General features: G+C 62.5%; 47 protein-coding genes, 1 tRNA gene and 1 pseudogene. 37 read left to right on the forward strand and 12 right to left on the reverse strand.

The genetic code is table 11. The features are described 5' to 3' along the window. The 3 genes and pseudogenes from BMY52_RS12050 to BMY52_RS12060 all read left to right on the forward strand — a co-directional run. Positions 1-280: pseudogene (locus tag BMY52_RS12050) on the forward strand (IS21 family transposase); the annotation flags it as partial. Positions 281-442: 162 nt separating this feature from the next. Further along, on the forward strand, positions 443-652 hold the full coding sequence (locus tag BMY52_RS12055) for a hypothetical protein (RefSeq protein ID WP_090254761.1): 210 nt from the start codon (positions 443-445) through the stop codon (positions 650-652). A gap of 131 nt (positions 653-783) precedes the next feature. Beyond that, entirely contained in the window at positions 784-1716 is a 933-nt protein-coding gene (locus BMY52_RS12060; protein ID WP_090254762.1) for an AraC family transcriptional regulator, read from the forward strand. 105 nt (positions 1717-1821) lie between these two features. Here BMY52_RS12060 and BMY52_RS12065 read toward each other — a convergent pair whose 3' ends face one another. From BMY52_RS12065 to BMY52_RS12080, 4 genes are all read right to left on the reverse strand, one after another. Then, positions 1822-2637 (reverse strand): CPBP family intramembrane glutamic endopeptidase, encoded by an 816-nt coding sequence (locus tag BMY52_RS12065; RefSeq protein WP_090254764.1) that lies wholly within the window; start codon positions 2635-2637, stop codon positions 1822-1824. Between the two features lie 10 nt (positions 2638-2647). Further along, a complete protein-coding gene (locus tag BMY52_RS12070) occupies positions 2648-3472 on the reverse strand; it encodes a MipA/OmpV family protein (protein ID WP_090254766.1) in 825 nt (274 codons plus the stop codon). 129 nt (positions 3473-3601) lie between these two features. Further along, positions 3602-4453 carry a DUF6544 family protein gene (locus BMY52_RS12075; protein ID WP_090254768.1) on the reverse strand — a complete coding sequence of 284 codons (852 nt, stop codon included), beginning with the start codon at positions 4451-4453 and terminating at the stop codon, positions 3602-3604. A 53-nt stretch (positions 4454-4506) separates the two neighbouring features. After that, entirely contained in the window at positions 4507-4953 is a 447-nt protein-coding gene (locus tag BMY52_RS12080; protein ID WP_090254770.1) for a hypothetical protein, read from the reverse strand. A 178-nt stretch (positions 4954-5131) separates the two neighbouring features. On the opposite strand from BMY52_RS12080, the gene BMY52_RS12085 reads away from it, so the two are divergent. Continuing rightward, positions 5132-5524, forward strand: a complete 393-nt coding sequence (locus tag BMY52_RS12085; protein WP_090254772.1) for a PQQ-dependent sugar dehydrogenase — start codon at positions 5132-5134, stop codon at positions 5522-5524. Between the two features lie 78 nt (positions 5525-5602). Here BMY52_RS12085 and ppc read toward each other — a convergent pair whose 3' ends face one another. Then, positions 5603-8449, reverse strand: coding sequence for a phosphoenolpyruvate carboxylase (gene ppc, locus BMY52_RS12090; RefSeq protein WP_090254773.1), 2847 nt, complete (start codon positions 8447-8449; stop codon positions 5603-5605). Further along, the gene (gene glgA, locus BMY52_RS12095; protein WP_090254775.1) at positions 8449-9897 is read right to left on the reverse strand and encodes a glycogen synthase GlgA; all 1449 of its coding nucleotides are present in this window, start codon (positions 9895-9897) and stop codon (positions 8449-8451) included. Before glgA ends, ppc begins: the two co-directional genes overlap by 1 nt. Positions 9898-10086: 189 nt before the next feature. Between glgA and pgi the strand changes: the two genes are divergently transcribed. After that, a complete protein-coding gene (gene pgi / locus BMY52_RS12100; protein WP_090254776.1) occupies positions 10087-11763 on the forward strand; it encodes a glucose-6-phosphate isomerase in 1677 nt (558 codons plus the stop codon). 342 nt (positions 11764-12105) lie between these two features. On the opposite strand, the gene BMY52_RS12105 is transcribed toward pgi, so the two are convergent. Beyond that, positions 12106-13602 carry an SLC13 family permease gene (locus tag BMY52_RS12105; RefSeq protein WP_090254778.1) on the reverse strand — a complete coding sequence of 499 codons (1497 nt, stop codon included), beginning with the start codon at positions 13600-13602 and terminating at the stop codon, positions 12106-12108. Between the two features lie 201 nt (positions 13603-13803). Here BMY52_RS12105 and fbp point away from each other — a divergent pair, with 201 nt between their 5' ends. Next, positions 13804-14835, forward strand: a complete 1032-nt coding sequence (gene fbp / locus BMY52_RS12110) for a class 1 fructose-bisphosphatase (protein WP_090254885.1) — start codon at positions 13804-13806, stop codon at positions 14833-14835. A 24-nt stretch (positions 14836-14859) separates the two neighbouring features. Here fbp and queG read toward each other — a convergent pair whose 3' ends face one another. Continuing rightward, positions 14860-15924 carry a tRNA epoxyqueuosine(34) reductase QueG gene (gene queG / locus BMY52_RS12115; RefSeq protein WP_090254780.1) on the reverse strand — a complete coding sequence of 355 codons (1065 nt, stop codon included), beginning with the start codon at positions 15922-15924 and terminating at the stop codon, positions 14860-14862. A gap of 302 nt (positions 15925-16226) precedes the next feature. Between queG and BMY52_RS12125 the strand changes: the two genes are divergently transcribed. From BMY52_RS12125 to BMY52_RS12180, 12 genes are all read left to right on the forward strand, one after another. Further along, positions 16227-17729, forward strand: a complete 1503-nt coding sequence (locus tag BMY52_RS12125; RefSeq protein ID WP_090254784.1) for an NAD(P)H-hydrate dehydratase — start codon at positions 16227-16229, stop codon at positions 17727-17729. Continuing rightward, complete coding sequence (gene tsaE / locus BMY52_RS12130; RefSeq protein WP_090254786.1) at positions 17726-18208, forward strand: tRNA (adenosine(37)-N6)-threonylcarbamoyltransferase complex ATPase subunit type 1 TsaE; 483 nt, start codon at positions 17726-17728, stop codon at positions 18206-18208. The genes BMY52_RS12125 and tsaE overlap by 4 nt, the downstream gene beginning before the upstream one ends. Before the next feature lie 68 nt (positions 18209-18276). After that, the gene (locus tag BMY52_RS12135; protein ID WP_425429238.1) at positions 18277-19647 is read left to right on the forward strand and encodes an N-acetylmuramoyl-L-alanine amidase; all 1371 of its coding nucleotides are present in this window, start codon (positions 18277-18279) and stop codon (positions 19645-19647) included. 7 nt (positions 19648-19654) lie between these two features. Next, positions 19655-21598 (forward strand): DNA mismatch repair endonuclease MutL, encoded by a 1944-nt coding sequence (gene mutL / locus BMY52_RS12140; RefSeq protein ID WP_090254788.1) that lies wholly within the window; start codon positions 19655-19657, stop codon positions 21596-21598. Positions 21599-21643: 45 nt separating this feature from the next. Further along, positions 21644-22555 carry a tRNA (adenosine(37)-N6)-dimethylallyltransferase MiaA gene (gene miaA, locus BMY52_RS12145; RefSeq protein ID WP_090254790.1) on the forward strand — a complete coding sequence of 304 codons (912 nt, stop codon included), beginning with the start codon at positions 21644-21646 and terminating at the stop codon, positions 22553-22555. A 94-nt stretch (positions 22556-22649) separates the two neighbouring features. Then, positions 22650-22898, forward strand: a complete 249-nt coding sequence (gene hfq, locus BMY52_RS12150) for an RNA chaperone Hfq (RefSeq protein WP_090254792.1) — start codon at positions 22650-22652, stop codon at positions 22896-22898. Positions 22899-22964: 66 nt separating this feature from the next. Continuing rightward, the gene (gene hflX, locus BMY52_RS12155; RefSeq protein ID WP_090254794.1) at positions 22965-24248 is read left to right on the forward strand and encodes a ribosome rescue GTPase HflX; all 1284 of its coding nucleotides are present in this window, start codon (positions 22965-22967) and stop codon (positions 24246-24248) included. Positions 24249-24337: 89 nt separating this feature from the next. Then, positions 24338-25513 carry an FtsH protease activity modulator HflK gene (hflK, locus tag BMY52_RS12160; RefSeq protein WP_090254796.1) on the forward strand — a complete coding sequence of 392 codons (1176 nt, stop codon included), beginning with the start codon at positions 24338-24340 and terminating at the stop codon, positions 25511-25513. Further along, positions 25513-26391, forward strand: coding sequence for a protease modulator HflC (gene hflC, locus BMY52_RS12165; protein WP_090254798.1), 879 nt, complete (start codon positions 25513-25515; stop codon positions 26389-26391). The genes hflK and hflC overlap by 1 nt, the downstream gene beginning before the upstream one ends. A gap of 27 nt (positions 26392-26418) precedes the next feature. Continuing rightward, positions 26419-26607: a DUF2065 domain-containing protein gene (locus tag BMY52_RS12170; RefSeq protein WP_025280795.1), complete on the forward strand. Its 189-nt coding sequence runs from the start codon at positions 26419-26421 to the stop codon at positions 26605-26607. Positions 26608-26664: 57 nt separating this feature from the next. Then, positions 26665-27849, forward strand: coding sequence for an ATP phosphoribosyltransferase regulatory subunit (locus tag BMY52_RS12175; RefSeq protein ID WP_090254800.1), 1185 nt, complete (start codon positions 26665-26667; stop codon positions 27847-27849). A gap of 2 nt (positions 27850-27851) precedes the next feature. Next, positions 27852-29144, forward strand: a complete 1293-nt coding sequence (locus tag BMY52_RS12180) for an adenylosuccinate synthase (RefSeq protein ID WP_090254801.1) — start codon at positions 27852-27854, stop codon at positions 29142-29144. Between the two features lie 143 nt (positions 29145-29287). Here the strand turns inward: BMY52_RS12180 and BMY52_RS12185 are convergent. After that, positions 29288-29374: transfer RNA gene (locus tag BMY52_RS12185), tRNA-Leu, on the reverse strand. Between the two features lie 95 nt (positions 29375-29469). On the opposite strand from BMY52_RS12185, the gene rnr reads away from it, so the two are divergent. From rnr to katG, 11 genes are all read left to right on the forward strand, one after another. Continuing rightward, positions 29470-31803: a ribonuclease R gene (gene rnr, locus BMY52_RS12190; protein WP_090254803.1), complete on the forward strand. Its 2334-nt coding sequence runs from the start codon at positions 29470-29472 to the stop codon at positions 31801-31803. Positions 31804-31807: 4 nt separating this feature from the next. Continuing rightward, complete coding sequence (gene rlmB, locus BMY52_RS12195; protein ID WP_090254804.1) at positions 31808-32557, forward strand: 23S rRNA (guanosine(2251)-2'-O)-methyltransferase RlmB; 750 nt, start codon at positions 31808-31810, stop codon at positions 32555-32557. A 170-nt stretch (positions 32558-32727) separates the two neighbouring features. Further along, positions 32728-33129 (forward strand): 30S ribosomal protein S6, encoded by a 402-nt coding sequence (gene rpsF / locus BMY52_RS12200; protein ID WP_090254806.1) that lies wholly within the window; start codon positions 32728-32730, stop codon positions 33127-33129. 36 nt (positions 33130-33165) lie between these two features. Next, positions 33166-33390 carry a 30S ribosomal protein S18 gene (gene rpsR, locus BMY52_RS12205; protein ID WP_025280803.1) on the forward strand — a complete coding sequence of 75 codons (225 nt, stop codon included), beginning with the start codon at positions 33166-33168 and terminating at the stop codon, positions 33388-33390. A gap of 48 nt (positions 33391-33438) precedes the next feature. Further along, the gene (locus tag BMY52_RS12210) at positions 33439-34359 is read left to right on the forward strand and encodes a YybS family protein (RefSeq protein WP_090254808.1); all 921 of its coding nucleotides are present in this window, start codon (positions 33439-33441) and stop codon (positions 34357-34359) included. A gap of 53 nt (positions 34360-34412) precedes the next feature. After that, positions 34413-34862, forward strand: coding sequence for a 50S ribosomal protein L9 (rplI, locus tag BMY52_RS12215; protein ID WP_090254810.1), 450 nt, complete (start codon positions 34413-34415; stop codon positions 34860-34862). A gap of 229 nt (positions 34863-35091) precedes the next feature. After that, the gene (locus tag BMY52_RS12220) at positions 35092-37743 is read left to right on the forward strand and encodes a replicative DNA helicase (protein WP_090254812.1); all 2652 of its coding nucleotides are present in this window, start codon (positions 35092-35094) and stop codon (positions 37741-37743) included. Then, complete coding sequence (gene alr, locus BMY52_RS12225; RefSeq protein ID WP_090254815.1) at positions 37740-38822, forward strand: alanine racemase; 1083 nt, start codon at positions 37740-37742, stop codon at positions 38820-38822. The genes BMY52_RS12220 and alr overlap by 4 nt, the downstream gene beginning before the upstream one ends. 70 nt (positions 38823-38892) lie before the next feature. Next, positions 38893-40131 carry an EAL and HDOD domain-containing protein gene (locus tag BMY52_RS12230; protein WP_090254817.1) on the forward strand — a complete coding sequence of 413 codons (1239 nt, stop codon included), beginning with the start codon at positions 38893-38895 and terminating at the stop codon, positions 40129-40131. A gap of 175 nt (positions 40132-40306) precedes the next feature. Further along, positions 40307-41512, forward strand: coding sequence for an O-succinylhomoserine sulfhydrylase (locus BMY52_RS12235; protein ID WP_090254889.1), 1206 nt, complete (start codon positions 40307-40309; stop codon positions 41510-41512). Between the two features lie 237 nt (positions 41513-41749). Then, entirely contained in the window at positions 41750-43936 is a 2187-nt protein-coding gene (gene katG / locus BMY52_RS12240; protein ID WP_090254819.1) for a catalase/peroxidase HPI, read from the forward strand. A gap of 153 nt (positions 43937-44089) precedes the next feature. On the opposite strand, the gene BMY52_RS12245 is transcribed toward katG, so the two are convergent. Further along, a complete protein-coding gene (locus BMY52_RS12245) occupies positions 44090-44872 on the reverse strand; it encodes an ABC transporter substrate-binding protein (protein WP_177169952.1) in 783 nt (260 codons plus the stop codon). 294 nt (positions 44873-45166) lie between these two features. Between BMY52_RS12245 and BMY52_RS12250 the strand changes: the two genes are divergently transcribed. The 8 genes from BMY52_RS12250 (at position 45167) to BMY52_RS12285 (ending at position 53901) form a co-directional block, all read left to right on the forward strand. Continuing rightward, complete coding sequence (locus BMY52_RS12250) at positions 45167-46003, forward strand: sulfite exporter TauE/SafE family protein (RefSeq protein ID WP_177169953.1); 837 nt, start codon at positions 45167-45169, stop codon at positions 46001-46003. Next, a complete protein-coding gene (locus BMY52_RS12255; protein WP_090254823.1) occupies positions 46003-46788 on the forward strand; it encodes a DUF364 domain-containing protein in 786 nt (261 codons plus the stop codon). The genes BMY52_RS12250 and BMY52_RS12255 overlap by 1 nt, the downstream gene beginning before the upstream one ends. 185 nt (positions 46789-46973) lie before the next feature. After that, positions 46974-47771: a TOBE domain-containing protein gene (locus BMY52_RS12260; RefSeq protein ID WP_090254825.1), complete on the forward strand. Its 798-nt coding sequence runs from the start codon at positions 46974-46976 to the stop codon at positions 47769-47771. Between the two features lie 33 nt (positions 47772-47804). Next, positions 47805-48566: a molybdate ABC transporter substrate-binding protein gene (gene modA, locus BMY52_RS12265; RefSeq protein ID WP_090254827.1), complete on the forward strand. Its 762-nt coding sequence runs from the start codon at positions 47805-47807 to the stop codon at positions 48564-48566. Positions 48567-48660: 94 nt separating this feature from the next. Beyond that, positions 48661-49359, forward strand: a complete 699-nt coding sequence (gene modB, locus BMY52_RS12270) for a molybdate ABC transporter permease subunit (RefSeq protein WP_090254829.1) — start codon at positions 48661-48663, stop codon at positions 49357-49359. Further along, the gene (gene modC, locus BMY52_RS12275; RefSeq protein ID WP_090254830.1) at positions 49356-50423 is read left to right on the forward strand and encodes a molybdenum ABC transporter ATP-binding protein; all 1068 of its coding nucleotides are present in this window, start codon (positions 49356-49358) and stop codon (positions 50421-50423) included. The genes modB and modC overlap by 4 nt, the downstream gene beginning before the upstream one ends. A 38-nt stretch (positions 50424-50461) precedes the next feature. After that, positions 50462-51064, forward strand: coding sequence for a nitrogen fixation protein NifQ (locus BMY52_RS12280; RefSeq protein WP_218140432.1), 603 nt, complete (start codon positions 50462-50464; stop codon positions 51062-51064). A gap of 92 nt (positions 51065-51156) precedes the next feature. Next, positions 51157-53901: a cation-translocating P-type ATPase gene (locus BMY52_RS12285; RefSeq protein WP_090254834.1), complete on the forward strand. Its 2745-nt coding sequence runs from the start codon at positions 51157-51159 to the stop codon at positions 53899-53901. Between the two features lie 43 nt (positions 53902-53944). Here BMY52_RS12285 and BMY52_RS12290 read toward each other — a convergent pair whose 3' ends face one another. Together BMY52_RS12290 and BMY52_RS12295 are read right to left on the reverse strand one after the other, a co-directional pair. Further along, on the reverse strand, positions 53945-55216 hold the full coding sequence (locus BMY52_RS12290) for a glycosyltransferase (RefSeq protein ID WP_090254837.1): 1272 nt from the start codon (positions 55214-55216) through the stop codon (positions 53945-53947). Between the two features lie 350 nt (positions 55217-55566). Next, complete coding sequence (locus BMY52_RS12295) at positions 55567-57528, reverse strand: methyl-accepting chemotaxis protein (RefSeq protein ID WP_090254838.1); 1962 nt, start codon at positions 57526-57528, stop codon at positions 55567-55569. Between the last annotated feature and the right edge of the window lie 143 nt (positions 57529-57671).

Here is a 57671-nt window from a genome sequence, read left to right on the forward strand (position 1 = left end):
GCTCATCTGCACCGCCCTGGGTGCCCGAAAGCACCCCCAGCAAGCCTACCGTTCCTGTCTGGGCATCCTCCGCCTGGGGAAGACGTTTGGTGATGCTCGGTTGGAGGCCGCCTGTCAACGCGCGCTGACGCTGGGGACGTGCCGCTACAAGAACATCGAATCCATCCTCAAACACCACCTGGATGAACAGCCTATGGAAGAACAGCAGGAGTTGGCCTTACCTGATGGCCACGACAACATCCGCGGCCCAGCCTACTACTCCGGTTCGCCCGTGAAGTGAGCGATGCAGTAGGGTCGCCAGCAGCAGGAACCCACCGAAGCGACTCAGGAGCGGCTCAATGCCGCGCCTGAGCGCCGTAGGAATCTCCGGCCTTCAGGCCGGGGAGGATGTCAGAGTCCCGAACAGTGAAGTTGGGAGTAGCTGTTAGCCAAGACGGCAAGGGTGTCCACCGCAAGGTGGAATCTGAAGGAAGGAAGCCTGCGGCAAACCGCTGAGCCGAGGAACACGAACCTCACCCTGGGCGAGACCAAGTTCGTCATTGAGGAGGGGCTGACGGTCTCCGGTCTCCACGCCCTTGGCGACAACCTTCAGTTCCAGCGCCTGCAACTTCGTCGGGAAAGCGGGGTGGGCAACCGTTTGGGCGATCCCTAGCGGGTCCACCGAACGCGCAGCCGGTTTGACGACAGGCCCCTATGGGAGTAGACGCGTACTTGGGATGTACTGATCTGCCCTAATGTGCTAAGAAAGTTAACAGTCGACCTGCCACTCACAGACCGAATGCCATGTCTCATACGGAAGGACGTGACAGACTCTTAGTTCTCGCCGAGCAAAGCGAGGATCAATCGTGGGCAGATTACGGTTCGCAAGCCACCAAGCACCCCCTGCTGACTCACTACATCGCCAGCTACACGTATTCGGTAGGAGAACTAAAAGAGCATGACAGCAAGCTGATCACCCGCGCCTACCCCACGCTGATGACACAACTCTATTTTGAGTTTCATGGGGGGCTGAGCGAAATTCACGGCGAGAACCACGGTTTCGGCCAGCATGGCCCGGTTTGTATCGGCAAACGCTCTTACGTCAAGCTTGGTTTGGGGGGGTGGTTTGATATCTATCAAGTCCCCAGTACCCGCCAGGCCCGGCCGATTAAAAATCTGAAGATTGAACTTTATCCAAACGCTTTGCATGAACTTTTTAATCTCTCCCCTAATGAGTTGCTGTGGGAGGATCTGCAGTTGCCCGATCTGGTTGGCGCAAGGATTAGCAGCTTGATCCTGGAAGAGATGGAATCCGCTCAAACGGGCCAGGAGATGGTCGAGGTTGCTGAACGCTACCTTCTCGATCACATCATCACCCAAAATAGACTGAAAAGTAAATCTAACACTCCCTGTGTTCCCGAATTGGAAGATCGACTTGACCAATTGGCCAGGCGGACTGGCAAGAGCGAACGTTGGCTGCAAAAACGCTACCGCGATGTCTGCGGTATGACATTTAAACAGATGCAAAGCAACGTGAGGTTTCACAAAGCCCACCACATGCTCTGGGCAACCCTTTCCAAAGGCCAGGCACTTAGTTTAAGTCAACTGGCCTGTGACTGCGGCTACTATGACCAGCCCCATTTTATAAAGGACTTTAGACGCTATACCGGCATGACGCCAACTCAATACCTTCAACAAAACCTGAATCAAGAGCGCCAATATCTTTGGTACTGGTAGAGCCGGGTTACAATTGAGCCGATCGAAAAACGATGACAAAACCTGGAGCGCCAAACAGGAATTCGCAACCAGGCCCTGCCGCAAGGTTTTCGAGCACGCCACAGGTTACTCTTTTCTTCGCAGAAAAAGCGGCCTCTGAAGCAGAACAATGATGACCACAAATACCAGTAGCACCAGGGTTTGAATGGACTTGGTTGCTTGAGTCATGCTCAGCATCTCTTGAGAGATATTGATGACAAAATGAAAGATGACAGCCGCCAGGATGCTCCGTCGATTGATGTGACAGACCCAGCTAATAATCACCCCCAGGATGACAGTGCCTACAAAGAAGTTAACCGCAAACCAAGGATTTTTCTGAAAGATCTCGTACTGATAGGAGTCATTCACCCACAGCAAGGGCAGATGCCAGAGCGACCAGAACACACCAAACATGATCGACGCGGCCAAAAAGGTCCGTCCCTTTTCTAGGCTCTCAAAACCATAGCCCCGCCATCCGACCTCCTCAAAGATTGCCGCCAGCCACAGCAACGCCAGAACAGGGATGAAGCCGGTGCTAAAAGAGAAGGCTCCCGAAAACTGGAATTGATCTGGAGAGCCTCCAGCCAGCACAGAGAGCGTGATGGCAATCAGTACCGAAAGCGGCATGAGCAGCAATGTGCCAAACAGTACCCCTGGGTTGATCAGTCGAAGGCTGAAGCAGCGGCGAACAAAGTCCTTTGCCATGGCCGGATCTCTTTGCCGCCAGATCAAAAGCGCCGCAATGATGGCTGGCATCATCAAACCAGGCAGCATCGGCACCATATAAAAGGCATGCCATTCAGGCTGAAAACTCATGTAGCCACCGACACTCCACAAAACAGTGGTGGTTACCAGTACCGTAAAGAAATAGAATTTAGGGTGATAACGGAACGCGGAACTCATGCTCGACTCCTTAAAATTGGTAAAAGATTCCGCCATGGGCAGCCCACTCATCGTGGCGTTCTGTTAGAGGGCTTTCTTTTACGGTCCCACTGAATGTCTGGTACTCGGTGGAAACCAGCAATAGGAGTCGTGGACTCAACTGCTTAACGGCATTACAGCCAGCAATAAGGATATGACTGGAATCGGCACGGTATGCCGGTCTTGCGGCCGTGGCCTCACCCGGTCGAACACCAAAGTAATAGTGGGTTTTATCTCTATCCCAGTGTTCGGCACCGGTGTACCAAGTGACGAGATAAGTCGGTTTTATAAGGAGGGGGCGCTCGTAATTCACACGTACCGAAGTGCCTTGATGTTTGACAGAGACGTCCTGCATGATTTGGGTGGTTAATTGCCCACCCAACAGGCCAAATTCATGGGCAACGCCTGCCTCCCAGGCACCGTAACGCCTGGCCATTCCGGCTAGCGCACTACTGTCATCGCTCTCGTAGCCATCGAAGGTTCGGCGCACCTCTACAGCCACTTGGTGATTCTCGCCGTTGAAGAAGCGGTAACCGCCACGTACAGCCTGCCAATAGAATTGGTCATACTCGGCGATGATCAAGGGCAGTTGATGAAACTCATCCCCTACATCCTGGTAATAGCTCGTATTAGCGGAAACCACCCAACCCAACTGAACGTTGCCTTGATCTGCCAGGGCCGGGATGGCCAGGCCGATGCTACCCACAAAGACCATGCACTGCTGCAAACTCAATTTCATTGCTCTACCCTTGATCTGTTTGAAGTCCTGAGGATAGAAAGAGGAGGGTGGAATGGATTGTAAAAATGCGAACTGCATCGCCGACGACACCGATCAGCATGGATGACCGCAGTCGGGCTCTCCGATGCGATGAGCTGTTCCGGGCGATTACCGACCGGAAGCCACAGCGGCAGATCTACGATGGGCGAATGATCCGTGAGCCGGCGTTCAGAATTTCACGCTGGTGAGGCGAGCCCGAAAGAACGGGGCATAGTCGGGCGTACCGTAGAGGTTGCCAATCTCCATCATGGTGGGGATGGTGAAGCCCTGATGGGTGGCGTGCGCTAGCATCCGCCCGCCGAAGGGTTGTAGACGATAGGTCCGGTCCGGATTGGCATCCGACCAGCGCTGTGTGGTTATCTCCAGGACTTGGCCGGAGGCGTCGAGGGTGAGGTGAATGGGCTCCACCTCCGGCACCTTCGCGAAGCGGACCTCCGCCTGATCCTGTGCCGTCTGCCTCCACACCACGCCAAACTGCGGTAGGAGGGTGGCTGGTGACCACACGGTCTCCATCACCATCCGCGCCGCAGCGGCCCGGGCATGGTCTTCGGTGTCAACAACGCGGGCAACTGGCAGCACACCCCACAGCCAGAACCGGGTCCAACTCGTCTGGCCTGCCCGATACCCATCCGACCCGGTAAAGCGGATCCAGCCCGAGCCGGCACGAGCGCGCCAGACGAACCCGCGCGGGGGGGCAATGATCTGGTCGCCGTGCATGGGCATCTTGCGGCCGTTCAGGATCAGCGAGCCTTCCATCTCCAGTCGCGCCACCCCATGCAGCGGTGTGCCTGGCGAGATGGCGCTGGCGAAGTAGCGCTGCGCGATCTCTGGCAGATCGGCGACCATGATCGGATCGAAGGATTCGGGCATGGGATCTCGCTGGGTCAGTAACGCGTCCCAGACCGCCTGCGTGCTGCGGCCATCCCGCGTGCTACCCCTCAGCCCCATTGCGATCCCGGTCACAGCTGCGATCAGGACGACCGATCCGAACGCCTTCAGCAGGGTCATTGCAAGTGCCATCGAACCTTCCCTTCATGACTCAAGGTAGCAAAAAGTTGCCCAATGCCCCTTGCTCAAGCCGCCTGCGCGCTCGAGCGCGATGTCCAGGCGAACAAAAGCCCGCCCAGGGCACCGGCCAGCGACAGCGCCAGGATACCCGTGTGAAATCTTGATGCGCCGATCATGGTGACCGGAAGCAGGTGGTTCATGATCACCAGGGCGACCGCAATGCCGATGGCCCCGGCCAGGGTGTGGAGCAGGGTGCGGGCTTCTGGCCACAGTCGCGCCAACAGGCCGCTGACGGGCAGGGCGATCAGAAAGGCGGCCACCACCAAAACCCCGTATGTGGGGGCAAAGTTTAGCAGGTCGTGGGCGGTGCTCTGCAGTCGCAAGGACCCGTTCATCGGGGCTCCCAGTGCCTGGATCATGGCCAAGTTGAACTGCGTCTGGATGATGCTGCCCAGCAATGTGGCCAGGATGAGCCCCGCAAACCACGCTAGAGCCGTCTTGACTCGCTGCATGGCATCCTACCCCCTATGATGCTGCTGCCGTGATGGCCCTCAAGGCCTTGCATGGGTATTCTTGCAGGGAATCCGAGCGAAATCACGGTGCCGCCATGACCACGCGACGGATGAAGGCATTACCTCTGGTCCTGATGCTGCTGGCGCCCCGCTCCTGGCCGGGGACTACCGGATCGAGATGGTCGCCTCGGGGCTGGAGCATCCCTGGTCCCTGGCCTTTCTGCCGGATGGTCGCATACTGGTGACCGAACGGGCAGGGCGCCTGCGGGTGATTGAGAATGGGCAGCTTTTAGCGGCGCCTGTGGAGGGCGTGCCCGACTCCTTCGTGCGCGGTCAGGGGGGCCTGCTGGAGGTATTGCCCCCTCCCGAGTTCGAACAACACCCCTACCTTTTTCTGACACAGGCCGTAGGGGAGCCAAGGGCCAACACCACGCGGCTGATCCGGGGGCGATTGGATGGCAACACCCTCACGGAGGTGAAAATCCTGTTCGAGGCCACGCCTGATCGCACCCGACCGGTGCACTATGGCGGTCGCATGGCCTTTCTGGACGATGGCACCGACCACGCCTAAGTATGGCTGTTTCTCCCGCCGGTGCCAGTTTTTTACCTCCTAACTGTCTATCAGTTATCGGTTTTTTCTGTCCGCTGGTCAACCGGTATTGCGCATGCCCGCGGCAATGGCATTGATGGAGCGCAGCAGCGGTGATATCCAGGGATCCTCCGCCTTCTCGCCTTGGGCGTGCAGTGCCCGATATCGGCGCAGCAGGATGATCTGGATGTGATTGAGCGGATCCAGATAGGGGTCACGGCGGGTCAGTGACAGGGCCAGCCTGGGGTTTTCCTCCAGCAAAGAGCCAGCGCCCGAGACCGCCAGCACCTGAGCCACCGTACGCTGGTACTCGTCGCGGATGACCTGATAGATCCGCTGAGCCTGGTCCTGATCCTGGCACAACTCCGCGTATTCCTCGGCAATGCCCATGTCGGCCTTGGACAAGGACATCTGACAGTTGGACAGCAGGGAATGGAAGAAGGGCCATTCCCGGTACATGGACTGCAGTTGAGCCAGCCGTTCGGGGTCATCGCCGTGCCAGGTCTCCAGGGCCGTGCCGATCCCGTACCAGGCGGGCACCGTGTGCCGGGACTGGGCCCAGCCGAACACCCAGGGGATGGCCCGGATGGAACTCTTGGAACGCTCCGCCTTGCGCCGATGTGAGGGCCGCGAGCCGATGTTCATGCGGCCGATTTCCTCCACGGGCGTGGCCTCGTAGAAATAGTCCAGCAGGCCGGGTGTATGGTCGGTGAGATCCCGGTAGGCCTGCTCGCCACCCTTGGCGAGGGCATCCATCACGCCGAGGAAGTCGGGGTTATCCTGGCCACCCTGGCCGATCAGGCCCCGGCTGGCCTTGATCAGGCCGGTGGCGCCGATGCTCAGCTCGTAAACCGCAGTCTCCACGTTGCTGTACTTATACGACAGCACCTCCCCCTGTTCAGTGAATTTGATCTGGCCCTGCACGGTGCCGGGCGGCTGGGCCATGATGGATTCGTGGGTGGGGCCACCGCCCCGGCCGATGGTGCCGCCCCGGCCATGGAACAGACGGCATTCCACGCCATGGGCCTGGGTGATGTCGATGATCTTGCGCTGGGCCGCGTAGAGGTTCCAGGCAGAGGCCAGGATGCCGCCATCCTTGCATGAATCGGAATAGCCCAGCATGACCTCCTGACGGTTACCGGAGGCCTTGAGCAGGCGTGCATAGACCGGATCACCCAGCAGGGAAGTCAGCACTGACTCCACGTGATGCAGATCCTCGATGGTCTCGAACAGGGGCGAGACCCGTACATGACAGACATCGGCCTTGGAACCCTCCCCAGGCCCCAGGCAGGCCAGCCCCGCCAGTTGGGCCAGCAGCATCACCTCCATGACATGGGATGCGGCGTGGGTCATGGAGATGACATAGGTGCCAATGCCGTCGCCACCCACCTCTTCGCGCAATCGGGCCATGGTGTGGAAGACGTCCAGGGTCTGGCGTGTCTCCTCCGACAGGGCCTGGGGATCGTAGGCCAGATCATTTCGGGTGAGCAGGCGTCCCAACAAGGCCAGACGCGTGGACTCATCCTGGGCGTTGTAATCGGCCTCCTCGCCCGCGTTGGCCAGGATTTCGGCGACGGCGGCCGTATGCACCAGCGATTCCTGGCGAAGGTCCAGGTGATGCAGGTGGAACCCGAAGGTCTCCACCAGGCGGATGAGATCGGTCAGGTCCGCACCGGCAATATTGCCGTCGCCATGGCTTTCCAGGGATTCGCGGATCACATAGAGATCCCTTAGCAGGCCCTCGGGGCCGTGGTAGGCGGACCGGCCCGGCAGTACGGCGGTCTCGCCCTCCAGGCGGCGGCGCACGGTGTTCAGGGTCTCGGAGAGCCGGTGGCGGATGAAGTACAGCTTGCGACGGTAGGGCTCGGTCTTCATCTCATTGAGCCCCTCCCGGAAAACCACCGAGGCAATGTTGTCATCCTCGGCCAGGCTGTCCATCAGGGCCTGGGTGGGTTGGCACATGAGAGAGGAGTGGGTCAGCACGAAGCGCAGGTCGTGCACCCGCCTGAGATACTCCGATAGCACCTGTTCCATGGCCAGGCGGCAGGCCTTCTCGGTGACCGCCGGGGTCACGTAGGGGTTGCCGTCCCGATCACCGCCGATCCAGGAGCCGAACCGCAGCAGGCTGGGGATACGCACCGTGGGTCGTCCTGCCTCGTCCGTGCCATAGGTACGGCGGATGGCCTTCTCCAGCAGCCGGTAGGTGAGGGGTACGGCGGTGAACAGGCTCTCCACATAGTAGAACAGCCCGTACTTGATCTCGTCCAGGACCTCGGGCTTGGTCACCCGTACCTCGTTGGTGCGCCACAGCACCTGAATCTGGGTTTCAAGATGACGAATCACCTCGCGTCGCTCCTCGCGGCCGATGCGCCCCCTGTTGAGGGGCTCGGCGGCCAGGAAGATGCGGCGCTGGGCCTCCATGATGGTGCGTCGTCGCGCCTCGGTGGGATGGGCGGTGAACACGGGCATGTACTTCACCTGCTCCAGCAGGGACTGCAACCGCTCGGGGCTGACCTCGGCCGCCTTGAATTCCCGCACCGTATGGTCAAAGGAACCCAGCCACAGGGGGCCGCCCCGCGTGACCTGGCGCCGACGCTCCCGGTAAAGAAAATCCTCTTCCGCCAGGTTGGCGAGACTGAAATAGATGCTGAAGGCCCGGATGATGGTTTCCAGACGGTTTGGGTCCAACTCGTCAATCAGCTGCATCAGGCGCGCGCGCTTCTCCGGGTCTTCCTGCTGGCGCAGGGCGACGAAACCGCGCCGCAGGGTTTCCACGGCACGGAAGACCTCCGGGCCTTCCAGACGTCGGATGATGTTGCCCAGCAGCTTGCCGAAGAGTTTCACGCGCGCCCTCAGGGGTTTGTCCCCAGGGCTGCTGTCCTGTACGCGATCTGGCGGTTGGGTCATCAGCGGGTCAACTCCCGGTAGAGTTCCTGGTAGGCCTGGGCACTGCGGTCCCAGCTGAATTCCTGGGTCATGCCCCGGTGCATGAGTTCACTCCACTGGGCCTGGTCCTGGTACAGGGAGAGCCCCCGGCCAATGGCCTCGCTCAGGGCTTCGATGGTGGGTGCCTCGAAGACGAGGCCGGTGGCCGTGCCCTCGGCCAGGGTCTGGGCATGGGTGTCCACCACCGTGTCCGCCAGCCCACCGGTGCGGCGCACCAGGGGCAGGGTGCCGTAGCGCAGGCTGTACATCTGATTGAGGCCGCAGGGCTCGAAGCGCGAGGGCATCAGGAAGATGTCCCCACCGGCCTCCAGTTGGTGGGCCAGGCCCTCGTCGTAACCGACCTGCAGACCCATGCGTCCGGGGTGGCGTGAGGCCATGGCCCGGGCGCGGGCCTCCAGGTTCCTGTCACCACTGCCCAGGATGGCCAGCTGAATCTGGCCAGCGGCCAGCAGTGGCTCGCAGGCCGCCAGGATGAGGTCCACGCCCTTCTGGGCCACCATGCGGCCCACATGGACCAGCAGGGGCCGATCCGGCAGCACCTCCAGACCCAGGCGTTCCTGTAGCCGCTGTTTGCAGATGGCTTTGCCCGCTGGGTTGTCCACGTCGTAACGGGCCGGTAGCAGTTTGTCCTTGCTCGGGTCCCAGTGTCGATAGTCGGCACCGTTGATGATGCCCGTCAGATCGTGGGCCCGGGCGTTCAGCAGGCCGTCGAGGCCATTGCCGAACTGCGCCGTCTGGATCTCCCGCGCGTAGGTGGGGCTCACGGTGGTGAGATGGTCGGCGAAGACCAGACCGCCTTTGATGAACGAGAGCTGGCCATGGTATTCCAGCCCGTGAAGATCCCAGAATTCCGGCGGCAGTATCAGGTCCTCCATGGCATGACGCGGGAATAACCCCTGGTAGGAGAGGTTGTGGATGGTGAACACCGTCGCCGGCCGATTGGGGTGCTGGCTGAGTAGTGCGGGGGCCAGGCCCGTCTGCCAGTCGTTGCAGTGCAGGATCTGCGGTGCCCAATCCAGACCGGCCTGATTCATGGCCAGCTTCACCAGGGCCCGGGCAAACACCCCGAACCGCAGGTGGTTATCCTGCCAGTCACGACCGTCCGAGGCCCGGTAGGGGTCGCCGGCCCGGTCGAAGTGCAGCGGGGAGTCCACCAGGTAGAGCTTGACCCGGGTCTTGGGCAGCACCCCCTCCAGGATGCGTACCGGGGTATCGCTGCCAGGGATCGGAAACTCGGCCACGGGGCTGATCTTGCCAGCGGCCGCCACCGCCGTGGGATAGGCGGGTAATATGAGCCGCACATCGTGCCGCAGTCGTTTGAGGGCTGGCGGCAGGCTGCCGCACACGTCTGCCAGCCCGCCGGTCTTGATCAGCGGGTGGGCCTCGCTGGAAGCGAAGAGGATGCGCATGGTGGTGTCTGCCCCGTCCGTTGGTGCGTGACGCGGGCATGGCTCCCTGATGGTGGTTGATGTTGTCTCCCATCATAAAGAAATAACGATGGACGGGTGAACCGTTGAGGGGGTGGGTGGGTGTTTTGCCGCTGTCACCCGCCTCTTGTATCTTGTCGAAAACGCTCTCAATCCATCCCGGGACACCCCATGACCACGCACTCCCCCAACAAGACCCAGGCTTGGCAAGCCCTGGAGAGCCATTTCGAGGCGATCCGCGACGTGCACATGCGCACGCTGTTCGAGCGTGATCCGCAGCGCTTTCAGCGCTTCACGGTGCAGTTCGAGGACATGCTGCTGGACTACTCCAAGAACCGGGTCAACGAGGAGACGATGGATCTGCTCATGGGGCTGGCCCGCACAGCGCGCGTCCCCCAGTGGCGGGAGGCCATGTTCGCGGGCGAGGCCATCAACGCCACCGAGGGCCGCGCGGTGCTGCACACCGCCCTGCGCAACCGCAGCGACCGGCCGATGACGGTGGACGGTGAGGACGTCATGCCCGGGGTGCGGGCGGTGCTGGCCCGGATGCGGGAGTTCACGGAGCAGGTGCGCTCCGGGGCCTGGACGGGGCATACCGGCCAGCCCATCCGCCATGTGGTCAATATCGGCATCGGGGGCTCGGATCTGGGGCCGTTGATGGTCTGCGAGGCCCTGCGCCCTTACGGACACGAGCGCCTGACGATGCATTTCGTCTCCAACGTGGACGGCACTCACCTGGCCGAGACCCTGGCGCGGGTGGACCCGCAGACCACCCTGTTCGTGATCGCCTCCAAGACCTTCACCACCCAGGAGACCCTCACCAATGCCCATAGCGCCCGGGCCTGGCTCCTGGAGCACCTGGGGGATGAGTCGGCGATTGCCCGGCATTTCGTGGCGGTGTCCACCAACGAGCCCCAGGTGCGTGACTTTGGCATCGACCCGCGGAACATGTTCGTGTTCTGGGACTGGGTGGGGGGGCGCTATTCCCTGTGGTCGGCCATCGGTCTGCCCATTGCCCTCTATCTGGGCATGGGCCGCTTCGAGGAGCTGCTGGAGGGCGCCCACGCCATGGACGAGCACTTTCGCACCGCGCCGCTGGAACAGAACCTGCCGGTGATCATGGCATTGCTGGGTGTGTGGTATGTGAATTTCTTCGGCGCCCATACCCAGGCCATCCTGCCCTACGACCAGTATCTGCACCGTTTTCCCGCCTATCTGCAGCAGGGGGACATGGAGAGCAACGGCAAGTCGGTGGATCGCCAGGGTCGCCGCGTGTCCTGGCACACGGGGCCGGTGATCTGGGGGGAGCCGGGCACCAATGGCCAGCACGCCTTCTACCAGTTGATCCATCAGGGGACGCGGCTGGTGCCCTGTGATTTCATCGCCCCCTGCCGGTCACACAACCCCCTGGGCGAGCATCACGCCATCCTCATGTCCAACTTCTTCGCCCAGACCGAGGCCCTGATGTGTGGGCGCACCCTGGAGGAGGTGAGCGCGGAGATGCGCGCCGCGGGCATGGAGGAGGAGCGCATCACGGAACTGGCACCGCACCGGGTCTTCGAGGGCAACCGGCCCAGCAATTCCCTGTTGTTCGAGCGCCTGACACCACGCACCCTGGGTTCGCTCATTGCCCTGTATGAGCACCGGATCTTCGTGCAGGGGGTTATCTGGAACGTGAATTCCTTCGACCAGTGGGGCGTGGAACTGGGTAAGCAACTGGCCCGCACGGTGCTGCGGGAGCTGCGCGACCCGGATCCGGTGGAGGGGCATGATGCCTCCACCAATGGCCTGATCAACTACTACAAACGCTGCAGCGGCGAACCTGGGGGCTTCCAAGGAGACAACTGACTCCGTAGGGGCCGTTCGCGAACGGCCCGCGCGGTGTGCCCGGGGTCAACGAGCTTGAAACGCTGCAGCGGCGAGACTCCGGGCTTCCAAGGAGACAACTGATTCCGTAGGGACCGTTCGCAAACGGCCCGCGCGGTGTGCCTGAGGTCAATGAGCTTGAAACGCTGCAGCGGCGAGACTCCGGGCTTCCAAGGAGACAACTGACTCCGTAGGGGCCGTTCGCGAACGGCCCGCGCGGTGTGCCCGGGGTCAACGAGCTTGTGGCGGGGGTGATGATATTGGCTGCCCCCGCCGGGCGCTTCTCGAAGCGCCCCTACGAGAAAAAATAGGGAAAACCATGGTCTATGCCCCGCCCCCCAGCAGGGGCATGGCCAGCCCGAAGACCGCCAGGGTGACCAGCACGATCGAAATCAGGCTCAAACGCCACCCCGCGTTCACCATGTCCGGCACGGTGATGCGCTCGCTGCTGAAGACGATGGCATTGGGGGGCGTGGCCACCGGCAGCATGAAGGCGCAGGAGGCCGCCAGAGCCACGGGGATGGCCAGCAGTAGCGGGTCATGACCCAGGGAGACCGCCAGGGAAGCGGCCAGCGGCAGCACCGTGGCCGCCGTGGCCGTGTTGCTGGTGACATGGCTGAGCAGCATGGCGCTCAGGGCCACGACACCCACCAGGGTCCAGGTAGGCCAGTTGCTGAGTTGGCTCAAGGCCGTGGCCACATGGTCCGAGAGGCCGCTGGTGCCGATGGCAGTGCCCAGGCTCAGGCCACCACCCACCAGGACCAGCACGCCCCAGGGGAGTTGACGGGTGGATTCCCAGTCCAGCAAAAACTGGTGGCGCTTGAAATTGGCCGGGATCAGGAACAGGGCCAGGGCGCCGGCAATGGCGATGCCGGCATCAGTGATGGCCATGCCGGGGAAGGCCTTCTCCAGCAGGGGACGACAGATCCAGGCCAGGGCAACGCCCAGAAAGACCAGGGCGACCCGCTTTTCCGGCGCGGTCATGGCACCCAGTTGCGAGCGCTGCTGCTGCAGCAGGGTTTCAATGCCCTCGACCGGCCGTGGTGAGACCGGGAAGGCCCAGCGGCACAGCACCCACCAGGTGATGATCAGCAGGGTGATGGCCAGGGGCAGGCCCACCATCATCCACTGCACAAAGCCAATGTTCACGTCGTAGTTTTCGGTCATGTAGGCCGCCAGCAGGGCGTTGGGCGGCGTGCCGATGAGGGTGGCCATGCCGCCGATGTTGGCGCCAAAGGCGATCCCCAGGAGCAGGGCCAGGCCCACGTTGCGGATCTGTCCGCTCTCGACGCCCTTGTCCTCCAGCAGCACCAGCACGGAGATGCCGATGGGCAGCATCAGGGCCGCCGTGGCGGTGTTGCTCACCCACATGCTCAGCCCGGCAGTGGCGGCGATGAAGCCGGCCACCAGATGATCCAGACGCTTGCCCGCCAGGCCCAGGATCAACAGGGCGATACGTCGGTGCAGGTTCCAGCGCTGTATGGCCAGGGCGATCATGAAGCCGCCCAGAAACAGGAAGACCATGGGATTGGCGTAGGGCGCCGCTGCCTCGGAGATGGTGCTGGCGCCCAGCAGGGGCAGCAGGGTCACCGGGAGCAGCGCGGTGGCCGGGATGGGGATGGCCTCACTGACCCACCAGATGGCCATCAATGCCGTCAGCGCCGCCACGGCCCAGGTCTCGGGTGCCATATCGCCGGGCGGGCCCAGCAGCAGCATGGTGGCAAAGACGATCGGGCCCAGTGCCAGGCCCAGCCTTGGACGCCACAGGGATGGCTGCGGCTTGGGTGGCGCGGGCGCAGTGGTGTCCTGGGATTCGCTCATGGTGATGTATCCGTTCGTGTGTCAGTCGGTTGGATTGTAGACCGGGTTGGACCGGTGGTGTTGCATTGCAACATCTTCTGCGTCGTCAATGCACCCTCTCCAGGTGACCGCTTCGGGCTGAGGGAATCGCTCTGATGGCTTTACCCGTGGGCTGCTTGGTATATCCTGAGCCCATTTCATGGCATTCATACGGGCAAAATGATGACAACGGCGACAGACAGTTACAACATCACCACCCTCAACGAGTTTGTCATACAGCGGCAGGCCGATTTTCCCTATGCCAAGGGTGAGTTGTCCCGCCTGCTGCACCATGTGGGGGTGGCCGCCAAGGTGGTGAACAAGAAGATCAACAAGGCGGGTCTGGTGGACATCCTGGGCCGGGCCGGAGATGTGAACGTCCAGGGCGAGGATGTGCAGAAGCTGGACCTGTTCGCCAATCATCACTTCATTGCCGCCCTTCGGGCCACCTCGGAATGCTGCGCCATCGCCTCGGAGGAGGATCAGGAGATCACCGTGTTTGACGATGGCCTCTCTCGGGACGCCAAGTACGTCTTCTGCATGGACCCGCTGGATGGCTCCTCGAATCTGGACGTGAATGTCTCGGTGGGCACCATCTTCTCCATCTACCGCCGCGTCACGGAGCGGGGCGAGCATCCGGACCTGTCGGACTTCATGCAGCCGGGCACCGAGCAGGTGGCCGCGGGCTATGTGATCTACGGCTCCTCCACCATGCTGGTCTACACCACCGGCAAGGGGGTGCACGGTTTCACCCTGGACCCCACCATTGGTGAGTTCTGCCTGTCCAACCCGAACATCATGACTCCCGAGACGGGCACCCTCTACAGCATCAACGAGGGCAACTATGCCCATTTCCCCCAAGGGGTGAAGAAATACCTCAAGTACTGCCAGGTGGTGGACCCGGACACCCATCGCCCCTACACCTCCCGCTACATCGGCTCTCTGGTCTCGGATTTCCATCGTAATCTGCTCAAGGGTGGGATCTTCCTTTATCCCTCCACCCAAAAGGCGCCCAAGGGCAAGTTGCGCCTGCTCTACGAGTGCAACCCCATCGCCTTCATCGCCGAGCAGGCCGGCGGCAAGGCCAGCGACGGGGTCCGTCGCATCCTGGAGATCCAGCCCGACGATCTGCATCAGCGGGTGCCGTTCTATGTGGGGTCCCGATCGATGGTGGAGGATGTAGAGGCGTTGCTGGCGGAATATCCGGGAGAGTGATGAGGGAGCGGCGGGCACGAGGCTTCACTTGGCCAACCGCTCCAGCGCCCACCGCACATGCTCCCGTACCAGCTCCGAGGGATGCCCCGCGCGGGCCTCCAGGGCAGCCGTCACCTCCCTGGAGGGCCCGGCGTTTCCCAGGGCCACGGCCAGGTTGCGTAACCATCGCTCATGGCCGATGCGACGGATGGCGGAGCCTTCGGTGCGCTTGAGGAACGTGGCCTCGTCCCAGGCAAACAACTCCACCAGCGAGACATCGTCGAGCCCGTGGCGGGCCTCAAAGTCCGGCTCCGCCCCCAGGGCGGCGCGGCGGTTCCACGGGCAGACCAGCTGGCAGTCATCGCAGCCATAGATGCGGTTGCCCATGAGGGGGCGCAGGGGTTCGGGGATCGGCCCGGGGTGCTCGATGGTCAGGTACGAGATGCACAGTCGGGCATCCAGCTCAAAGGGCGCCACGATGGCCCCCGTCGGGCAGACATCCATGCAGGCCCGGCAGCGACCGCAGTGTTCGGCCCCCGGCGGGTCCACCGGCAGCGGCAGGTCGGTGTAGAGTTCCCCCAGAAAGAACCAGGAGCCGGCCTCGCGGCTGAGCAGGTTGGTGTGCTTGCCGATCCATCCCAGGCCCGCCTTCTCGGCCAGGGCCTTCTCCAGGACCGGTGCACTGTCCACGAAGGCCCGGTAGCCAAAGGGGCCGATGGCCTCTTCCATGCGCGTGGCCAGGGACTGCAGACGCCGGCGCATCAGCTTGTGATAGTCCCTCCCCAGGGCATAGCGGGTGATGAAGGCCGCCTCCGACTGTTCCAGCACCTCCCAGGCATCCCGAGCCCCGGCGGGCAGATACGGCATGCGCACGGAGATGATCCGCAGGGTGCCCGGCACCAGTTCCGGGGGGCGCGCACGCAGGGTGCCGTGGCGCTCCATGTAGTTCATCGTGCCGTGGCGGCCCTGTGCCAGCCAGTTGAGCAGGTGGGCCTCGTGTGCACTCAGGTCCGTGTCGGTGATGCCCACGGCATCAAACCCCAGCGCCTGGCCCCAGGTCTTGACCTGGTCGGCGAGGGTCTGTGGGGAGAGGTGAGGGGGGATGGGCATGGCCAAAGACGGGACGAGAGCGACGCAGCGCACAGCATACGACAGGAGGCAAGCCAGGATACAGGCGGATCAAGGCATGGCTGGCACAATGGACCCGAACGGGATCACCGGCATCGACGGTTCGGCGGGGATTCTCCATGGGGCCGCGAGGGCGCTTCGCGAAGCGCCCGTACGAGGGCACCGCGAGGTCGGGGATGGCATCCAGGCTTGGCACTGGCGGCTTTTCCTCCTGTATCTTTGCAGACGACGAGCCCCCTTGCCTGTCTGACGTTCCATCGATCCTGTCCTTGAGAGTCACCCCGATGCTTCCCACCGCCCTTTATACCGCTGAACAGGTGCGCGACATGGACCGCTGCGCCATCCAGGATCATGGCATTCCCGGGTACACCCTGATGGAGCGGGCCGGCGCTGCCAGCCTGTCGGTGCTGCGCGCGCGGTGGCCAGTGGCCCGGGTGATCGCCGTGGTCTGCGGTCCAGGCAATAACGGGGGCGACGGTTATGTGGTGGCCCGCCTGGCCCGGGAGGCCGGGCTGGAAGTTCGCCTGGTGGCGGCCACGGATCCCCGGGCCTTGCAGGGGGATGCTGCACGGGCCTGGCGGGATTGGCAGGCTTGCAGTCCGTCTCCCCGGGGTGGGGACGCACGGGGCCTGGCGGGCGCTGATGTGATCGTGGATGGACTGCTTGGCACGGGGCTGGGGCGGCCTGTGGAAGGTGAGATGGCGCAATGGGTGCAGGCCATGAATGCCTCCCCGGCCCCGGTGCTGGCCCTGGATATCCCTTCGGGCCTGAATGCGGATACCGGCGCCGTGATGGGCTGTGCCGTTCAGGCATGGGCTACGGTGACCTTCATCGGGCTCAAGCAGGGGTTGTTCACTGGCGCGGGACCCGAACACTGCGGCCCTGTTCACTACAACGATCTTGACGTACCTGCTGCGGTGCGCCGCGTCCAGGTCCCCGCTGCCTGGCGCTGGACCGGTGCTGACCTGCAGTCCCTGGGGCGGCGTTCCCGGGGTGCCCATAAGGGACATTTTGGTCATGTGCTGGTGGTGGGCGGCGATGCGGGCATGCCGGGTGCCGTGCGTCTGGCGGCCGAGGCCGCGGCGCGGGTGGGGGCGGGGCTGGTGAGTGTGGCCACCCATCCGGCGCATGCGGCGCTGATTCCCATGGCGCGCCCGGAGCTCATGTGCCACGGTGTTGAGCATCCGGCGGACCTGGATGCCCTGCTGGACAAGGCTTCGGTGGTGGCGGTGGGGCCGGGGCTGGGGCAGGGACCGTGGGGACAGGCCCTGTGGCAACGGGTGACTCAATGGCAGGGTCCATTGGTGGTGGACGCCGATGCCCTGAACCTGCTGGCGACCACGCCGCTGCGTCGGGATGACTGGGTGCTGACGCCCCACCCCGGCGAAGCGGGCCGGCTCCTGGGGCTGGATGGCGCTCAGGTGCAGGGAGATCGTCCCACGGCTGCCGCCTCCCTGGGGCAGCGCTATGGCGGCGTCTGTGTGCTCAAGGGGGCTGGCTCCCTGATCCAGGGGCCATCAGGCCGGCAACTCTGTGATGCGGGCAATCCGGGCATGGCCAGCGGCGGGATGGGGGATGTGCTCACCGGGGTGATCGCCGGCCTGATGGCCCAGGGACTGCCGCCGGCGAGTCACTGGCAGGACAGGGCCTTGTCTGATCTGGAGGCTGCGGCCACCCTGGGCGTTTGCGTCCATGCCGCCGCGGCGGATCGAGCCGCCGTGGGTGGCGAGCGCGGCCTGCTGGCAACGGATCTCCTGGCCTGCCTGCGACCCACGGTGAACCCATGATTCAAGCATTGCCCGACGAATCAGCCACCCGAGCCTTCGGGGCTCGTCTGGCGTCCACCAGCCCGAAGCGTGGGCTGGTCTTTCTCGAGGGGGATCTGGGCGCTGGCAAGACCACCCTGGTGCGGGCCTTCCTGCGGGCCCTGGGGCACCATGGTCCGGTGAAAAGCCCCACCTATACCCTGGTGGAACCTTACGAGATCGGTGGGCGTCGTATCCTGCACTGTGATCTGTATCGACTGGCCGATCCGGAGGAGCTGGAATACCTGGGCCTGCGGGAGGATCTGGACGATGCCACCCTGGCCCTGGTGGAGTGGCCGAGCCAGGGGGCGGGGTGGCTGCCTGTCCCGGATCTGGTGCTGAGCCTGACACCCCAGGGGGGCGGGCGGCGGTTGGCTTTAACGGCCGGTAGCGATGTCGGGAGGCGCTGGATGGCACGCCTTCTCGAGAATCCACCCGAAAATGAACGGCTATCTGGCTAATATTACAGATCTTTCGGGCTTGCAATCCATCCTGTTTCAGCCACACTATAGTGTGGCAGCTTCTCTTTATGGGGGTCAGGGGCGTGACCGGTTCGATCAATCAGGCCAGACGGCGGCGGTTCTTGCAGTGCCTTTTGTACGCATCGGGCATGACCGTGGCCGGTGGGTGGTGGCCATCCGCCGCCCTGGCTGGAAGCCAGGCCCGTGTCCAGTCCCTGCGCACCTCCGTGGACGGCGAAGTCACCCGGCTGGTGTTTGATCTGTCAGGGCCCGTGGACCATGCCCTGTTCACCCTGAGCGACCCGGACCGGGTCGTGATCGACATGCGCAAGGCCCGGCTGACCGGCGAACTGAGGTTGCGTGCCGAGTCCGTGGGCCCCCTCGAGGGTGTGCGGCACGCGCCCCGGAACGAGGAGGATCTGCGTGTGGTGCTGGATCTGAGTCGTCCCGCCAATCCCCGCAGTTTTCTGCTGCGACCCACCGATGACAGTGGGCATCGCCTGGTGATCGATCTGCAGCAGGAGGGCAAGGGGGCCGCCGGATCTCCGGCGGTGGGCGAGGAACGGCCCCGTTCCCGTGATGTGATCGTGGCGATTGATGCCGGGCACGGGGGGAAGGATCCTGGCGCCATCGGCCCGAGCGGTACCTATGAGAAAGACGTGGTGCTGGCCATTGCCAAGCGCCTGGAGGCACTCGTGAAGCGAGAGCCGGGGATGAAGCCGGTGATGATCCGTACCGGCGATTATTTCCTGCCACTGCGTGAGCGCATCCACCGGGCCCGCCAGAATCATGCCGATGTGTTCATTTCCATCCATGCGGATGCGGCACCGGATGCCCGGGCCCAGGGATCCTCGGTGTACATGCTCTCGGAGCGCGGCGCGACCAGTGAAGCAGCACGCTGGCTGGCGCAACGGGAGAATGAGGCCGACAGTCGACTGGGTGCCGTCCCCATCAGCGACAAGGACGATGTGTTGGCCTCGGTGCTGCTGGACCTCTCCCAGACGGCTACCCTGGAGGCGAGCAATACCCTGGCGGACTCCCTCATCGGGGAACTGCATCGGGTGGGCAAGGTGCGTCGTGCGCGTGTCGAGCGAGCCGGCTTTGCCGTCCTGCGCTCCCCTGACGTGCCCTCCGTGCTGGTGGAGTCGGCCTTTCTCTCGAATCCGCATGAGGAACGCAAGCTCAAGACCGCCGCGTTCCAGCAGTCCACGGCCGAGGCCCTGTTGGGTGGCTTGCAGGACTATTTTTCCCGGCATGCGCCGCCGGGCACGATCCTGGCGGAGAGTCGCCGCGGTCGTCATGTGATCCAGAGCGGTGAGACCCTCTCCACCATCGCCAGTCGCTACCAGGTCTCTCTGGGGCAGCTGCGCCGTCATAACAACCTGAACGGCGACATGATCCGCGTGGGGCAGATCCTGGAAATCCCGCAAGGGGGGTGAAGGTATCGTGCCCATCCATGAACTGCCCCCGCAACTGATCAACCAGATTGCCGCCGGCGAGGTGGTGGAACGGCCAGCGTCCGTGGTCAAGGAGCTGCTGGAGAACAGTCTGGATGCCGGTGCCCGGCGCATCCAGCTGGACGTGGAGCAGGGCGGGGCGCGGCGTATCCGGGTGCGGGACGATGGCTGCGGCATCCCCCGGGAACAATTGTCCCTGGCCCTGTCGCGGCACGCCACCAGCAAGATCGCCAGCCTGGATGACCTGGAACGGGTGGGGAGCCTGGGCTTCAGGGGGGAGGCCCTGCCCAGTATCGCCTCGGTATCGCGGCTGACACTGACCTCTGCCGTGGCGGGCGACGACAGCGGCTGGTCCCTGCAAGGCGATGGTGGCGATCGGTTCGAGGCGCCCGAACCGGCGCCACATCCGGTGGGCACCACCATCGATGTGCGGGAATTGTTCTTCAACGTTCCGGCGCGACGCAAGTTCCTGCGCACCGAGCGCACTGAGTACGGCCACCTGGAAGAGGTGGTCCGCCGGCTGGCACTGTCTCGTTTTGATGTGGGGTTTGATCTCAATCACAACCGCAAGTCCACCCTGCGCCTGCCCCTGGCTGAGGATGCGGCAGCCCGGGATCGTCGCGTGGGGCAGATCTGTGGCGAGGCCTTTCTGGAGCAGGCGGCCTTCATGGAGCAGGAGGGCGCCGGGCTGCGCCTGTGGGGCTGGATGGGCCTGCCGACCTTTTCCCGCAGTCAGGCCGATCTGCAGTATTTCTATGTGAACGGGCGCATGGTGCGCGACCGGCTGGTGACTCACGCAGTGCGCCAGGCCTATCAGGACGTCCTCTATCATGGCCGGCACCCGGCCTATGTCCTCTTTCTGGAGCTGGATCCGGCCCTGGTGGATGTGAACGCCCACCCGGCCAAGCATGAGGTGCGCTTTCGCGAGTCCCGCCTGGTGCATGATTTCCTTTTCCGCAGTCTGCACCGGGCGCTGGGGGCGTTGCGCCCCGGTGCATCGCCAGGGCTCACCGGGCCGGCCGCGGCAACCGCGGAAGCGGTTTCGTCCACCGAGCCATCGCGCGTCGGCCAGGCCGGACACGCGGGTCAAGCCCAGGTGCCCAAGACCCAGGCCCCCGACGACACACCAGCGCATGCCGGATCGCAGGCGGATCACGCCCGGCCATCCGGGGCACCCGCCGCCTGGGGTGGGCGGCAGGGCCGGTTGCCGCTGAACGTGGCTGAGTCCATGGAGGCCTATGGCCGCCTGCACCCGGATACGGTGCCAGCCGTCGACCCCGCAACGACCCTCGCAACCGGGGGGGAAGCGGGCGGCACTCCCCCCAGTCCAGAGGAATCCCTCACGGATGAACCCCCCATGGGGTTTGCCCTGGCCCAACTCCATGGGGTGTATATCCTTGCCCGCAACCGGGAGGGATTGGTGTTGGTGGACATGCACGCGGCCCACGAGCGCATCACCTATGAGCGTCTGAAAAAGGCCTACCGGGGTGAGGGGGTCAAGTCTCAGCCCCTGCTGATTCCCGAGACCCTTCAGGTGAGTCGCGCCGAGGCGGACCTGGCCGAGGCTCATCAGGAGGCGTTTGCCAGTCTGGGCCTGGAGGTCGACCGCAGTGGGCCGGAGCAGTTACGCCTCAGGGCCGTCCCCAGTCTGCTGGTGGGAGGGGATGCCGCGGCCCTGGTGCGGGATGTGATTGCCGATCTTCATGTCCATGGTCAGTCCACGCGGGTGGAGGAACACATCAATGCCCTGCTGGGCACCATGGCCTGCCATGGGTCGGTACGCGCCAACCGGAGCCTGACCCTGCCGGAGATGAATGCCCTGCTGCGGGACATGGAGGCCACCGAACGCAGCGGCCAGTGCAATCACGGCCGCCCCACCTGGGTGGCCCTGTCCATGGCCGAGTTGGACCGTCTGTTCATGCGAGGGCGTTAGGTGAGCGGGACAAGTTCACCTGCTGCCCCCCCGGCGATCTTCCTCATGGGCCCCACCGCCACCGGCAAGACGGCGCTGGCGGTGGACTGGGTGCGGCGCCTGCCCTGCGAGATCATCAGCGTGGACTCGGCCATGATCTATCGGGACATGGATGTGGGTACGGCCAAACCCACCCCGGAGACGCTGCGGGCAGCACCGCATCACTTGGTGAATATTCTGGATCCGGCCGAGAGTTACTCCGCGGCGCGTTTTCGTGACGACGCCCTGGCACTCATGGCGGAGATCACCGCCCGTGGGCGGGTACCCCTGTTGGTAGGGGGAACCATGCTGTATTTCCGGGCCCTGGACTTTGGTCTGGACACCTTGCCCGATGCCGATCCTGCGGTGCGTGCCCGCATCGATGCCCTGGCCGCGGACGTGGGCTGGGAGGGGGTGCATCAGGTCCTGGCTCGGGTGGATCCCCCTTCGGCGGCACGCATCCATCCCAATGACCCGCAGCGACTGCAGCGTGCCCTGGAGGTATTTGAGCTCACCGGGCGCCCCCTGTCCGCGTTCCACGCCCAGCCCCAGGTCTCGCAACTCCCCTATGATGTCCTGCGCCTGGCCCTGATGCCGGCGGATCGTGCCCGTTTGAGGGAGCGCATTGCGCAGCGCTTTCATACCATGCTGGAGGCGGGTTTCATGGACGAGGTTCGCGCCCTCCGGGCACGCGGTGACCTGAACCCGCGGATGCCTTCCATCCGCGCCGTGGGTTACCGCCAGGCCTGGGCCTGTCTCGAGGGTGAACTGGATCAGGAGGTCATGGTCTCAAAGGCCATTACCGCCACGCGTCAATTGGCCAAGCGCCAGATGACCTGGTTGCGAGGCTATCCGCAAACCTGCCGGTATGATCCCGAGACGCTCGATCATGCCCGGATATTTCGGGCGGTGGCGGCGCATGTGAACTGCCTCCGATAACGGTGGGAAGCCATATGCTAGAATCACCGTTCCGTCGGGCCGATGGCCCGGTTGTCGGAACCACAACAAAGATGACCCAACCCGGGAGCAAGCCATGTCAAAAGGGCAGACACTACAAGAACCCTTTCTCAATACCCTGCGCAAGGAACGCATTCCGGTTTCCATCTATCTGGTGAATGGCATCAAGCTTCAGGGTCAGATCGACTCCTTCGATCAGTTCGTGGTGCTGCTCAAGAACAGCGTCAGCCAGATGGTCTATAAGCACGCCATTTCCACGATTGTGCCGTCCCGGCCGGTCAAGATGGCCATGGCCGATGATGGCGATCAGGATCATCCGTCCTGATCCTGCCCGGCGCGCCCCCCATGGGTGGCGCCGTCCCATTTCATGCACTGAGGTGTCAGCCCCATCTTGTTCGAGAGACCCCGCAGCGGCGAGCGTGCCGTACTGGTTCACCTGAATCTTCCTGCCCAGGATGACGACGAGGACTGCCACGAGTTCATGGAGTTGGTGCGCTCGGCCGGGGCCGAGCCCGTCGGCCTGATCACCGGGAGCCGCAAGGCGCCGGATCCGCGTTATTTCGTGGGCAGTGGCAAGGCCGAGGAGGTGCGCGATCTGGTGAAGCGTGAAGAGGCGGAGGTGGCCATCTTCGATCATCCGCTCTCCCCCAGTCAGGAACGCAACCTGGAAAAACTCCTCCAGTGTCGTGTTCTGGATCGTGCCGGGCTGATCCTGGACATCTTTGCCCAGCGTGCCCGCTCCCACGAGGGCAAGTTGCAGGTGGAACTGGCCCAGCTGCGCCACATGTCCACCCGGCTGGTGCGGGGCTGGACCCACCTGGAGCGTCAGAAGGGGGGCATTGGTCTGCGTGGTCCGGGTGAGACTCAGCTTGAAACCGACCGGCGACTTCTGGGGGTGCGCATCAAGCAGATCACCCGTCGTCTGGAGAAGGTGGAACAGCAGCGGGAGCAGGGCCGGCGCTCGCGACTGCGGGCCGAGGTGCCCACGATCTCCCTGGTGGGGTACACCAATGCCGGCAAGTCCACCCTGTTCAACCGGCTCACCCAGGCGGGCGTGTACGCTGCTGATCAACTCTTCGCCACCCTGGACCCGACCCTGCGGCGTGTGGAACTTCCCTCGCAACAGGCAATGATCCTCGCCGATACGGTGGGTTTCGTCCGGCAATTGCCCCATGATCTGGTGGCAGCCTTTCGTGCCACGCTCACCGAAACCCGCGAGGCCTCTCTGCTGCTGCACGTGGTGGATGCCCATGACGCACAGCGGGATGCCTACAGGGAGCAGGTGAATCAGGTTCTTGAGGAAATCGGTGCCCGGGAGGTGCCGCAGATCCTGGTGTTCAACAAGATCGATCTCATCCCGGGGGCGACACCGCGGATCGAACCCGCTGACCATGGAGAGCCGGCCCGAGTATGGCTGTCGGCCCAGACCGGTGAAGGGGTGGATGCGTTGCTGGAAATGCTGGCCGCGCACTATGCCGAGTCCATTGTCAGTGGTTGGCTGGAGTTGCCACCCACGGCGGGGCGCGAACGGGCCGGGCTGTTCGAGATGGATGCGGTGGAGCGGGAGGAGGTCACCGAAAGCGGCGGCTGGCGCCTTCAGGTCCGCCTGCCCCAGCGCCGCCTGGATGAACTTTTTCGGGAAGCAGGGTTCACACCGAAACTGTCACAAGACTAGAATGGGCCGCTTGCGTGGCTGGTCGGGGAACGGATGCCAGGGCCACTCAACCTTCAGATGATTGAACGCGTTTTCGACGGAGTCAGCACATGCCCTGGAATGAACCAGGAAACAACGGCAAGGATCCCTGGGGCGGCGGTGGTAACCGCGGCGGTGGGAATCAGGGTCCTCCGGATCTCGACGAGGTCCTCAAGAAACTGTCTTCCAAATTCAACGCCCTGTTCGGCGGTGGCAGTGGAGGAGGAAGTGGCAGCGGCGGTGGCGGTCTGGGCAAGCATGCCTCGGCCGGTATCAGTCTGGCGGCCATCCTGACCCTGGTCATCTGGTTGGCCTCGGGCTTCTTCATCGTGAGTGAAGGGGAGCGAGGCGTGGTCCTGCGCTTCGGTGCCTTTAACTCCGTGGCGACCCCGGGCCCCAACTGGCATCTGCCCTATCCCATCGAGCAGGTGGAGATGGTGGACCTTGACAGCATCCGCTCCATTCAGCATCGGGCCCTGATGCTCACCGGTGACGAAAACATCATCGATGTGGACATTGCCCTGCAATACCGGGTGATGGATCCCGTGGACTTCCTCTTCAACGTGCGTAACCCGGAAGTCACTGCCCGCCAGGTGATGGAGTCGGCGATCCGCGAGCGCATTGGCAAGAGTCGCCTGGAGTTCATCCTGGGCGAGGGGCGTGGCGAAGTGGCCACCAGCACCCAGGGAGTGATTCAGACTGCCCTGGATACCTACGGGACCGGCATCGCCGTGACCGCAGTGAGCATGCAGCAGGCCCAGCCCCCCGAACCGGTGCAGGGAGCCTTTGCTGATGCCATTCGTGCCCGCGAAGACGAGGTGCGCTTTCGCAACGAGGCCGAGGCCTATGCCAATACCATCGTGCCCCAGGCCCGGGGTGAGGCGGCTCGCCTGACCCAGGAAGCCGAAGCCTACCGGGATCAGGTGGTGGCCCAGGCCACAGGTGATGCCTCGCGCTTCACCCAGCTCCTGGCCGAATACCAGGATGCGCCCGACGTCACCCGGGAGCGTCTCTTCATCGAAACCAGCGAAGTGGTGCTGGGTTCCACCAGCAAGGTCTTTCTCGACGTGGACAGCGGCAACAACCTGATGATGCTGCCCCTGGACAAGATTCTGCGGGGCGAGATGTCCGCCGGCCAGCCGGAGGGAGGCGCCCGTTCGAGTCCGTCCAGCCTGTCCACCCGACCGACGACGCTATTGCCAGACCCTGGCCAGCGTCCTGATCCCCGTTCACGGGAGGTGCGTTGATGTTTAGGATCGCAGCGATCGTCATTGCCGTTGCGGCCGTGATTCTGGCCCTGTCCACCTATACCGTGGACGAACGTGAGCGGGTCATCATCTTCAGTCTTGGAGAGATCAAGCGCGTGGACCCCGAACCGGGTCTGCACCTGAAGTTTCCCATCGTCAACAACGTGCGCAAGTTCGATGCCCGGGTGCTGACCCTGGACATCCCGCCGGATCGCTTCCTCACCAGTGAGGCCAAGAACGTCATTGTCGATTTCTATGCCAAGTGGCGCATCGACGATGTATCCCAGTTCTTTCGGGCCACCCGCGGTGATGAACGCAATGCCGAGGATCGCCTGGCTCAGATCCTGAGGGATGCCATGCGCAACGAGTTTGCCAAGTACACCCTGGCCGAGGTGGTTTCCGATGACCGTATCACCATCATGGGGGCTGTGCGTCAGCAGGCCCTGGACACCGCGGCGGAACTGGGCGTGGTCCTCGTGGATGTGCGCATCCGGCGCATGGACCTCCCCGATGAAGTGAGTGAATCGGTATTCGCCCGCATGCGGGCCGAGCGTGAACGTATTGCTCAGGACTTCCGCGCTCGCGGCCGGGAAGAGGGTGAGCGGATTCGCGCCCGCGCTGACCGTGAACGCACGGTGATCATCGCCAACGCCTATCGCGATGCCGAGGAGATACGCGGTGAGGGTGATGCGGGTTCGGCGGCCATCTACGCCGATGCCTACACCCAGGATGAGGAATTCTTCAGCTTCTACCGGAGCCTGCTGGCCTATCGCAACACCATGTCGGGTCAGGAGAATGTCTTCGTGCTGGAGCCGGATTCCAACTTCTTCCGTTATTTCAAGGATCCCATGGGCGGGCAAGCGCGGCCCGGGCAGTAGTCCCGATCCTGCACGAGTCTGCCTTCCATGTGGTCTGACTTATTGGCGGCCCTCGCATTGCTGATGGTGATCGAGGGCCTGCTTCCGTTTATCAACCCCGCCGGGCTGCGCCGCACCCTGCTTGAGGTGGCGCAACTACCCGATTCGGTGTTGCGCGGCGTGGGTCTCGCCAGTCTGGTGCTGGGGGCCCTATTGCTGTGGTGGGTGCGTGGCTGAGCCCCGACCCTCCGCGGCCGGGGTGCCCCGACCTTCAACCGACCTTGATTGAGTGACATGACCGATTCCAATCGCTGGCTGCTCCCCGAAGGCGTGGAGGAGGCCCTGCCGCCCTTGGCGGAGCGCCTTGAAACCTGCCGACGTCAACTGCTGGATCTGTATCATGGCTGGGGTTACCAGCTGGTCATGCCGCCCTTCATCGAATATCTGGAGTCATTGCTGACCGGGACGGGGCATGGCCTGGATCTGCAGACCTTCAAGCTGACCGATCAGCTCAACGGGCGGCTGATGGGCGTGCGTGCCGACATGACGCCGCAGGTGGCCCGAATCGACGCCCATCGCCTCAAGCGAGAGGCGCCCTCGCGACTGTGTTACATGGGTACGGTCCTGCATACCCGCCCCGATGGCTTTGCCGGTTCCCGCAGTCTGTTGCAGGTGGGCGCCGAGTTGTATGGCCATTCGGGGCTGGATTCGGATCTGGAGATCCTGAGCCTGATGCTGGAGACCCTGGCGGTCTGTCAGGTGGATGCACCGCTGGTGGACCTGGGTCATGTGGGGATCTATCGGGCGCTGGCCACCCAGGCAGGACTGGATCCGGATCAGGAGGCAACCCTGTTTGACATGCTCCAGCGCAAGGCATTGCCGGAGATCCGGGGGTATCTTGATGACCTCCCCATGGAGCATGCACCCCGCCAGCGCCTGGCGGCCCTTGCAGAACTCAACGGCGGTGATGAAACCCTGGCACAGGCCCGGGAGGTGATGGCCGGTGCGGGGCAGGAGGTGGCCGGCGCCCTGGATGCCATGGAGCGCCTGGCCCAGGGGCTGCGCGCCCGGGACCCGGCAGTGATGCTGCATTTCGATCTGGCCGAATTGCGCGGCTACCATTATCACACCGGCCTGGTGTTTGCGGCGTACCGGCCGGGCAATGGGCAGGAGGTCGCCCGCGGCGGGCGCTATGACGACATCGGCCGGGTATTCGGTCGCGCCCGTCCGGCCACCGGCTTCAGCGCCGATCTCAAGACCCTGGTGCGGCTCTCCCGACAGCCGGAAAGTCCCCCGGCGCGGGCCATCTTTGCCCCGGCGGATCCAGACGCCTCCCTGGCGGCGGCGGTCACCCGCCTGCGCCGGGAGGGAGAGCGGGTCATCCAGGGCCTGTCCGGTCAAGCAGCGGATGCCGTTGCCATGGGGTGTGACCGGATGCTCGTCAAATCCAATAATCAGTGGACAGTGGTGGATGCTTGAACATGAGTAAATTCGTAGTGGTCCTGGGCAGTCAGTGGGGCGATGAAGGCAAGGGTAAGGTGGTGGATCTGCTCACCGAGGAGGCCGCCGCCGTCGTGCGTTTCCAGGGCGGGCACAATGCCGGCCATACCCTGGTGATCGATGGGCGCAAGACGGTACTGCACCTGATCCCATCGGGCATCCTGCGCGAGAATGTGCAGTGCCTGATCGGCAACGGCGTGGTGCTCTCCCCCGAGGCCCTCATGAAGGAAATGGCCATGCTGGAGGACAACGGTGTGCCGGTGCGCGAGCGCCTGCGGCTATCCGAGTCCTGTCAGCTGATCCTGCCCTACCATGTCACCCTGGATCAGGCCCGTGAGAAGGCCCGGGGCAATGCCGCCATCGGCACCACCGGCCGGGGCATCGGCCCGGCCTACGAGGACAAGGTGGCCCGTCGCGGCCTGCGCCTGGGAGATCTGTTCCACCGGGAGCGCTTCGCCGCCAAGCTGGGCGAGGTGCTGGACTATCACAACTTCGTGCTCAAGCATTATTTCAAGGTTGAGGCGCTGGACTTTCAGGCGGTGCTGGAACATGCCCTGGCGGTGGCTGAAGAGCTGGCACCCATGGTCATGGATGTGCCCGAGCGTCTGCGTCAGCTGCGGGAGCAGGGTGCGGCGGTGATGTTCGAGGGGGCTCAGGGTACGCTGCTGGACATTGATCACGGCACCTATCCCTTCGTGACCTCCTCCAGTACCACCGCCGGCGGCGTATGCACGGGCAGTGGCGTGGGGCCTCTGGATCTGGACTATGTGCTGGGCATCACCAAGGCCTATACCACCCGGGTGGGCGCCGGGCCGTTCCCCACCGAGCTCTTCGACTCCATGGGGGAACACCTGGCCCATCGTGGTCATGAGTTCGGTTCCACCACTGGGCGGCCGCGTCGCTGTGGCTGGTTCGATGCCGTGGCCCTGAAACGCGCCGTGGCCATCAACAGTATCAGTGGGCTGTGCGTCACCAAGCTGGACGTGCTGGACGGCCTGGAAACCTTGCAGATCTGCGTGGGCTATCGCTGCGGTGATGTGGTCCACACCGAGCCCCCGGCAGGCGCCGACGCCTATGCCGAGTGCGAGCCCGTCTATGAAGAGTTGCCGGGTTGGCAGGAATCCACCGTGGGGGTCACGGATTATGACCAGTTGCCCGCTGCCGCCCGGACCTATCTGGAGCGCATTCAGGAGGTCGCAGGCGTGCCCGTGGACATGATTTCCACCGGCCCCGACCGTGGCCAGACCATTCTCAAGCGCCATCCATTCGCGTGATTGACACACCGGTCCCGGGGGGAGTGCCCCCTCGGGGCTGGTGTGTGGGGTGCAATGGCGCTGGGCATTCGGGGATAAAGGGCGTACAATTCGCCCCTTCAAACGAAAACGGCCCGCTTTCGCGGGCCGTTTCATCACAAAGATGGTGCCGAGGAGAGGACTTGAACCTCCACGGGGTCTCCCCCACTAATACCTGAAACTAGCGCGTCTACCAATTCCGCCACCTCGGCCTGAGGCAGGTGTTTCCTGCGTTTCAGATGAGCGCGCATTCTAAACGATCGGGGATGTTTGTCAACACCCCAGCTTAAAATTATTTGGCGACTACATGACAAGAAAGAAAAAAACGATTCCCCAGGACCCCAACTTCGACAGAGAAGCCAAGAAGTACGAACGCCCCATTCCCAGCCGTGAACTGATCCTTCAGGTGATCGAGGACGCCGATGGCCCCATCAACTTCGAGCCGCTGGCCGAGCGCCTGCAGCTCCAGGAGGACGTGGATCTCGAGGCCTTGACGCGCCGCCTGCGGGCCATGGAGCGGGACGGTCAGTTGGTATGTAACCGGGCAGGCGGATGGCTGCCAGTGAACCAGTGCGACCTGGTGCGTGGGCGTGTGTCCGCTCACCCGGATGGTTTCGGATTCCTGATCCCCGATGAGGGGAAGGAAGACCTGTTCCTTTCTCCCCGGCAGATGCGGGCCCTGATGCACGGCGACCGGGCGGTGGCCCGGGTGATCGGCATCGATCGGCGCGGTCGCCGTGAAGGGGCGGTGATCGAGGTGCTGGAGCGCAACACCCAGCAGATCGTCGGACGCCTCACCGTGGAAGGGGGGATTGGCTTTGTGGATCCGGACAACAAGCGATTGCCACAAGACGTCCTGATCCCACCGGAATGCCTGGGCGGTGCCCAGCCGGGGCAGATCGTGGTGGTGCATATTCGTGAACAGCCCTCCAAGCGTACCCGGCCCATCGGCCAGATCGTGCAGGTGCTGGGCGAGCACATGGCGCCGGGGATGGAGATCGATATCGCCGTGCGCAACTACGGCCTACCCTTTGAATGGCCCGAGGCGGTCACCGAGGCAGCCGATGCTTTCGGCGCTCAGGTGGCGGAATCGGCCAAGAAGGGGCGTCTGGACCTGCGCGAGATGCCGCTGGTGACCATCGATGGCGAGGATTCCCGAGACTTCGACGATGCCGTGTATTGCGAATCCCTGGGCCGACGCGGCTACAAGCTGTGGGTGGCCATTGCCGATGTCTCCCACTATGTGCAACCCGAGGATGCCCTGGACCAGGAGGCCTACCTCCGGGGGACTTCCGTGTATTTCCCGGATCGGGTGATCCCCATGCTGCCAGAGGTGCTCTCTAACGGCCTGTGCTCCCTGAACCCGGATGTGGATCGCTTGTGCATGGTCTGCGAGATGACCATCAACTCCCGCGGTCGTATCACCGAATTTGATTTCCACGAGGCGGTGATGTGCTCCCATGCCCGCCTCACCTACACCGATGTGGCTCAGGTGTTGGTGGAGCGGGATCCCAAGGCAGTCGAGCGCCATGAGGCGGTCGTGCCGCATCTGGAAAACCTCTATGGGCTTTACAAGCTGCTGCGCAAGGCCCGGGATAACCGGGGCACCATCGACTTCGAAAGCACGGAGACCCGCATCATCTTTGGTGAGGATCGCAAGATCGAGCGCATCGTGCCCTACGAGCGCAACGACGCCCACAAGATCATCGAGGAGTGCATGATTGCCGCCAACGTGGCCACGGCCAAGTTCCTGCGGCGTCACCGCATGCCGACGCTGTTCCGTGTGCATGAGGGGCCGCGTGCGCAGAAGCTGAACGATCTGCGGGAATACCTGGGTGGTCTGGGCCTGTCCCTGGGCGGGGGAGATGAACCCACACCGGCGGATTTTGCCGAACTGCTGGATTCGGTGAAGGAGCGACCCGATGCCCACCTGGTGCAGATGGCCCTGTTGCGTTCCCTCTCCCAGGCCGTCTACAGCCCGGAGCGGTTAGGTCATTTTGGTCTGGCTCACGAAGACTATCTGCACTTCACATCGCCCATCCGTCGCTACCCGGACCTGCTTGTGCACCGGGGCATCCGTCATGTGCTGCAGGGGGGCAAGCCTCGGGAATTCGCTTACACCAAGGCGGATATGGTGGCGTTGGGCGAACATTGTTCCATGGCCGAGCGCCGCGCCGATGAGGCGTCTTGGGATGTGGAGGCTTGGCTCAAGTGCGAGTACATGCAGGATCGCGTGGGCGAGGTGTTCGATGGCGTGGTCAAGACCGTGACTTCCTTTGGTCTGTTCGTGGAACTCAAGGACATCTACGTGGAAGGCCTGGTGCACGTGACCAGTCTGTCCAACGACTATTACCACTTTGATCCGGCCACCCACTGCCTCAAGGGTGAACGCAGTGGCCGTCGTTACCGCATGGGCGACCCCATCCGGGTGCAGTTGGCTCAGGTCAACCTGGATGACCGCAAGATCGACTTCATCCCCGAGCCGGGTGAGGATGATTCCAGGGATGGCAAGGGCGATAAGAGTCGTGGTCGCAAGAAGGATAAGGCCGAAAAGGCTGCCGCTTCGGCTCATGACGAGGGCAAGACCAAGGCCAAGAGCCGTTCCGGTCGCCGCCGCAGTCGCAAGCGCACCGAGGGCTGAGTTCATGGCAGCCCTTGATGATGTCTTCGGCCTGCACGCTGTGGAGGCCCTGCTGCGCCAGTCTCCGGGGCGGGTGGAATCCCTGCAAGTGCAGTCGGGCCGCGTGGATGCCCGCATGCAGACGCTGCTGGATCAGGCAGCCCGGGCGAATATCCCGGTCACGCGCCTCTCCCGCCGGGATCTGGATGCCCAGGCTGGTGGCGCCACCCATCAGGGGGTGATCGCCCGGGCACATCCCGTGGCCACGCTGGGAGAGAAGGATCTGCCGGACGTGGTCATGGCCCCCCGGGGGGGCGGTCCGGTGTTGCTGCTGGTGCTGGATGGGGTAACCGATCCCCACAACCTGGGCGCCTGTCTGCGCACCGGTGATGCGGCGGGTGTGACCGCCGTGATCGCACCCCGGGACCGGGCCGTGGGCCTCACCCCGGTGGTACGCAAGGTGGCCTCGGGGGCGGCGGAGTCGGTGCCCTTCATTCAGGTGACCAACCTGGCCCGTACGCTGGATCTGCTCAAGGATCTGGGCGTGTGGACGGTGGGCACCACCGGCGAAGCCGAGACCGGGCTGTACGATGCCGACCTGACAGGCCCCGCGGCCCTGGTGCTCGGTGCGGAAGGGAAGGGCATGCGCCGCCTCACCGCCGAGCGCTGTGATGCCCTGGTGCGCTTGCCCATGCATGGGCAGGTGGAGAGCCTGAATGTGTCGGTGGCGGCGGGGGTGTGTCTGTATGAGGCGGTGCGCCAGAGAGGGGCGTGATTACGGCAGTGACCTGATATCCCGCCACGGGTGTGTTTTTCAGCGACGGTGGTCACCGATTGCTTAGAGCCGCTCGAGCGGTTAAGATTCCGCTTTTTGCCGGGCCCACCCGGCGTCTCTCCTTGCCTCACCGGATCGTCGGGAGGCTGATACCCGAAAGGAAAATCACAATGCGTCATTACGAAATCGTCTTCATGGTCCACCCGGACCAGAGCGAGCAAGTGCCCGCCATGATGGAACGCTATCGGGGGATCATCGAATCCGCCGAGGGCGAGATTCACCGCCTGGAAGACTGGGGCCGTCGTCAGTTGGCCTATCCCATCCAGAAGTTGCACAAGGCCCACTACGTGCTGATGAACGTGGAATGCCCCGAGGCCGCCCTGGAAGAACTGGTCAGTGCCTTCCGCTTCAACGATGCCGTGATCCGTCACCTGGTGATGTCCATGGATCGTGCCTTCACTGAAGTCTCCCCCCTGGCCAAGAACCGGGATGACGACGACAGCGACAGCAGCGCCCAGTCCTCCGACGACGACAGCGACGACGACTCCGGTCGTTCCGCGTCCGCTGACTGATCATCTTCCCGTTCCAACGTATTCCGAGGTAAGACCATGGCCCGTTTCTTCCGCCGTCGCAAGTATTGCCGTTTCACCGCCGAAGGCGTTGAGTTCATTGACTACAAGGATCTCAACACCCTGAAGAACTACGTCACCGAGACCGGCAAGATCGTCCCCAGCCGAATCACCGGGACCAGTGCCCGTTACCAGCGTCAGCTGGCCACTGCCATCAAGCGGGCACGCTTCCTGGCACTGCTGCCTTACTCTGACAACCACTAAGTTGGCTGGCCGTCCGGGCGCCCCTGTGGGCGCCGGGGGCAGGACCCCATGAAGCCTTTGGCGTCATTCATCATGCAGGGCCGCTTGCGGGCCGCCACGGCCACCGCTGGATTTGGGGTGGCTGGTCTGCTGCTGCCACCGCTGGCCCTGGTCAGCAGTTCGGTGGTCTCTCTGGTGACATTGCGCCTTGGTGCAGGGCAGGGGTTGGCCGTAGCCGCATTGGCTGCCCTTGTGTTTGCCCTGATCGCCTGGGTGGCGGGGCTCTCTCCGGCGGTTGGGGCGGTCACCGCCCTGATCCAGTGGCTGCCGGCCCTGGTACTGGCCGAGGTGCTGCGCAGGACCTTCTCCTGGGCGATCACCTTGTCGGTGGGTATCGGCATCGGTTGCGGCGTCATCCTGTTGCTGCATGCCGCCGTTCCTGACCTGCCGCGGATGTGGCTGGCAGTGCTGGAGCAGGCTGTAGGGCCGTTGTTCGAGCAGTCGGGTGTGACCGGCGGTGAACGCCAGCAGGCCTTTCTGCAGGCGGCCTCACTGATGACCGGCATGCTGGCGGCGGTGTCCTTGCTGGCGCTGAGTGCGGGGCTCCTTCTGGCCCGTTACTGGCAGGCGGTCTTGTACAACCCCGGCGGTTTCCGGGCGGAATTTCACGCCCTCAGCCTGGGACGCGTGCCGGCCATGATGCTGGTGGGACTGTTGCTGGTTGCCTGGCTCACCGATTCATACCTGCTGTTCGAATTGTCGCTGGTGTTTTTGATGGCTTTCTTCCTGCATGGGTTGGCGGTCATTCATGGCACCAACGCCAGGATGAAGCTCAGCCGGATCTGGCTGGTGTTCACCTATGTGCTGCTGGCCCTGGCCTTGCCACAGATGGTGATTCTGCTTGCCACCCTGGGGGTGATGGACAGCTTCCTGGACCTGCGTGGCCGACTGACCCGGGCCCAGCCCGAAGACAAGTCCGACGATACCTGATGCCCGACCTCTCGGCGGGCAACGCATTTGATTCTTGATTGAGGTAAAAACCGATGGAAGTCATTCTCCTGGAAAAGGTGGAAAACCTGGGCAACCTGGGTGACAAGGTGCGCGTGCGTGCCGGCTATGCCCGTAACTACCTGCTGCCCCAGGGCAAGGCCAAGTTTGCCACCGAAGCCAACCTTGCCGAGTTCGAGGCCCGTCGCGCCGAACTGGAAAAGGCCGCTGCCGCTGCACTGGCTGGGGCTGAGGCCCGCCGTGACAAGCTGGAAGCCATGACGGTCAACGTGACCGCCAAGGCCGGTGGTGAAGGCAAACTGTTTGGTTCCGTGGGCCCCGCTGATATTGCGGATGCGGTGAATGCCGCTGGTGGCGAGTTGGAAAAGCGCGAAGTGCGCATGCCCGATGGCCCGCTGCGGGTGGTGGGTGAGTACGAGATCGCCCTGCAACTCCACACCGACGTGAAGGCCACCCTGAAGGTGGTTGTGTCCGGCGAGGAGTGATCTCCGACGCCACGCTCCCGGGGATTTTCGGGGGGCGTGGTCTTGGGGGAGCTTGCGTGGGAGCGGCCCCTGGCCGCGAGGGAGGCGAAGGGTCCGGTGTTCCGGGCTGAGCCTGGCCCTCGCGGCCAGGGGCCGCTCCCGCGTTGGGCGGTCTCCAAACCCTATGACTGTCCGGGGAGGGTATACTTCCCCTGACCAGCGGTTGCCCGATCTCTTCCGGTAGAACGCCATGTACGAAACACCCCCGCCGCCCCATTACGATACCGATACCTCATCGCTCAAGATACCGCCCCATTCCATTGAGGCGGAACAGGCGGTGCTCGGTGGTCTCATGCTGGAGAACGAGGCCTGGGACACGGTGGCCGATGCCGTGGCCGAGGTGGACTTCTATCGACATGATCATCGGCTGATCTTCCGCGCCATCTCCGAACTGGCGGGCCGCAATGCCCCCTTCGACGTGGTGACCATTTCCGAACGCCTGGAATCCCGTGGCGAACTGGATGAGGCGGGGGGGCTGGCCTATCTGGGCCTGCTGGCGCGGGACACCCCCAGTGCCGCCAATATCGCTGCCTACGCCGAAATCGTGCGCGAGCGTTCGGTGGTGCGCCAGCTCATCAGCGTGGGCACCGGTATTGCCGACAGTGGTTTCAAGCCCGAGGGCCGGGACAGTCAGCAACTGCTGGATGAGGCGGAACAGAAGGTCTTCAAGATCGCTGAACAGGGCCAGCGTTCCCGTCAGGGTTTCCGCGGTATGCGCACCCTGCTCAAGTCCACCGTCGAGCACATCGAGATGCTGTTCGAGCAGGACACCCCCATCACCGGTCTGTCCACCGGATATGATGAGTTCGATGAGATGACCTCCGGCCTGCAGCCGGGCGACCTGGTGATCATGGCCGGACGCCCCTCCATGGGTAAGACGTCGTTTGCCATGAACATGGCCGAATATGCCGCCCTCAAGCAGCAGTATCCGGTGGCCGTGTTCAGCATGGAGATGCCCGGGGAGCAGCTGGCCATGCGACTGTTGTCGTCCCTGGGGCGCATCAATCAGCAACGGCTGCGTACCGGTCGTCTTGAGGATGATGACTGGCCTCGGTTCTCCAGCGCCGTGTCCATGCTCTCCGAGGCGCAACTCTACATTGATGACAGTCCAGCCCTGTCCCCGAACGACCTGCGTGCCCGGGCCCGGCGGCTCATGCGCGAGCACAAGAAGTTGGGGCTGATCGTGGTGGACTACCTGCAACTCATGCAGGTACCCGGGAGCGCCGAGAACCGCACCAACGAGATCTCGGAAATCTCCCGAGGGCTCAAGGCCCTGGCCAAGGAAATGAACGTGCCGGTGATTGCGCTCTCGCAGCTCAACCGCAGCCTGGAACAGCGCCCCAACAAGCGGCCGGTGATGTCGGATCTGCGTGAATGCGTGACCGGAGACACTCTGGTCGTGCTGGCCGACGGTACCCGCTTGCCCATCGCTGAACTTGCAGGCAGAACCCCTGAAGTGATTTCAGTGGATGCCCGGGGATGTATGCAACCTGCGGCAACGGACCTTGTCTGGCCCGTGGGGCGAAGACGGGTACTGAAAATCAGCCTGGCCAGCGGTCGTACCATTCGCTGTACCCCGGATCATCGTCTGAGGTCGCTGTGGGATTGGAAAACCGCAGGGGATATTCAGCCCGGGGATCGCCTGGGTGTCGCGAGGAGGTTGCCTGAGCCGGAAACGACGGAAAGCTGGTCTGAGCATGAGATCGTTCTGCTAGCCCATCTGCTGGGTGATGGCAGTTATATCAGGCATCAGCCATTGCGCTACACCACCGCCAGCGAGGATAACAGCCATGTGGTGACCATGGCGGCCAGATCCATGGGATCCACTGTCAATCGTCATGCAGGGCGTGGTCATTGGCATCAGTTGGTGATCAGTGGAAATGGGAATCGCTGGCATCCCGCGGGGGTCGGGCGCTGGCTGAAGGAGTTAGGTATTTTTGGGCAGCGTTCCAGGGAAAAGCGGGTGCCTGTGGGTGTATTCAGTTTACCCAACCAGCAGTTGGCCTTGTTTTTAAGGCATCTCTGGGCCACTGATGGCAGCATGACGCTGACTGCCAATGGACGGAGCAGAATCTATTTCTCCACGGTGAGTGAAATCCTGATTCGTGATATTGCAGCGCTATTGCTGCGTTTTGGAATAGTTGGCCGCATCCAGCAGGTCAAAAAATCTGGAGGGGAGGGCTGGTTCACCCTGGATGTTTCAGGTGCTGCGCAGCAAAGAATGTTCATCGAACAGATCGGCGCGTTTGGTCACCAGATCAGGAACGCTGAGTCCATCCTGGCCAGGTTAAGCGGCATTAAAGATAACTCCAATGTCGATACCCTGCCTTCAGAGGTGTTTGACTACATACGAGAGCAGATGACCCTGCAGGGTATCAGCCATCGTCGTATGGCGGGTATGCGCGGAACCGCCTACGGAGGCAATTCGCATTTTTCATTCTCTCCATCGCGGGAAACGCTCTTGAGCTACGTGGATATCCTGGGAGACGAACGCCTCAGGCAGATCGCCAATGCAGAATTGTTCTGGGATCGGGTGGTATCGGTTGAGCCGGCGGGAGATGAGGAAGTTTTCGATCTGACCGTACCCGGCAATGCCTGCTGGCTGGCCGACGGAATTGTCAGTCATAACTCCGGCGCCATCGAGCAGGATGCCGACCTGATCGTCTTTATCTATCGGGACGAGGTCTACAACGAGGACAGCCCGGACAAGGGTACGGCAGAGATCATCATCGCCAAGCAGCGTAACGGTCCCATCGGGGTGGTGAGGCTCACCTTCCTGGGGCAATACACCCGGTTCGAGAATTACGTGCCGGAGATCTACTCCAACGAGGCCTTCTCGTGAAGCGGGCTGCCTGGGCGCATCTGCGGCTGAGTGCCCTGGAGCATAATCTGCGGCGGGTGCGGGAGATGGCGCCCGGCCGTCAGGTGATGGCCGTGATCAAGGCCGAGGCCTATGGGCACGGGCTCATGCGAGTGGCCGATGTGCTGGCGCCGATGGCGGATGGGTTTGCCGTGTCCTGCATGGATGAGGCAGATGCCCTGCGGGGGGCGGGGTTCCGCTTGCCCCTGCTGGTGATGCAGGGTTTCAAGAACGAACGGGAACTGCGCCAGGCCGCGCATCAAGAGATTGCCGTGGTGGCACACGACGAGACCCAGCTTCGCCTGCTGGAGACCACGCCGCTCTCCAACTCCCTGAAGGTCTGGCTCAAGCTGGATACCGGCATGGGGCGCCTGGGTTTCCCCACTCAGCGCGCTGCCGCAGTGTATGGGGGGCTGCAACGGTGTGCCCAGGTGATGCAACCACCGGTATGGATGACTCACCTGGCCTGCGCCGATGAACCCGAGCGTCCGGAGAATACCGCCCAACTGGAGCGTTTCGAGGCTGCCACCGAGGGCCTGCCTGGTTTGCGTAGCCTGGCCAACTCCGCGGCCATTCTCTCCTTGCCGCGAAGTCATGGGGACTGGGTGCGTCCCGGCATCATGCTCTACGGGGCCTCACCCCTGGCCGACCGGGATCCCGCTCGGCATGGTCTGGAACGGGTGATGCACCTGCAGGCGCCGCTGGTGGCGATTCAGGATCGAGCCATGGGAGATACCGTGGGCTATGGTGCCACCTTCCAGTGCACAAGGCCCACCCGGGTGGGCGTGGTGGCCATCGGCTACGCGGACGGTTATCCCCGGCACGTGCCCAACGGCACGCCAGTGATGGTGAGGGGGCGGCGTGCCCCGTTGATCGGTCGCGTGTCCATGGACATGATCACCGTGGATCTGACGGACCACCCTCAGGCTGCCGTGGGTGACCCGGTCACCCTCTGGGGCGAGGGCCTGCCGGTGGACGAGATCGCGGCCGCCGCCGAGACCATCAGTTACGACCTGCTCTGTGCCGTGGCCGATCGTGTGCAGGTCACCTCCCAATCCTGAGCCAAAGCCCTTCCACTTCCACCATTTCCCGCTTGCTGATAGCCTGTCCACCTCCCAGGAGCGAGCAGGCATGGATTCAGCACATCACCTTGAAGCGGGCACCTATATTGCCCGGCAACCGATCTATAACCAGCAGTTGGGCGTTTACGCCTATGAACTGCTGTTTCGCACGGCCACGTCCCCTGGCAGCGCCACAGCCAGTGACGCGGCCACCTCCCATGTGATGCTCAGCGCATTCGGCGAGATCGGTCTGGATGCCTTGGTGGGCAGTCGCATGGCTGCCATCAACATGACCTGGCGCCTGATGAGTGAATTGCGGGAACTGGCGGTTCCCGCCGGTCGCATGGTCCTGGACCTGCCGCCTTCGTTGCCCTGTGACGATAAGGCGCTGGAGTTGCTGCGCGGGTTGTCGGGGCAGGGCTATGTGCTGGCCCTGGACGATTATCTTCCCGGTACGTCACGGGATGCCCTGCTGCCTGTGGTACATCAGGTGAAGATCGACACTGCTCAATCCCGGCCCGATGATCTGCATTGCATCTTTAAAGGCTTGAAGTCGGCCCGGGTGGAACGAGTGGCCAAAAAGGTGGAAACCCTGGAGGACTATGAATTCCTGCGGGACATGGGCTTTGATTATTTCCAGGGTTATTTTCTCAGTCGCCCCCGGGTGTTTCGCGCGGTCAACCTGCCCACCGGCAAGCTCACCGTGTTGCGTTTGCTGGCGCGGTTGCAGCAGCCGGAGATGGATGTCCATGAACTGCAGCATCTGATTGCTCAGGATCCGGGGCTGGCCTTCAAACTACTCAAGTTGATCAACTCCCCCTTCTTTGGCCTCAATCGTCAGGTGGACTCCCTGGCCCGGGCCATCCTCATCCTGGGTCATCGCAAGCTGGTCACCTGGGCCTGCATGCTGGTGCTCAGCGGCCTGCAGGATCGACCGCCGGGCCTGGTGCACCTGTGCCTGCAACGCGCCGGCCTGTGCGAACGCATCGCCCGCATGGCCGGCCGTCGTCCGGTGGAGCGCTACTTTACGGCCGGTCTCTTCTCGGCCCTGGATTTGGTGATGGAACGCCCCTTGCCGCAGGTGATCGCCCCCCTGCCTCTGGATGATGAAATCAAGCGTGCCCTACTGGAGGGGGAAGGCGAGTTGGGCGAGGTGGTGGCCTGTGCCCGGGCCTGCGAGACCGAACAAATAGAAGCGGTGATCTTTGATGATCTGCCCCGAGAAGACATCATGAATGCGCTACTGGAGGCCGGTCAGTGGGCGGACGCTGTTCAGTCGGTTTCCATTGCCGATACCGTGCGGCGTTGACAGGTCCATTCGAGCCTCTTAAATTGACAAGCATCAGTCAGCGCCTGGCGCTGACCCTTGAGCGGCGCCGATTTGATCCAGCTTGCGGGCGCCTTACAAATACGGCTAAATCGGGTGACGACCCGTTTTGGCGGGTTTTTTTGTGCCCGACGGGGCGGGCGAGGGCAATCCCACCATGGAACATCCCCTGAACGATCCCGGTGAACCCACCGAGGGCTTCGATACCCGGGCCATCCGCGCCGGTCAACGGCGTGGCCCCGAACAGGAGCATTCCGACCCCATCTACGCTACCTCCAGCTTCGTGTTCGCCAGTGCGGCAGAGGCCGCAGCACGTTTTGCCGGTGACGAGCCGGGCAATATCTACGCCCGGTTCACCAACCCCACGGTACGCACCTTTCAGGATCGGCTGGCGGCCCTGGAAGGCGGGGAGGCCTGTGTGGCCACCGCCTCGGGGATGGCGGCCATCCTGTCCACCTGTCTGTCCCTGCTCAAGGCCGGCGACCACATCGTGTCCTCGCGCTCGGTGTTCGGCTCCACCACCAACCTGTTCAGCAATTACCTCACCCGCTTTGGTATCGAGGTGACCTACGTCCCGCTGGGGGATCTGGCTGCCTGGGAGGCCGCCATCCGCTCCGAGACCCGTCTGCTGTTTGCCGAAACCCCGTCCAACCCCCTCACCGAGCTGGTGGATATCCGGGCCCTGGCCGACCTGGCGCACGCCCATGGGTGTCTGCTGGCCATGGATAACTGCTTCTGTACCCCGGCCCTGCAACGTCCGCTGGAGATGGGGGCCGACCTGGTGATCCACTCCGCCACCAAGTACCTGGATGGCCAGGGGCGATGCGTGGGGGGCGCCGTGGTGGGTGATGCCGAGCGGGTGGGCAAGGAGGTGTTCGGCTTCCTGCGCACTGCCGGACCCACCATGAGCCCCTTCAATGCCTGGGTGTTTCTCAAGGGGCTGGAGACCCTGCGTCTGCGCATGCGGGCCCACAGTGAATCCGCGCTGGCCCTGGCCCAATGGCTGGAAGCGCAACCCGGCGTGGCGCGCGTCCACTATCCTGGCCTGCCGTCCCACCCGCAGCATGCCCTGGCCACTCGTCAGCAGGCCGCTTATGGCGGCATCGTCGCCTTCGAGGTGAAGGGCGGGCGTGAACAGGCCTGGCAGGTGATCGACAGTACGCGCCTGCTCTCCATCACCGCCAACCTGGGGGACGCCAAGACCACCATCACCCACCCGGCCACCACCACCCACGGCCGCATCAAGCCCGAGCAACGGGAGATCCAGGGGATCGGTGAATCCCTGATCCGCGTGGCGGTGGGCCTGGAGGATCTCGAGGACATCCAGCGGGATCTGGCGCGAGGGATCGACCGGCTTTGCTGAGGCGTGTAGATAGTTACGATCTATCAGAATCATCCGCATCCTGCATTTGAATTTATCGGTCCCATACCCTATAACTCTAAGGGCAGAACAATTGAACATTCGGCAGGCTGACCCCGTCCAAGGGGTGTCTGCCAGACATCCTGGTCAGGGGATGGCCGTCGGATCCTATCCGGGCTGCCCAGGGCATTCGGGGTGACGGTTCAGTACATAACGATCAAGCAAGAAACGGAGGAAGAAATGGGCGGAAATGACGTCAAGAGTGCAGGCAAGTGCCCCATCATGCATGGTGGCAATACCGCAACCGGTAACGACAACATGGATTGGTGGCCCAATGCACTGAACCTGGACATCCTTCACCAGCACGATACGAAGACCGACCCCATGGGTGAGGACTTCGACTACGCTGAGGAATTCAAGAAGCTGGACCTGGCGGCCGTCAAACAGGATCTGCGCAATCTGATGACCGAGAGCCGGGACTGGTGGCCGGCGGACTGGGGCCATTACGGCGGTCTGATGATCCGCATGGCCTGGCATGCCGCGGGCACTTATCGTATCGCCGATGGTCGTGGAGGCGCCGGCACGGGTAACCAGCGCTTCGCCCCCATCAATAGCTGGCCCGACAACGGCAACCTGGACAAGGCCCGCCGCCTGCTGTGGCCCATCAAGAAAAAATACGGCAACAAGCTGTCCTGGGCCGATCTGATCGTCCTGGCCGGCAACGTCGCCTACGAATCCATGGGATTCAAGACCTTCGGGTTCGCTGGCGGTCGGGCCGACATCTGGCACCCGGAGAAGGACACCTACTGGGGCTCCGAAAAGGAGTGGCTGGCCGAAAGCTCCAACCGCTACGAGAGCGACGACCGCGAGAGCCTGGAAAATCCCCTGGCCGCGGTGCAGATGGGTCTGATCTACGTGAACCCGGAGGGCGTCGACGGCAACCCCGATCCGCTGCGAACCGCCCAGGACGTGCGTACCACCTTTGCTCGCATGGCCATGAATGACGAGGAAACCGTGGCCCTCACCGCCGGCGGTCACACCGTGGGCAAGTGCCACGGTAATGGCGATGCCTCCAAGCTGGGCCCTGACCCGGAAGCGGCCGATGTGGAAGAGCAGGGCCTGGGTTGGCGCAATCCCCAGGGCAAGGGCTTTGGGCGCGACACCATCACCAGTGGCATCGAAGGTGCCTGGACCACCCATCCCACCCAGTGGGACAACGGCTACTTCAAGATGCTCTTCGAGCATGAGTGGGAGTCCAGGAAGAGTCCGGCGGGTGCCTGGCAGTGGGAGCCGGTGGACATCAAGGAAGAAGACAAGCCGGTGGACGTGGAGGACCCCTCCATTCGCTACAACCCCATCATGACCGACGCCGACATGGCCATGATCAAGGATCCGGTCTATCGTGAGATCTCCGAGCGTTTCTACAACGATCCGGAATACTTCAACGAGGTCTTCGCCCGCGCCTGGTTCAAGTTGACCCACCGTGACCTGGGGCCCAAGAGCCGGTATCTGGGCCCGGAAGTGCCTCAGGAAGACCTGATCTGGCAGGACCCGGTGCCCAAGGTGGACTACACCCTGAGCGATGCCGAGGTGGCAGATCTGAAGGATAAGCTGCTCAATAGCGGTCTGAGCGCCTCGGAACTGATCACCACCGCCTGGGACAGCGCCCGCACCTTCCGCTGCTCCGACTACCGGGGCGGTGCCAACGGTGCCCGCATCCGCCTGGCCCCCCAGAAGGACTGGGAAGCCAACGAGCCCGAGCGTCTGCAAAAGGTGCTGGGGGTGCTGGAAGGCATCCAGTCCGGCCTGAGCAAGCCGGTGAGCCTGGCCGATCTGATCGTGCTGGGTGGCACGGCTGCAGTGGAAAAGGCTGCCCGGGATGCCGGGTTCAATGTCACGGTACCGTTTGCACCGGGTCGTGGTGATGCCACTGAGGAGATGACCGACGCCGAATCCTTCGACGTGCTCGAACCCCTTCACGATGGCTATCGCAACTGGCTGAAGAAGGACTACGTGGTCTCTGCCGAGGAGATGATGCTGGACCGCACGCAGCTGATGGGCCTGACCGCTCCCGAGATGACCGTGCTGGTCGGCGGCATGCGGGTACTGGGCACCAACCATGGTGGCACGAAGCACGGGGTCTTCACGGATCGGGAAGGGGTGCTGACCAACGACTTCTTCGTGAACCTGACCGACATGGCCAACACCTGGAAGCCCAAGGGCAACAACCTCTACGAGATCGTCGATCGCAAGAGCGGCAACGTGAAGTGGACGGCCACCCGGGTGGATCTGGTCTTCGGGTCCAACTCCATCCTGCGTTCCTACGCCGAGGTGTATGCCCAGGACGATTCGAAGGAGAAGTTCGTCAAGGACTTCGTGAAGGCCTGGACCAAGGTGATGAACGGGGATCGTTTTGATCTGAAGTAAGTCGTTTTTTCGCCCAAGACCCTCTCCCGCTGGTGGGGGAGGGCAACCAAGGGGCGGATGGGCCTTGCAACGTGCAAGCCCATCCGCCCCTTTTTTTGTTATCCAAGCGCTCCCGGCCACTCGCCACCCGGACCGCCAGGGGCTCTGTTTGCATCAATTTGATGGGATGCATCGTGATGCGGAATATGCCTTCGCATCAGGAAGGAACAAGGTTTCTCCAAAGTGATCTTTCTTGAAATTCTGGATCCCCATTTGCGTGGCCTCCGAGCAGGCCCAGTGGATGAAGGCCTTGGCCAGGTCATGATTGACGCCGTGCACATTGCCAGGGTGCATCGGCAAAAGACTCATTGGGTTGAGCAGGAGAGGGTGCTGTTGCACTAGCGGTACCAAAGAGATCTCGGCCTTCAAGGTGAGATAGGTCACCCTGTCGATCAATACATGACAACCCAGATGGTTCGCTTGTCTTAGGGTGGCCTGATTGCCCTGATGGCCTCGGGAATAGGATTGATATCCTGCCCATCCAGCCTCGATATCGGCGTGTGCCAGGAGCTCCTTTTCCTTGATGTGTGTGCCTGATGAATCGGCCCGACTCAAGAACGGTAGGCTCTGTTGAGCCATGACCTGGAAGGCTCTCACGGGTGACAGCTGGCGAATGTCCCCTGGATCATCGGTCGGGCCGAGAATGAGGAAATCGGTAGACATCAGCGCATGACGCCCTGTGGCGTAACCTGCCTGGACAAAGCGGATTTCCTGCGCGGGTGCATGTACCAGCAATAGGTCAGCCAGACCCTTCATGGCTTTTTCCATGGCCTGGCCGGTTCCCGCTGCGGTGACGCGCACCTCGACACCATGCTGTTGGAGAAAACCTTGCGCCAACCAGTCCGTCATCCCTGCTTCCACCGGGCTGATGGTACTCACTAAACGCAAATGCATCATGTCACTCCCAATCATTGCACTCAGGGCATCTGCTGTGTTTTAGCAGGATACGGGCCACCTGCTTGTCATGTAGTGCGCGACCCTGTTATTCGGCTTTTCCGGCCCATGCCTCTGGTCAACTGACGAGTCATTTGTGGGAAAAGGCGCGCATCGTTATGTCATTTTGTATACAACGCTACAACCGGGAGGAGGCTGGAGGCCGCCAGATCCCGGAATGACTGTATGGCCCGGATATTGCTTTACAGCCATAAAACATGCTTCTGATCGTTCATTTTGCTTTTTATGGGGGAGTCCATGGCACAGCCGGATATCAAGTTGAGCTCAGGGAAGGCGCACGGCCAGGCCTTTGGATGGGGTGCTGCCATCGGCAGCCTCGGGGGATTGATCGGGTTGGGTGGGGCGGAGTTTCGTCTGCCGGTACTGGCGGCCGTCTTCCGATTCAGGATGCTGGACGCCATCATCATCAATCTCATGGTCAGTCTGGTCACGGTGATCTTCGCCTTTCTGTTTCGCATCGGTATGACGGGTATCGTCGATCTGCTGCCCTATCTGTGGGTGGTGGCCAATATCCTGGCCGGTTCGCTCATCGGCTCATGGATGGGGGTGCATTTCGCCACCCGGGTCAATGAGCGCCTGCTCACCCAGGTGGTGGTCGTCTTTCTGGTCTTTCTGAGTATCGTGCTGATGGGCCATGAGCTGATCTTCAGCGGACTGGGCCTGGATATTCCCCTCGCTTTGGCGGTGGTCCTGGGGTTCCTGGCCGGGATCGTGATCGGGCTGTTCAGCAGCATGCTGGGGGTGGCCGGTGGTGAACTCATCATCCCCACCATCCTGCTGCTCTATGGCCTGGACATCAAAGTGGCCGGCACCCTGAGCCTGGCCATCAGCATCCCCACCATCTTGATGGGGTTGTCCCGCTACCGGGCGCGGCAGACCTTCGATGAATTGAATCAATTCGGTGGCTTCATCGGCTGGATGGCGGCGGGGTCGATCCTGGGCGCCCTGATCGGTGCCTTGTTGATGGTGTACACACCCAGTACGGCCCTGCATGTGCTCCTGGGGGGCATCCTGCTCATTTCCGCCTGGAAGCTGGCCAAGGTGAAATTGCGCGCGCCCCAGGAGGCCAGCTGATGCATCCCAGCCCCTGGTCGATCTACGAACGGCTGGAAGAGGCCGCCGCCGGGAAAGCTCGCGTCCGGGAGGTGCTCATCGGTCTCACCTGGACCCTGTGCGAGAGTGATCAGGGGTTTGGCCTGGCCATGAGCCCGTTCCACGGCACCCGCACGCTGCCCTGGCCGGGCACGCTGGCGGGCCGCTCAGTGCGTGAACTAAGCCCCTGGATACGCTCATGGAATCCCCACGAGGCCGTCGTGGGCATGGCCGCCATCAACGCGGTGATCAATCCCGGCTCCCCGCTTGCCGCTGCGGCCACGCCCATTCCGGTTCAGGGGTCCGCGAATCTGGCGGTATTTCAGCATTTTGCCCCGCAACTCGTCGGGCGCCGCGTGGTGGTCGTGGGGCGCTACCCGGGGCTGGACTCCCTGGCCCTGGACTGTCAGTTGACGGTGCTGGAACGTCAGCCCGGCGCCGATGATCTGCCCGACCCGGCTGCCGAGTATGTGCTGGGAGAGGCAGACTGGGTCTTTCTGACCGCCACCAGCCTGATCAACAAGACCTTTCCCCGCTTGGCCGCCTGTGCCCGGGGGGCCACCCTGGTGCTCATGGGCCCCACGGTCCCATGGCTTGGGGCGTTGGCGGACTGGGGCGTGGACTATCTGGCGGGGGTGCACGTGGTGGACGGCACGCACCTGCGACAAACGGTGGGCGAGGGGGGCGGTACACGGATCTTTGAGACGGGGGTTCGCTATGCCGTGATCCGTTTGATGCAGAACGGCGACCCCTGTCCTTGTTTGTAGTAAAGCCCACACGCCGCTAGCTGTTGGATATGAAGATAAATAATATTTAAAACAGTAATTTAGGTTTGTTGAGTACAGTTGGCCCGAAACATGCATAATCAACATCCGGCACGCAGTGCATTTTCCCCGGCTGCATGTCATGCGTTATATACAGAAAAACATAACGACAACCCACAAGGTCCCCCATGCAACCGGAAATCGAAGGTCAGTTCTGGTTCAAGCTGCAAGGCAAGCCCTTTCTGGGCAGCGCCCGGATTCAGCTGCTTGAGCAGGTGGCGGCCACCGGCTCCATCTCGGCGGCCGCGCGTGCCATCGGCATGAGCTACAAGGCGGCCTGGGATGCCATCGACGCCATGAACAACCTGTCTGATCAGCCCCTGCTGAAACGCCAGGCGGGTGGACGCCATGGTGGCGGCACCCGGCTCACGGCCCATGGCGAGCAGGTGATTGCCCAGTACCGGGCGGCCGAGAAGGCCTACCAGGCGTTTCTGGAGCACATGGCCCAGTCCACCGGCGAACTGGGGGATGTCTGGACACTGATGAGGAAACTCTCCATGCGTACGACAGCAAGAAATCACTATCAGGGCAAGGTCTCCCGGATCACGCAAGGCGCGGTCAGCGATGAGGTGACAGTGGACATCGGCCAGGGCCTGGAGGTCCACGCGGTGGTCACCCACGAGGCAGGGCAGGAGCTGGGTCTGGAGCAGGGCAGGGCGGTCCATGTGCTGATCAAGTCCTCGTTCGTGGTCCTGGGCGAGGTCACCGGCGACATGCGCGTGTCCGCCCGCAACCGTCTGCCGGGTACCGTCGCCCACGTGGAGGCCGGCCCGGTGAACGCGGAGGTCAAGCTGGACCTGGGTCATGGCCGTGTGCTCACCGCCATCGTCACCCGAGAGGCCCTGGACGAGGGCTGGCTCACCCAGGGGGCCGAGGCCTGCGCCCTGATCAAGGCCTCCCACGTGCTGTTGGCCGTCAACGACTGAAGTCTACTATTCCAATCAAGCAGAGGATGACCCATGAAACCCGTACAACTTGTCGTCTTTGCCACTCTCCTGGGCATTGGTATCACAACAGCCACCGCCGCTGAACTCCGAGCTGCCGTGGCCGCGAATTTTCTCGGCACTGCACAAACGCTGACTGCCGCCTACGAGGAAAAGACCGGCCACACGATCCACATCAGCGCCGGTTCATCGGGTGCCCTGTATGCCCAGATCAGCAATGGTGCGCCCTTTGATCTGTTCTTCTCGGCCGATGCCCGTCGTCCGGAAACACTGGTGACGGACGGCGTGGCGCTGGAGGAGACCCGGTTCACCTACGCCGTCGGTGTGCCCGTCCTGTGGTCCAGTCGGACGGATTACATGGACGACCCCGAAACCTTGCTACACAACGGAGATTTTCGTTTTCTGACCATTGCCGACCCCAGAAATGCGCCCTATGGCGTGGCCGCCCAGCAGATTCTCGGAGGCATGGGTGTCTGGGATGCACTGAACGAGGAGGGTCGGCTGGCGCGGGCCCAGTCCATCGGCCAGGCCTACAGTCAGGTGGCCTCGGGGGCGGCGGAACTGGGGTTCGTCGCCCTGTCCCAGGTCAAGGCCGACGATGGCTCCATCCCTGGGTCCCACTGGATTCCATCCGCGGAGTTATTCGAGCCCATCGAACAGCAGGCAGTGATTCTCAAGCGAGCTGCCGACATGGATGTGGCTCGGGAGTTCATGGCCTGGATGCGGAGCCCGGAAGCCGTGCGGATGATTGAAGCCGCAGGTTACAGCGTACCCTGACCCGTCATGCCTGCCCGACGCCCGGAGCGACCCTTTGCACCGGGCATCGGGCATCGGGTAGGACCTTCATTGACCCCCGATTACTTCGGATACCATGATGCCGATATCGTTATCTCCCCAAGATGTCACGGCCCTTTGGGTCACCTTCAAGCTTGCGGTCATCAGTACATCCATATTGCTGGTGCTTTGTGCACCAGTGGCCTGGTGGCTTGCCCACACTCAATGGCGAGGCAAGGTGGTCGTGGAAGCACTGGTCATGTTGCCACTGGTTCTGCCCCCCACCGTGCTCGGGTTTTATCTTTTGCTCTTGCTGGGACCTCATGGGTGGGTGGGGGGGACCCTAGAATCCATGGGTTTCCAGCATCTGGCCTTCAGTTTTACCGGCCTGGTCATCGGTTCCATGATTTATTCCCTGCCGTTTGTCATGCAACCACTCACCAATGCCTTCCAGGCGACCGGCAAGCGTGTGCTGGAGGTGGCTTCCACCTTGCGGGCTTCGCCGCTGGATCGTTTCTTCACTGTGGTGGCTCCACTGGCAAGACGAGGGTTTCTCACCGCTGCTGTGCTCTCCTTTGCACACACTCTGGGTGAATTTGGCGTCATCATCATGGTGGGTGGCAACATTCCCGGTCAGACCCAGGTGGCCTCCATCGCCATCTACGATCATGTGGAGGCCATGGATTATCAGTCGGCACACGCGCTGGCCCTGATTCTGGTGGTGCTCTCGTTTTCGCTGCTGCTGGCTGTCTATGCATTAAATCGGAAATTCAAGGTGGTGGGGGTGGCGTCATGAGCATCCAGGCCAGATTCCATCTGCAGCGGGGCGCATTTTCTCTGGATGTGGATCTCCACATCCCCGGGCGAGGGGTCACCGCCCTGTTCGGTCGCTCGGGTTCCGGCAAGACCACCATCCTGCGTTGTCTGGCGGGCCTGGAGCGCATACAAGAGGCGCACCTGCAATTCAACGGAGATCTCTGGCAGGGTGGGGAATACTTCATGCCGGTGCATCAGCGGCCCCTGGGGTACGTTTTCCAGGAAGCGAGCCTGTTTCCGCACCTCAGCGTCAGGCATAACCTGCTCTACGGATTCAAGCGCATTGCCGCCGAGGAACGCCGCGTACAACTGAATGATGTGGTGAGTCTGCTGGGGCTGGAGAGCTTGCTGAGCCGATTTCCGGATGCGCTATCTGGCGGTCAGCGTCAACGGGTGGCCATTGGCAGGGCTCTGCTCACCAGTCCTCGACTACTGCTCATGGACGAGCCCATGGTGTCTCTGGACGAGACCAGCAAGGGGGAAATACTGCCCTACCTGGAGCGGTTACGGGATGAGCTTTCCATCCCGGTGGTCTACGTCAGCCACGCCATCGAGGAAGTGGCCCGCCTGGCGGACCACATGGTGTTGCTGGAGAATGGTCGCGCCCTGGCTCAGGGCCCGCTGCAGGCCCTGCTCACCCGCACCGACCTACCTCTGGCACACAGCGAACAGGCCTCGGCGGTGATCGAGGGCACGGTGGCCGCGCACCACGAGCCCGATCATCTGACGGAAATGGCCTTCCCCGGCGGCACTTTGCTCATCTCTCATCAAGACCGTGCCATTGGAACCCCCTTGAGAGTGCGCATCCTGGCACGGGATGTCTCCGTGGCTCTGGAGCGCCCCGAGTCCAGTAGCGTGCTCAACTCGATTCCGGCGAAAATCACACAGATCAGTGAGGATCCCCACCCGGGTCATGTCATCCTGAATCTGGCGGCGGGAGAGCATCATTTACTGGCCAGGATCAGCGCCTGCTCCTGCCGGCAATTGGACCTGTCCCCGGGCCAATCCATATGGGCGATGGTCAAGGGCATTGCCGTCGCATGAGTGCCGCGATCCCATCATCCATGAGCGAGGGTCCTGTCATGGCATCCAATTCTCATCCGCTGGCCGACCCGAACACGCACCGGCGTGACCGTTTGCTGGCATTGCCAGGGCGGGGTGACCCCTTCGACCGCCACGTGCTGGCCTGCGCCCTGGCGGCGGCGCTGGAAGACGTGGAGCAGTCCCGGGAGGCCTCCTTGAATGCAAGCCTGGGGCTCCCCGCCGACCGGCTGGACCACCTGCTGGATCAGTGCTTCCCTGGCTTTGACGCACTGGAGCCCGAAGTCACACGGGACGGTGAGGCGGGCGAGGGCGCCATCGAGGAGGCAGACCTTCGCAGCCTGCTGATTGATCATGTCTCGCATCCAGGCGATGTGGCCCTATGGCTGGCGCACATCATTGCACGTCGTGCCCTCAAACCGGGCCATCTATGGCAGGGCCTGGGGCTGGATGTGCGTGCGCAGCTTTCCACCCTGATGACGCGACATTTCCCCGCCTTGGCGGATCAGAACGTGCACAACATGCGCTGGAAGAAGTTCTTCTACCGTCAGCTATGTGGCCGGGAAGGCATACCGATCTGCAAGTCCCCGGTGTGTGGGGATTGTCCGGATTACCGGGCGTGTTTCATGCCGGATAATGATTGACTCCATGCGACCGTGGCCGGCATTACGGTACACTCGGGGGTTTGACATCAGCCATCTTGCCGAAATGCGCTCGGCTTTGGAGTTCTCCTCCCATGGATCAACCGATGCAGGATGATTGGTACCAGCGGCCTTGCAGCGAGGTGCTGGAAACACTGGAAACCCAGGAGCATGACGGCCTCACGGACGAGCAGGTTCGGGAACGTCTGGCCACCTACGGCCCCAATACCCTGGCCACTGCGAAGGCCATGTCGTGGTTCAAACGGCTGCTGCTGCAGTTCCACAACCCGCTGATCTACATCCTCCTGATCGCCACCGTCGTGACCCTGGTCCTGGGGGAATACGTGGACTCGGGGGTCATCTTTGCCGTGATCCTGATCAACGCCATCATCGGTTATGTGCAGGAATCCAAGGCCGAGGATGCCATCCAGTCCCTCAAGCACATGCTCTCCTCCACCGCCACGGTGATGCGGCAGGGACAGCGCATGGAGGTGCCGGCCGCTGAACTGGTACCTGGTGACATCGTTCTGCTGGCCTCCGGCGATAAGGTGCCGGCCGACATGCGCATGGTGTCGGCCCGCGATCTGCAGATCGATGAGTCCACCCTCACCGGCGAGTCCGTGGCTGTGGAGAAGCAGTCCAAGCCATTGGACTCGAACACCGTGCTGGCGGATCGCAGCAACATGGCCTTTGCCGGCACCCTGGTGACCTATGGAACGGGCCGGGCCGTGGTGACCGCTACGGGGAACCGCACCGAGACCGGCAAGATCGCGGATATGATCAGTGAGGCGGTGAGCCTGGAAACGCCACTCACCCGCAAGATCAATGCTTTCAGCCGGGTGCTGCTCTGGGTGATCCTCGTGCTGGCTGGGGTCACCTTCGGTGTGGGCCTGCTTTACGGTCAGTCCTGGGTGGACACCTTCATGGCCGCCGTGGCCCTGGCGGTCGCTGCCATACCTGAAGGGCTGCCGGCGGTGGTGACCATCACCCTGGCCATCGGCGTGCGCCGCATGGCCCTGCGCAATGCCATCATTCGCAAGCTGCCGGCGGTGGAGACCCTGGGTTCCACCACGGTGATCTGTTCCGACAAGACCGGCACCCTCACCGAAAACCAGATGACGGTACAGCGCATCCTGGTCGACGATACCACCTTCGAGTTGAGCGGCGCCGGGTACGAACCCCAGGGTCAGATCCTCCAGGACGGCGAACCGTTGGCCGGGCCCGTTGCCGGGCATGAAGCCCTCTATCAGTGCCTGTTGGCGGGCCTGCTGAGCAATGACAGTGAGCTGGTGGAACAGGAGGGGCGCTGGACCGTGCAGGGTGATCCCACCGAGGGGGCATTGATCACCAGCGCCCTCAAGGCGGGCATGGAGCGGCACCCCCTGCGACGTGAGCTGAAAAGGGTCGATGCGATTCCCTTTGAGTCGGACCGTCAGTACATGGCCACCCTGCATCGCCATGAGGGCGGCTATCGGGTGTACATGAAGGGGTCCGCGGAGCGGGTGATTGCCCACTGCGACCGCATCATGACTGCCGATGGTGAATTGCGTCCCCTGGATTCCAAGCGGCTGCATGAGCAGGCCGATCAGCTGGCGGCCCAGGGGCTGAGGGTGCTGGCCTTTGCCATGCGCGAATCGGACCTGGACCACCTCCAGGTGCCCGATCCGGAGCGCGCCGAGGATCGTCTGATCTTTCTCGGCTTGCAGGCCATGATCGATCCGCCTCGGGAAGCGGTGGTGCATTCGGTGGAAACCTGCCGTCAGGCCGGTATCCGGGTGAAGATGATCACCGGTGACCACGCCCTGACGGCCCGTGCCATTGCCGAGCGTATCGGTATCCTCCGCGACGGGGAACAGGCATCACAACAAGTCCTGACAGGGCGTGAGTTGGGCAACATGACGCCGACGGAATTGGCGCGGGCCAGCGAGGCGGTGTCGGTGTTTGCCCGGGTGGCCCCGGAACAGAAACTGCAGCTGGTGGAGGCGTTGCAGGCCCAGGGGCATGTGGTGGCCATGACCGGCGACGGGGTCAATGATGCCCCGGCCCTGAAGCGGGCCAACATCGGTGTGGCCATGGGGATCAACGGGACCGAGGTCTCCCGCGACGCCTCCGATATGGTACTGGCGGATGATAACTTCAGTTCCATCGAGGCGGCCGTGGAAGAAGGCCGCAATGTCTTCGATAACCTGCTCAAGTTCATCACCTGGATCCTGCCCACCAACCTGGGGCAGGGCCTGGTGATCATGGTGGCCGTTTTGCTGGGTGTGACGCTGCCGGTGTTGCCGGTGCAGGCGCTGTGGCTGAATATGACCACGGCGGTGTTCCTGGGTCTGATGCTGGCCTTCGAACCACGGGAGCCCGGGATCATGGGCCGGGCGCCCCGTCAAACGAATATGCCCATCCTCAACGGCGAGACCATCGGGCGCATCTTCTCGGTGAGCGCCTTGCTGTTGCTGGGGGCCTTTGGCCTGTTCCAGTGGTCGCTGATGCAGGGCGCCAGCATCGAGGAGGCGCGCACCCTGGCGGTGAGCCTGTTCGTGGTGGTGCAGAGCTTCTTCCTGCTCAATTGCCGCTCGCTCACCCGCAGCGTGTTCCAGACCCACCCGTTCTCCAATCACTGGATCTGGTGGGGCATCACTGGCATGGCGGTGGCGCAGTTGCTGTTCGTCTACACGCCGTTCATGAACCTGCTGTTCCAGAGCGCCCCCCTGAGCCTGAGTCAGTGGGGATTGATTCTGGCGTATGGCGTGGTGGTCCTGCTTCTGGTGGAGCTGGAAAAGGCTGTCTGGCGCTGGCGACACCCGGAGAAAAAAACGGTGGCTGCCAAGACCAGGGCGTGATCTCCTGCGCAACGCAATGCGGTGTGCGGAAAGGCCGGTGGTCTCAGGGTGGGGCACCATCCCACGCGCTGCTGCGTCGCTGGCCGGCGGCGGCAACCCCCGGTGCGGGCCTGGGAGAAAGGGCCTCATCGTAGAGAGCCAGCAGCCGGTCGAGTGTCTGTTCCCAGGCGTAGCCTGAGGCCAGCACGTGATGCCGTGCCGCCGCCCCCAGGGTTTGGTGTTGCACTGCCACCTGCCGGATATGGCCAGCCATGGCTTCAGCATCCCCCACCGGACCCAGTCGTCCCCGGTCCGGTCGCACATGTTCTTTCAGGGCGCCGGCCTCGACCCCCACCACCGGCAGGCCGCTGGCCTGGGCCTCGACCACCGACAGGCCGAAGGTCTCGTGGGGGCCGGCGGTGACGTAGATATCGGCGCTCGCCAGGGCGCGGGCATAGGCGGGCCGGTCCGACTCGTAGTCCAGTAGTCGCAGCCCTGGCAGGTCGCGCGCCCGGGTCTCCAGGGCCTCCCGGTGCGGACCGGCCCCCATCATTGCCATCACGAAGCGCGGCCCATCAGAGGGCCCATCCCGGTTCAGGCACTCGAAGGCCCGGGCCAGTGTGAGCACATCCTTCTCCCCATCCAGACGGCCGCAGTAGAGCAGCAGGATGTCCTCCGGGTCCAGTCCGAGCTCGGCGCGCCAGCTGGAGTCCCGGCGTGCGGGGTTGAAGAGCAGCGTATCCACGCCCAGGGGCACGATGTGAGTGCCGCCCACGCCGTATTGGCGCAGGCGATCGGCCTGCTGGCCCGTGGCGGCCAGGGTGAGGTCGCAGTGGCGAAAGACGCGGCCGAAGAGACGTCGGGCCGTGGACTCCATACCCTGGCCAGCCTTGTCTCCCCATGTGCCCGGAAGGGCGGACAGGCGACGGCGTAGCGGGGCGCCCACATAGGCGCTGGCGATGTCGGTATGGAAGTAGGCGGCTACCAGGGGCCGGTGACCCGCCTGCAACCGGTCGGCCCGGTAGCGGAAAGCCGCCCAGGGGCAGGTGAAGAAACTCCCCAATTCCACCGCATCCGGTGCCGCCTCCCGCAATGCCCGAAGCACCCGGTGGGGGCGCGTGAAGAAACGGTAGGGATGACAGCCAGGGATCAGGGGGGATTGGATCTCGATGCGAGTGAGGCGGCCATCCTGGATGATCCGGTCCCGTTCACCGGGGATGATGAGCACATGCTCGTGTTCGGTATGTCGGGCGATGTGCTGCCGCTTGGCATCGATATAGGTGCGGATGCCTCCGCTGGTCTCGGTATAGGCCAGGGTGAGGTCGCAATGGCGCATGGGGTTTCCGTGGGGTGTGGTGAGGCCGCAGGTGGTCGGATTGATGAGTCTACCGAAACCCTGGCAGTCGTCCTATGGCCAGATGGGGTTTATCCCCCCCGGACTTCAGGTTCAATCCGGTTTCGCGGTACACAATTCACTGCTAGGAGCATGAAACCAGCCCCCGCCGACGAGCGGGTCAACACCGTCATCACCCATTTCCCCACCCGTTCCGCCTACTGGACAGAACGGGTGGGGATCATAGTGATCTGCTCTGCTAGCGTTGCGGCGGGGTGCTATCCCGATTACGGCCAGGATCAAGAGTCTTTGACTCATGCGGCAGAGCTGCGAGTGACCCCGGGCAACTCATCTCAAGAGGTTGCCTTGTCGGTTTTAAAGCGGTTGACAAGATCGGAAAGTTCTGAGGCCACCAGCCGCAGTTCAGTAGCCGTTGCGTTGGTTTGTTCCGCTGTTGAGGCCGTACTATTTGCCCCATCAAGCACATGGGTCACGTTCTGATTAATGTTCTCCGAGACCGCATGTTGCTGTTCAGTGGCAGTTGCGATCTGCGTGGCCATATCATGAATCTGCCCCACCAGCATTTGGATGGTGCCAAATACTGCCAACGCCTCTTCGCTTGCACGCGTGGTGGTTTCAGAGTGCGCCACGCTGCCTTGCAGCTTATCAGAGAGTTCACGAGTTCGTTGAGTCAACGCCTGCAACAATGTATCAATTTTTTCTGTCGACTTACTCGTTTTTCTCGACAGCACCCGTACCTCATCAGCCACCACAGCAAAGCCACGGCCATGTTCGCCTGCCCGTGCCGACTCAATCGATGCGTTTAATGCCAGCAAGTTCGTTTGATCTGCAATGCCGCGGATGGTATCAAGCATGGTTGTGATATTGTCGTTCTCCTTGGTAAGTTCACCCATCGCGGCATCAGCTTCGTTGAGCGTATCAGCCATTGTTTGCACTGCCGTGCGGGTGTTATTCATCAGTGCCATGCCTTTATCGACCTCGCTTTGGCACTGCTGAGCAGAATCGGCGGTCTGATTGCAGTTTTGAGAAATTTCATTGGCTGTTGCTACCATCTGATGGAAGGCGGTGGCGATCTGCTCTAGTGAAGAATGCTGGCGTTGACTGGCACCATCCAGTTGTTTCGCAAACTGCGTAGTATGGTCTGCATGCAAAGTCAGCTTCAGTGAGCGATCTTTGATGCCGACAATGAGCGACTGGATCACATCTACAAACTGGTTGAACGCCGAAGCGGTGGTGCCCAACTCATCTTTACTGGTGACTGGAAGGCGCTTCGTTAAATCTCCATCGCCGCTAGCTGCATCGCTCAAGCCGTCGCTAATCGCGATGATGGATGACGATATGCGATTCGTGAGAAAATAGCCCAATAGCCCAAAAAATAAAACTAAAATAATGCCGATTGAGATGATTGCCGTTTGCAGGCGATCAACCTGTCTGAGCACTTCCCTTTGCGGTACAATGCCGATTAAACGCCAGCCACTATCCGATGCGTTATACTGGTTAACGAAGTAGTCATTACCATCAAAAGACAAAGCGGTCAGCGCCTCACTGAGCATGTGACCACTATATACGCTGTTCACGCTGTCAAGGGACTTGAAGTTGTTTTCCGGGTTGTTGGGGTCTGCCAAAATAGTGCCCGTATCCTCGACCAGCACAATATAGCCAGACTGACCGAGTGACACTTCACCAAGCATGTCAGTCAGTGCACTCAAAGTTACATCGACAGCAGCTACTCCCTTCAAGCCGTCCTTTGCTGAGAATTCGATGACATAGTCGAGCAGTGGTGCCCCTGTGATCACATCTTCATAGGGAGTTACGCGTACGGGGGTATTGCCGCTGTTTTGTCCTACTTGATACCATGGACGCTCACGTGGGTCATAATTGCCTAGTTCCCCTTGCGGCCACTGAATATAACTACCATTGCTCAAGCCAAGAAATACGTAGGCAAAATCTTCGCGCGAATTACCCATGGCCTCTAACAGTCGATAGGCTTGTGCTTCAACCGGGCTGTTTTGGGGCGACATCATGGTCTGAGTAGTGGGGGCCATATAATTGGCGACCGAGCGATCTAGCGATTGCAAAGCTTCACTATTGGCCAAGGTTTTTACGTTAGCAGACAGGCCTTGTAGGTAAAACCTGAACGCATTGCCGATATGTTGCATTTCCTGGTGCGAACTTTGTTCATAGGTTTTTAACGTGCTCACTCGAAATTGGTATAAAGCCACGATGGAAATAATAAGGGTTGGTAGCAAAACCCCTGTCAATACGATGGCTAGAATTCGATTTTTAATACTCATCTTGATGCCGGTTGGTGACGATTTTAAAAGCGAATATGGCTAATATAAAGAATTCGGATTGCATGATGGGAATCTCTAAAAATCGTATTTTCTTAAAACCCTATCACTCCGGTATGGAAACAGAAATTCATGGCCCATGATCA

The sequence above is a fragment of the Ectothiorhodospira marina genome (assembly GCF_900109495.1).
In the GTDB taxonomy this organism is placed as follows: domain Bacteria; phylum Pseudomonadota; class Gammaproteobacteria; order Ectothiorhodospirales; family Ectothiorhodospiraceae; genus Ectothiorhodospira; species Ectothiorhodospira marina.

What these genes read in the sequence shown, in the direction of transcription:
- BMY52_RS12060 (WP_090254762.1), top strand. Translation starts at nt 784, where the DNA reads ATGTCTCATACGGAAGGACGTGACAGACTCTTAGTTCTCGCCGAGCAA.
- BMY52_RS12065 (WP_090254764.1), bottom strand. Translation starts at nt 2,637, where the DNA reads ATGAGTTCCGCGTTCCGTTATCACCCTAAATTCTATTTCTTTACGGTA.
- BMY52_RS12070 (WP_090254766.1), bottom strand. Translation starts at nt 3,472, where the DNA reads ATGCAGTTCGCATTTTTACAATCCATTCCACCCTCCTCTTTCTATCCT.
- BMY52_RS12075 (WP_090254768.1), bottom strand. Translation starts at nt 4,453, where the DNA reads ATGGCACTTGCAATGACCCTGCTGAAGGCGTTCGGATCGGTCGTCCTG.
- BMY52_RS12080 (WP_090254770.1), bottom strand. Translation starts at nt 4,953, where the DNA reads ATGCAGCGAGTCAAGACGGCTCTAGCGTGGTTTGCGGGGCTCATCCTG.
- BMY52_RS12085 (WP_090254772.1), top strand. Translation starts at nt 5,132, where the DNA reads ATGGTCGCCTCGGGGCTGGAGCATCCCTGGTCCCTGGCCTTTCTGCCG.
- ppc (WP_090254773.1), bottom strand. Translation starts at nt 8,449, where the DNA reads ATGACCCAACCGCCAGATCGCGTACAGGACAGCAGCCCTGGGGACAAA.
- glgA (WP_090254775.1), bottom strand. Translation starts at nt 9,897, where the DNA reads ATGCGCATCCTCTTCGCTTCCAGCGAGGCCCACCCGCTGATCAAGACC.
- pgi (WP_090254776.1), top strand. Translation starts at nt 10,087, where the DNA reads ATGACCACGCACTCCCCCAACAAGACCCAGGCTTGGCAAGCCCTGGAG.
- BMY52_RS12105 (WP_090254778.1), bottom strand. Translation starts at nt 13,602, where the DNA reads ATGAGCGAATCCCAGGACACCACTGCGCCCGCGCCACCCAAGCCGCAG.
- fbp (WP_090254885.1), top strand. Translation starts at nt 13,804, where the DNA reads ATGACAACGGCGACAGACAGTTACAACATCACCACCCTCAACGAGTTT.
- queG (WP_090254780.1), bottom strand. Translation starts at nt 15,924, where the DNA reads ATGCCCATCCCCCCTCACCTCTCCCCACAGACCCTCGCCGACCAGGTC.
- BMY52_RS12125 (WP_090254784.1), top strand. Translation starts at nt 16,227, where the DNA reads ATGCTTCCCACCGCCCTTTATACCGCTGAACAGGTGCGCGACATGGAC.
- tsaE (WP_090254786.1), top strand. Translation starts at nt 17,726, where the DNA reads ATGATTCAAGCATTGCCCGACGAATCAGCCACCCGAGCCTTCGGGGCT.
- BMY52_RS12135 (WP_425429238.1), top strand. Translation starts at nt 18,277, where the DNA reads ATGGGGGTCAGGGGCGTGACCGGTTCGATCAATCAGGCCAGACGGCGG.
- miaA (WP_090254790.1), top strand. Translation starts at nt 21,644, where the DNA reads ATGGGCCCCACCGCCACCGGCAAGACGGCGCTGGCGGTGGACTGGGTG.
- hfq (WP_090254792.1), top strand. Translation starts at nt 22,650, where the DNA reads ATGTCAAAAGGGCAGACACTACAAGAACCCTTTCTCAATACCCTGCGC.
- hflK (WP_090254796.1), top strand. Translation starts at nt 24,338, where the DNA reads ATGCCCTGGAATGAACCAGGAAACAACGGCAAGGATCCCTGGGGCGGC.
- hflC (WP_090254798.1), top strand. Translation starts at nt 25,513, where the DNA reads ATGTTTAGGATCGCAGCGATCGTCATTGCCGTTGCGGCCGTGATTCTG.
- BMY52_RS12170 (WP_025280795.1), top strand. Translation starts at nt 26,419, where the DNA reads ATGTGGTCTGACTTATTGGCGGCCCTCGCATTGCTGATGGTGATCGAG.
- BMY52_RS12175 (WP_090254800.1), top strand. Translation starts at nt 26,665, where the DNA reads ATGACCGATTCCAATCGCTGGCTGCTCCCCGAAGGCGTGGAGGAGGCC.
- BMY52_RS12180 (WP_090254801.1), top strand. Translation starts at nt 27,852, where the DNA reads ATGAGTAAATTCGTAGTGGTCCTGGGCAGTCAGTGGGGCGATGAAGGC.
- rnr (WP_090254803.1), top strand. Translation starts at nt 29,470, where the DNA reads ATGACAAGAAAGAAAAAAACGATTCCCCAGGACCCCAACTTCGACAGA.
- rlmB (WP_090254804.1), top strand. Translation starts at nt 31,808, where the DNA reads ATGGCAGCCCTTGATGATGTCTTCGGCCTGCACGCTGTGGAGGCCCTG.
- rpsF (WP_090254806.1), top strand. Translation starts at nt 32,728, where the DNA reads ATGCGTCATTACGAAATCGTCTTCATGGTCCACCCGGACCAGAGCGAG.
- rpsR (WP_025280803.1), top strand. Translation starts at nt 33,166, where the DNA reads ATGGCCCGTTTCTTCCGCCGTCGCAAGTATTGCCGTTTCACCGCCGAA.
- BMY52_RS12210 (WP_090254808.1), top strand. Translation starts at nt 33,439, where the DNA reads ATGAAGCCTTTGGCGTCATTCATCATGCAGGGCCGCTTGCGGGCCGCC.
- rplI (WP_090254810.1), top strand. Translation starts at nt 34,413, where the DNA reads ATGGAAGTCATTCTCCTGGAAAAGGTGGAAAACCTGGGCAACCTGGGT.
- BMY52_RS12220 (WP_090254812.1), top strand. Translation starts at nt 35,092, where the DNA reads ATGTACGAAACACCCCCGCCGCCCCATTACGATACCGATACCTCATCG.
- BMY52_RS12230 (WP_090254817.1), top strand. Translation starts at nt 38,893, where the DNA reads ATGGATTCAGCACATCACCTTGAAGCGGGCACCTATATTGCCCGGCAA.
- BMY52_RS12235 (WP_090254889.1), top strand. Translation starts at nt 40,307, where the DNA reads ATGGAACATCCCCTGAACGATCCCGGTGAACCCACCGAGGGCTTCGAT.
- katG (WP_090254819.1), top strand. Translation starts at nt 41,750, where the DNA reads ATGGGCGGAAATGACGTCAAGAGTGCAGGCAAGTGCCCCATCATGCAT.
- BMY52_RS12245 (WP_177169952.1), bottom strand. Translation starts at nt 44,872, where the DNA reads ATGATGCATTTGCGTTTAGTGAGTACCATCAGCCCGGTGGAAGCAGGG.
- BMY52_RS12250 (WP_177169953.1), top strand. Translation starts at nt 45,167, where the DNA reads ATGGCACAGCCGGATATCAAGTTGAGCTCAGGGAAGGCGCACGGCCAG.
- BMY52_RS12255 (WP_090254823.1), top strand. Translation starts at nt 46,003, where the DNA reads ATGCATCCCAGCCCCTGGTCGATCTACGAACGGCTGGAAGAGGCCGCC.
- BMY52_RS12260 (WP_090254825.1), top strand. Translation starts at nt 46,974, where the DNA reads ATGCAACCGGAAATCGAAGGTCAGTTCTGGTTCAAGCTGCAAGGCAAG.
- modA (WP_090254827.1), top strand. Translation starts at nt 47,805, where the DNA reads ATGAAACCCGTACAACTTGTCGTCTTTGCCACTCTCCTGGGCATTGGT.
- modB (WP_090254829.1), top strand. Translation starts at nt 48,661, where the DNA reads ATGATGCCGATATCGTTATCTCCCCAAGATGTCACGGCCCTTTGGGTC.
- modC (WP_090254830.1), top strand. Translation starts at nt 49,356, where the DNA reads ATGAGCATCCAGGCCAGATTCCATCTGCAGCGGGGCGCATTTTCTCTG.
- BMY52_RS12280 (WP_218140432.1), top strand. Translation starts at nt 50,462, where the DNA reads ATGGCATCCAATTCTCATCCGCTGGCCGACCCGAACACGCACCGGCGT.
- BMY52_RS12285 (WP_090254834.1), top strand. Translation starts at nt 51,157, where the DNA reads ATGGATCAACCGATGCAGGATGATTGGTACCAGCGGCCTTGCAGCGAG.
- BMY52_RS12290 (WP_090254837.1), bottom strand. Translation starts at nt 55,216, where the DNA reads ATGCGCCATTGCGACCTCACCCTGGCCTATACCGAGACCAGCGGAGGC.
- BMY52_RS12295 (WP_090254838.1), bottom strand. Translation starts at nt 57,528, where the DNA reads ATGAGTATTAAAAATCGAATTCTAGCCATCGTATTGACAGGGGTTTTG.